A 57,003-nucleotide genomic window follows, 5' to 3' on the forward strand; every position below is an offset into this window, starting at 1 on the left:
ACGGTCGGCATAATGAAGAAAGGTGCAATCACCAGCAGGCGTAAAATTCCGCGCCCGAAGATCGGTTGATCAAGCATCAGACCAAGCAGAATGCCGCCAACCACGGTGATGACAAGAACAGAACCCACCAGCAAAAGAGTATTTGCAAGGGATGCGAAAAACGCAGGGTCTGTCAGGAAAAATTCGTAATTAAGTGTACCAATCCACTCTTCCATTCCCGGCGACAGCAGATTGTAGCGCAGGAAGGAGAAGTAAATCGTCATGCCCAGCGGGACGGCCATCCACAAGAACAGGACGATGATCGACGGTGCGGACATAATGCGCCCGGTAAGGGTCGAGGCCCGTGTCGACATGATGTGCTCCCCGTTTTGATGTTGCTGATCCTCTTCCAGATGGAAAGAGGGTGGCGGTTATTCAGAGCAGGTTACCGAAATTCTGGTTCTCTTTGCCGGATGAAATTTTCTGTCCTGCAAGGAAAAGACCGAAGTGCGTAGCGGTGCTACTTACGAGGTCTTTGACGCTGCGGGGCAGAAAATTTTTCCGGCCGTAGGGTTTAATTTAGGCGGCGTTTCGCTTCGTTACATCGCTTGATCGATGCGCCGCATCGTTCTTCGCGCTGTGCCTTGCCAAACGTCACGCCTAAATCAAACAAAGAGTATCAGAATTTCGGCAACCTGCTCTGAGCCGCCACCCTAAGTTCATCAGGTCAAGGAGGCTCAGGCCAGAAATCAATTCAGATGTGCGATGATTTGAAATCTGGCCTGTGATGCATCAGTAGTAGCCAGCCTTGCGCATGGTACGGTCGGTGCTGGACTGAGCGGCTGCAAGAGCCTGTTCAACACTCATCTGACCGGCAAGAGCTGCGGAGAACTGCTGACCAACCGTGGTGCCGATGCCCTGGAATTCAGGGATCGCTGCGAACTGAACACCAACATACGGTTTCGGCTGCATGGTCGAGTTGATCGGGTCTGCACTGTCGATAGCAAGAAGGGTCTCGTCAGCGAACGGTGCTGCTTCAAGGTATTTCGGGTTCTGGTACAGGGACATACGGGTGCCCGGCGGTACGTTAGCCCAGCCTTCTTTCGAAGCAACCAGTTCCAGATAGTCTTTCGAAGTTGCCCAAGCGATGAACTTCTGAGCAGCGTCTACTTTCTGGGAACCCATCGGAATGCCAAGGTTCCAAGCCCAGAGCCAGTTGGCGCCGGTGCAGGTGGTTGCGCAAGGAGCTTCGGTGAAGCCAACCTTGTCAGCAACTTTGGAATCTTTCGGGTTGGTTACGAAGGACGCAGCAACGGTTGCGTCGATCCACATGCCGCATTTGCCAGAGTTGAACAGCGACAGGTTTTCGTTGAAGCCGTTCGAGGTTGCGCCCGGAGGACCGTAGTTACCAAGAACATTGGTGTACATGTCCAGAGCAGCTTTCCACTCTGCGCTATCAAAGGTCGGGTTCCAGTTCTCATCGAACAGGCGCGCGCCATAAGCATTGCCCATGGTGGTGATCAGCGCCATGTTTTCGCCCCAGCCAGCTTTGCCGCGCAGGCAGATGCCGTACACGCCTTCGTCAGGCTTGTGGAGTTTTTTGGCGATTTCAAGCGTCTGGTCCCAGGTCAGACGACCATTGACAGTGATGCCAGCCGCTTCAAATAGGTCTTTGCGGTACATCATCATCGAGCTTTCACCGTAGAACGGTGCAGCAAACAGATCGCCGTCTTTGGAAACAGCAGAACGGATCGCCGGCATCAGGTCATCGGTGTCGTAATCAGCACCAAGTTTGTCGAGCGGTGCGAGCCAGCCTTTTTCAGCCCAGATCGGAACTTCATAGGTGCCGATGGTCATGATGTCGTACTGGCCACCTTTGGTCGCGATGTCAGTGGTGACACGCTGACGCAGGGTGTTTTCCTCGAGCGTGACCCACTCAAGGGAAATGTCAGGATTCTTGGAGGTGAAATCATCCGTCAGCTTCTGCATGCGGATCATGTCACCGTTGTTCACGGTTGCGATGGTCAGTTTAGTCTCGGCATTGGCGTGTGCGATACCGCCTGCCAACAACGCACAAAGCGCTGCTCCCATTACGCGTTTCATGTTTCCTCCCAAAAGGACTATGTACCCGGTTGAGCAACTTGATTGCTCGTCTTGATCATTTGTTCAGGTGATGAGCATTCACTCAATTTTGACCTTCCTTGTCAAATTAAATCGTTTTTGCAGCGCACAAAACTAAACCCTGCCAGCGGGGCTGACAGGGTTGGAATGTGTTTAATTCTCGTGAAATAGCGAGACGTGCTACCGCAGCAAAGCTTCTGCTGTTGCTTCATCCGTAATCAGTGTTGTGATCAGCTCGCCGCGCATCGCACCCCGAATCGCTGCGACTTTTTTTGCACCCTTGGCGACCGCAATCGTATTGGTGGCGGGCTGAACAGCAGGCGCGCTGGTCACACAATGGTTCACCGGATGGTCAAGGATCTGGCCGTCTTCATTGAATGACCAACTGATCACCTCGCCAATACCACCACTGTCGCGAAGTGATGTGAGTTCGTCTTTTGAGATAAAGCCATCAATATGCAGCGGCGCATCATCGCCCAGATGACCAACCCCGATAAATCGCACATCGGCTTCGCGGGCCAGTTTTAGGATATTGTCCATCGGTGGCTGGCTTTGCATATGTGCGCGCATCTCGGGATCTTCGATGATAACCGGGATCGGCAGCGGATAATGCGGTGCGCGGGTGCGGTCGGCCAAATCAGTCACCGCGTCATAGAAACTGGCAGCCCCGTCATGCGCGATATTACCGACAAGCGAGACGATCTTGTGATGTCGACCATCAATTCGTCCGACTTCATCGACCATGGCGCGCATCGCGCGACCGGTGCCAAGTGCAATGATCTGCGGATCAGGGGATTGAAGTGCTCGTTCCAAATAGGTTGCAGCGGCTTGCGCCATGCCAAACATGGCTTCGGGTGCGGATGGGTCGGTCGGAACGACGTCACAATTGACCAAGCCGTATTTTTCGCTAATTGCTTTGCCCAGTTCCATGCAATGCGCAATCGGGTGATCAAGACGGACCTTGACCAGACCTTCGCTGACGGCTGCCGACACAAGGCGCTGTGCGGTTGGACGCGAAACGCCAAGCTTTGTGGCGATTTCGTCTTGGGTATTCCCGGCGCAATAATAAAGCCAGCCAGCGCGGGCTGCTTCATCAAGGCGGGCCGCTTCCTTGCGGGTTCGCTTAACCATCCGATTCCCCCGTTATTTCTTTTTGTGCATCAGTAGCCGGGTCGGCGACGGATATTTTATCCCTGAAAACTTGTTCCTTTTTCCCTAACGCTTTTTGCCAATTCTGACCAGCATCTATAAATCCCCAAACGACAAAACCCGCCCACAAGGGACGGGTTTTGGTTTCAGATCGGTGACCCGGATCACTTCTTGGGCAGGAATTCAGCCACAAGTTTTTCGGCAATCTGCACCGCGTTCAGGGCCGCACCCTTACGCAGGTTATCGCCAACGCACCACAGTGACAAACCGTTGGCAACGGTCGGATCCTTGCGGACGCGCGAGACAAAGACATTGTCTTCACCCTGAACTTCCTGCGGCGTGACATAACCTTCGTCCTGGCGGTAATCGACAACCGAAACGCCCGGGAAGTCCTTCATCGCTTTGCGCGCATCTTCAACGGTGATCGGTTTTTCGAACTCGATATTGACCGCTTCGCCATGGCCAACAAAGACCGGGACGCGTACGCAAGTGGCGTGAACGGCAATTTCCGGATCCAGGATCTTGCGAGTCTCGACCGTCATTTTCCATTCTTCGCGGGTCGCGCCATCATCCATGAAATTGTCGATATGCGGGATGACGTTAAAGGCGATCTGTTTGGTGAATTCTTCCTTCTTGGGAAGGTCATTCACGTAGATGCCTTTGGTCTGGTTAAACAGCTCGTCCATGGCGGCACGACCGGCACCGGACACCGATTGATAGGTCGCAACAACAATACGCTTGATCGTTGCGATGTCATGAAGCGGCTTAAGCGCCATAACCATCTGAATGGTCGAGCAGTTCGGATTGGCGATGATGTTCTTCTTGGCGTAACCGACAAGGGCATCACCGTTTACTTCCGGTACGATTAGCGGAACACCCGGTTCCATGCGCCAATAGCTTGAATTGTCAATGACAACGCAGCCTGCTTCGGCGGCTTTGGGGGCCAGTTTTTTTGCCGTTTCACCACCGGCAGAGAACAGGGCAATATCGACGCGCGAGAAATCAAAGGTTGCCGCGTCAAGAACACTGACCTCGTCATCTTCGCCATAGCCGACAGTGCGCCCGATGGATCGCGATGATGCCAGTGCAAAGATTTCGTCTGCCGGGAATTTGCGTTCGGCAAGGGTGTTGAGCATTTCGCGCCCGACATTTCCGGTCGCGCCGACAACGGCGATTTTATAGCCCATCAAGTGCCTCTTTTCAGTCTATTGCGCATGTTGGTACCATCCGGGGTATGACAGCAAATTCGCTGCAATCAAACGGATGGTCGGCGCAAACATGCCTGTGGATAATTTCTGATAATCTGCCGCGAGATGTAAGGCTTTCGGGCCAATTGCGCAAGCGCATCCTTGGAATGGCTTCCATGATTACTACTTGAGATCGCAAAAATTTCTGGCAGAATTACAGATGGGGTTCATGGACTGGACCTGAATTCAGAATCGTTTCGCATCTTGCTTGGTTGATTTCTGTTTTTCGACACGGGCCGCATCGCGTTTCCGTGCCACCACCTGACGACCTTCCGAACGGCTTGATAAAACGATCCTGAAAATGGGTTCAGTGGAAATATGCAGGGATGCTGCGTATGGGGCGATCACTAGGGCCAGGACCCGTTAGTTTGATTTGACCGGCATACCAGCCGCGCGGCGGGCTTTTTCTTGTATTTCCCGAATATAACGTCTGCCATTCAAACCAAACTAATGGGTCCTGACCCCGTTCCGACTTTTGCAAAAAGGACGGCCGATGACGTACCCGATGAGTTTGGATTGGACACAGAAAAAGGTTCTCGATTTCTTTCGGGACCATGTCACACGCGGAACATTGGTCTTTCGCGCGGATGATAAACACGAAATCGTTTTGGGTGATGGCACAACGCCACGGGCCGCGATGACCATACCCGATTGGGCCAACACACTGAAAATGGCACTCAGCCCCGACCCGGGTTTTGGCGAAGCCTATATGCGTGGCGGGTTCAATCTTGTCAGTGGCGAGATGGAAGACCTGATCCGTGTGCTGCGCCTGAATTTCGAAGGCGGGCATTCCGCCAACGGTTTTGGCAGTTTCATTGAGAAACTTCAGGCGCTTAAATTCCAGATTGCCCAATTTACTACGGTGAAGGCCGCATCAAAACGCGTGCGTCATCACTATGACATTGGCAATGACCTTTATACCCGCTTCCTTGATCCGGATATGCAGTATTCTTGTGCGTTCTGGGATGACGGGGCGCAAACCCTTGAAGAAGCCCAACATCGGAAAATGAGCCTGACGACCCAGCGGCTCAAGATCAATGAGCCTGGCTTGCGGGTTGTTGATATCGGGTGTGGTTGGGGCGGGCTAAGCCGGTTTATCCGCCGTGAAACCGGGGCCGAGGTACATGGCATTACGCTTTCGACCGAGCAATATGCTTGGGCGCAGGAAAAGCGGGCTGAGCTTGGCGATAATTCCAAATCGGGTTTGGATTATCACCTGCTTGATTACCGGATTTTTGCCGATGCCAATGCCGGGAAATATGACCGGGTGGTTTCGGTTGGCATGTTCGAACATGTCGGCCGACATCAGTTCAAAACCTATTTCGAAAAGGTCGGTGAACTGCTTAAAGCCGGTGGTCGTGCGGTGATCCATACGATCATTAAACCGCGTGCTGAATACACCTCTCCCTGGATCGACAAATACATCTTTCCCGGTGGCTATATACCTGCTGTGCATGAAGTGATTGAGGCAGCAGAACAAGCAAACCTGATCGTCGAAGCATCGCACTTCCACGCCGGTCGCAACTATGCCCGAACGTTGGAGGCCTGGCGCGACCGATTCCGTTCGATTTCTGATCAGCTTGATCTGGCAAAGTATGATGATGAGTTCAAACGCATGTGGGAGTTTTACCTGGCGGGCTGCATCAATGCCTTTGACGATGCCGAAGGAGGCGGTGGTATGCGGGTCGGCCAGTTTGTCTTTACCAAGCCGGGTTTTGACTATGCCTGAACATACGGGACGGGAAGGAATGGCTTCTCGTCCTGTTCATTTTGTAGCGGAGCTTTCCCATATTGAGGAAAGCATCCATTGAAAATGCTGTAGCCGGTTTTGCAGCAATGAACACATCAAAGAAGTAAAGCGCGTGCCTGCAAGTTAAAACCACATCGCGTGATCGACCGGCGCGACAGATGTGAAAAATCGATCCACCGGTCATTCTGTCGGGAGGAAACGACATGCTAAATGCAATGAACTGGGACGACACGGACGAACGCGACCATATGCGCGGCACCAAAAGTCCGGCTCCGCATATTGGCCAACCCGAAGATTATCTGCGTGCCTTTGCCAAGATTGAGCTTTCAAGCTGCGAACGCGATATGCTGCGTGCCCACGCCAATGCGCCGGGACGTGTGATTACCGGACTGACACTTGCCAATACGGTCGGCCATTTTGGCTGCCGCATGGGCAACAAGAAATATGGTCGGCTTGCCGCCAAGGTCGCGAGTGCCGCTGACCTTCCGATGTGCAAAAGCGATGTCAGTGACTATTTGGCCGCAATCTTTACCCTTGCTGATGGCAATCAGATGGACAGCGAAGACTGGCGTTGGGAGATGCACGAAAACGTCGCGATCGCACTTGAAAAGGCCGACATGGTCTAGGGTTTCTGCCGGTTTCGTCATCATCGATAAATAATTCAGAAAATGGGGTGAGTTGCTGTAACGCGGCTCACCCCTGTTTCGTCCTTGTTGGCAGAAGGGAGTTTTCCCGCCACCAAACAAGGAGAACCATCATGAGCCGTTTTGATTTCCCCCAGACCAGCCCGAAGCTTTTCCAAGCAATGTATGCGCTTGCCAGTTCGATTGAAGAAAGCGGCAAGATTGAAAACGTTCTGCGCGATCTGGTCGAGGCCCGCGTATCGCAGATCAACCAGTGTGCCTTTTGCGTACGCATGCATTCAAAAAGTCATGCCGAACATGGCGGAGATGCTGCCAAGTTGACCATGCTTGCGGTTTGGCGTGCGGCAGATGGCTACAGCCCGGCCGAACGTGCCGCCCTTGATTGGGCGGAATGCCTGACCGAGTGTGTGTCGCAGGAACGCATTTCAGAGTCCCATCGTGCATTGGTCGAGCATTTTGAAAAAGATCAGATTTCTGAGCTGACCTGCATCATTTCGACCATGAATGCATGGAACCGTTTGGGAATTGCGCAGCATGAGTTTGCGTAATTCCCCGGGCGGGGGTGACCTCGCCCCTTTGCATCTCCGCCCCCTTTCGGGCAGGATGTCGACCGCCCGAAAATCATATCCGGCGACACGGGAAAATCCCGTGTCGCTTCATGCGTTTGATGGACCTGATATGGCCGACCAGATTTTTGAAACACATCGACCGCGTTTAACTGCGCTGGCCTATCGGATGCTGGGCAGTCATGCCGACGCCGAAGATGCGGTGCAGGATGTCTGGCTGCGCTGGCGTAAACAGGACCATGACACGATCAATGATGCCACCGGCTGGCTTGTCCGGGTTTGCAGCAATATCTGCCTTGATGTTTTGAAGTCCGCCCGTCGGCAGCGCGAAAACTATGTCGGGAACTGGTTGCCCGAACCATGGGTTCCGGTCGAAGAACCCAAGGCGGAGCAAAACCTGATTGAACAGGACGGGTTAGGGCAGGCCTATCTTTTGATGCTGGAACGTTTGGCACCGGTCGAACGCGTCGCCCTCGTTCTGCATGAAGTGTTTGACTGGGTGCATGATGACATCGCCCCGGTGATTGAACGCACACCCAACAACACGCGCCAAATCCTGTTTCGTGCACGGCGCAAAATGCAGCGTGACGATGAACGCGATCCAACGCCGGACCCCAAAGGTCAGGCATGCGAACAGTCAAAGATCGAAGCCTTTATCAAGGCACTCAGCATCGGTGATGTCAGTCAGCTTGTCAGTCAACTGGCCCCGGATGTGATCATGCATTCCGATGGTGGTGGTAAAGCTTCGGCAGCACTTAATCCGGTGTTTGGCGCATTGAATGTCGCGCGCTTCTTTGTTGGTGTCTGGGGCAAACGTGAACCGGGCGCACGGATATTCTATTTGTTTGACGCGCGCGAAAACTGGCTTCTGATGACGGTCGACGGCAAGGTCGTCACCGGGATCAGTGCATCGGAACACGATGGCAAACTGGTCGATGTGTTCGTCCATCGTAATCCGGACAAACTTGAACTGTTTGAGCCTCTTCTTTGCGATGCAGTTGAAGTGACACCAGATACGAAAAAGGCCGGGTGATCAAACCCGGCCTTTTGCAATTAATCGTGGTTGGGATTATTTGACGTTGTCATTGGCCTGAATTGTTAGTCCGACCAGCTTTGCTGCCGTATCGGGTTGCAACCCGCCGGCCGCAATAACACTAAATGGAACGACCTGATCAGGTGACATCGAAATGACAAGGTGTTGAGGATCATTGATCCAGTTTGCCAACTCGCCAATATTGCCAGACAGTTGTGGGAACTGCGCAAAGTTTTGCTGGGTCTGCATCAAGGTAATGGCGCCAATCATCTGAAGTTCTTCAACAGATTGCCCGCTGCTTTGTGCGATGGCACGCAGAAACAGTTTTACCAGTTTTTCGCCTTTGATCTCAAAGCGTGCGCCATCGAAACCGATTTGTGTAAGACCAATCGTCTGGAGTTTTTCGGTTTCATTCATTCGGGTCGCGAGCAATTCGCTCATGACGTCACGGGTAAGATTACCGACTTTGATCGAGATGCTGATACCGCCAACATTATCGATTGTCGTATCTTTGAGGCTGTATTCATAGGTTCCTTCTGCCTCGTCCCAACTGATGCTGCCTTCACCCTGTAGGGTAATCCGATCAAATTCCTCGACCCCGAGGATTTTGGAAAGCAGGGGTTTGAGCGGTGACGTGTCGGAAACCTCGAAGTAGGCCCCATTGTACGCGGTATAGGCTTTCTTGGCGAAGGTCATGTTGGAGCCGCTTAGTCTGACCGGTTCTCCAAGGCTGCCGTTGGCGCGTTCTATCCCGAACATGAATTGATTGTCCGGGTCGCTATTTCCGGTGAATGAAATGTCGGAGAAGACAAATGCCTCATACACCAATGGTGACATCAGGACGCCGGTTTCCCCAATGGGTTGGGTCATGAATTTTGCCATCTGATCTTCTGGATCAACTTTCGGATCAATACCTGCGGTGTTAAAAATGCGATGCAAAAGATTGAGCGACAGTTTTGAAACTTCGAAATTGCCAAGCGCCAATTTGGGATTGACCTTGTCGTCCTTGATCTTGATCTCAATCCCGGACATCGCGAGTTTCGCAAGGTCTCCTGCCTTCAGGCCATCAACGGTCAAACTATCGAGTTTTCCAGCGTCGTCGTCACTTTCAATAAGGACGTCCCGGATTGACAAATGCTCAACAGCGAAGTTATCGATCAGATGTTGCCACTCGCGATCATCAATACGAGTGTCATCGTTGAACGCATCCCTTTGCAGGGATTGCTCCAGTCCTTTGATATCAATCTCACCAAGGCTTGTGACAGCGGTTTCGCTCTCGATAAATTGCAAGCCGGTGAAGTTCGCGGCATCGACGCCCGCTTTGCTAAGCTGATTGATGGCAAAGGTTGCGGCCTTGATTTGTTTCATGTTGTCGAGATCAATTGCGACGCCTGTCCCGGACACGGCATCACAGGTCTCAATCGGTGTTTGTGGCTTAACAATGTTCGCGGGCATTAGCGATGTCGCGACACAATTGTCGGCCGCCATCGTTTCGAGTGAAAGAGTCCTGTCCTGACTTGGGTCTGTGTAGCGCACATTCTGGATCGCAACTTTGCCGACTTTGGTCGGATCAAGGTCTTCAAAAGCAACGCTATCAGCTGTTGCAGCGCTTTCAGGGCTGATATCGAGTTCAAGACCGGTTATTTCGCCGTGATCAACAGCATAGGCCAAGCCATCCGGGGCTGACGAAATGCGCAAGTTTCCAAGTGACGTTGCCGATGATGAAATCAGTTGGCCGCCAATTTGTACATTGCCGCTATCGACGGTCACGATTTCGGCAAGGATATTATCGAACGGATTGGCATCGAGCATCGTCAACCAGTTCACGTTTTCCAGACGGATGATCTTGGCGGTGTAATCGACGCCATTACTGTCGCGAAGGGATATGTCGGTTGCCAACATGGTGCGACCAAAAAGGGACAATTCGAAATTGTCAAACGTGCCGCCAAGGCCCGAGCCCGGCGTCGTCAGATGGTCGCGAAAGCGCCCCTCGAAGAATGATGGAGCGGCAAAATGTGCGCCGATGGCCGCCACAGCAACCACTGCGATACCGCCCAGAATAACCTTGTTTTTGCTCATTTGACCCCACCGGATGGCGCTTAGTTGCGCTTTGATTGGTTTATATTACCAACTTAGCTTCCGGGGTTGGTCGGAGGGTGTCAACCCGCTCAAAAGAACAGGCCCGGCTGTAAACAGCCGGGCCTGTTGTTAATGTATGGTCGTTTGAGCAGAAAATTTAGACAAGCTTGTCGAGTTCGTTGATCAACGACTTACCCATGACGGTAGTCGAAACTTTGGCCATGCCCGGCTGCATGATGTCTGCTGTACGCAGGCCACCTTTAAGCACGTTCTGAACCGCATCTTCGATCAGGGTCGCGTCGTCGCCCATGTCGAACGAGTAACGCAGCATCATCGCAAATGACAGGATGGTTGCCAGCGGGTTGGCGATGTCCTGACCAGCGATGTCCGGTGCGGAACCGTGTACCGGCTCATACAATGCTTTGCGTTTGCCTGCGGCATCTGCTGCACCAAGGGATGCGGACGGCAGCATACCAAGCGATCCGGTCAGCATAGCCGCACAATCCGAAAGGATGTCGCCAAACATGTTGGTGGTGACCATCACGTCAAACTGCTTCGGGTTACGAACCAGCTGCATGGCAGCGTTGTCGACATACATGTGGCCAACTTCGACTTCCGGGAAGTCCTTGGCAACGCGTTCAACAACTTCGCGCCACAGAACGGTGGATTCCAGAACGTTGGCTTTATCGACAGAGCACAGACGCTTGTCGCGCTTCATGGCCATGTCAAAAGCAACGCGTGCGATGCGATCAACTTCCGGCTCGGAATAAACCAGGGTGTTAAAGCCGGTACGAACACCGTCGCGCTCTTCGATGCCACGCGGCTGACCGAAATAGATGCCGCCGGTCAGTTCGCGCAGGATCATGATATCGAGACCCTTAACAACGTCTTCTTTGAGCGTCGATGCACCAACAAGCGCGTCAAACACGAGTGCCGGACGCAGGTTGGCGAACAGACCCATTTCCTTACGGATTTTGAGAAGACCGCGTTCCGGCTTGATGTCGAACGGCATGTCATCCCATTTCGGACCACCAACTGCACCAAGCAGAACAGCATCAGCTGCCATTGCATCGGCAAGGGTCTCGTCGGTCAGCGGGTTGTTATGCGCATCGATGGACGCACCACCGATCAGACCTTCGGTGATTTCGAAGTTCACATTGCGCTTTTTCGCCATCCAGTCCATGACGCGCTGAACCTGACGCATGACTTCCGGGCCAATTCCGTCGCCCGGCAGCATCAGTACTTTTTTGGTGGTGGTCATAAAAGAATCCTTCCCAGATATTTTCGGGGCCGCTCACCCCGTAGCGATGGAAAAAGGGCGGTAAACGTGATGTTCACCGCCCCTTTTGAATTAGAGCGACAGCCAGGGCTGCGACGCAGCGCGCTTGGCTTCGAATGTGTTGATCGCATCAGCTTTCTGCAGGGTCAGGCCGATATCGTCGAGACCGTTCAGCAGGCAATGCTTGCGGAATTCTTCGACTTCAAACTTGATGCAGCCGCCATCCGGACCGGTGATTTCCTGTTTTTCAAGGTCAACCGTTACAGTGGCATTGGCACCACGTTCTGCATCAGCCATCAGCTTGTCGACGTCTTCCTGCGGCAGACGGATCGGAAGGATGCCGTTCTTGAAGCAGTTGTTATAGAAGATGTCAGCAAAGCTCGGCGCGATGACGCAGCGAATGCCGAAATCAAGCAGCGACCACGGTGCGTGTTCACGCGAAGAACCACAGCCAAAGTTATCGCCAGATACCAGGATCTGGGCATTACGATAGGCCGGCTTGTTCAGAACGAAATCTTCGATTTCGTTGCCGTTATCGTCGTAACGCATTTCATCAAACAGGTTCTTGCCAAGGCCCGAACGTTTGATGGTTTTGAGGAACTGTTTGGGAATGATCATGTCGGTATCGACATTGATCATCGGCAGCGGTGCGGCAACACCGGTGAGCTTAATGAACTTATCCATAATCTTATCCCTTGCTTCCAGTGTCCCAGGCCAGGCCCAAGGCTTCGATCAATTCTTCGGTCGCGTCGAGTTCCTGCGCGATAAAGTCGGGCAGGTTGATCCCGGTAAGCTGGGGCAGGAGTTGCTCAAGCACCGGGGCGCGTCCCAAACGAGGAGCACTTTCGCGGAAATTGATGAATGCCTGGTCGGCCATGGGAACTGTCCTTAACCGAGTTTACGAATGTCAGTCAGATGACCGGTGATTGCAGCAGCTGCTGCCATGGCCGGGCTGACCAGGTGGGTACGACCACCACGGCCCTGACGGCCTTCGAAGTTACGGTTCGAGGTCGAAGCGCAACGCTCGCCCGGGGCCAAACGGTCCGGGTTCATCGCCAGACACATCGAGCAGCCCGGCTCACGCCAGTCAAAACCTGCTTCGATGAAGATTTCATGCAGACCTTCGGCTTCTGCCTGTTCTTTAACAAGACCAGAACCCGGGACGATCATCGCATTAACGGTTTCGGAAACCTTGCGGCCCTTGGCAACAGCGGCAACCGCACGAAGATCTTCGATACGACCGTTGGTGCACGAACCGATAAACACGCGATCGATTTTGATCTCTTCGATCGGCGTGCCTGCGGTCAGACCCATATATTCGAGCGAACGGGCAATTGCCTTCTGCTTGCCGGCATCTTTGGCGTCAGTAGGGAACGGAACGGTGCCGGTAACCGGAACGACGTCTTCCGGGCTGGTGCCCCAGGTGACCTGCGGGACGATGTCAGCGGCATTGATTTCGACGATCTTGTCGTAGTGCGCGCCTTCATCAGACGGAAGGGTCTTCCAGTATTCAACAGCCTGTTCGTATGCTGCACCCTTCGGTGCCATCGGGCGGCCCTTGATATATTCAAAGGTTTTCTCGTCCGGTGCGATCAGACCTGCGCGTGCGCCGCCTTCGATCGACATGTTGCAAACCGTCATGCGGCCTTCCACAGAAAGCGAACGGATCGCCGAACCCGCATATTCGATCACATAGCCGGTACCGCCAGCGGTACCGATGCGGCCGATAATTGCAAGGGTGATGTCCTTGGCGGTAACGCCCGGATGCAGATCACCTTCAACTTTGACCAGCATGTTTTTGGCCGGCTTCTGAACCAGGGTCTGGGTTGCCAGAACGTGTTCAACTTCGGACGTGCCGATACCAAATGCCAGTGCGCCAAATGCGCCGTGGGTCGAGGTGTGGCTGTCACCACAAACCATCGTCACACCCGGAAGGGTGAAACCTTCTTCCGGACCAACGATGTGAACGATGCCCTGACGCAGGTCGTTCATCGGGAAATAGTGAATGCCGGTATCGCGCGCGTTCTGGTCAAGGGTCTCGACCTGAATGCGGCTGTCTTCTTCCTTGATGCCCTCCGAACGATCAGACGTCGGAACGTTGTGATCAGGAACCGCCAGGGTCAGCTCAGGGTGGCGCACTTTGCGGCCGGAATTGCGAAGACCTTCGAATGCCTGCGGGCTGGTAACTTCGTGGACGAGATGACGGTCAATATACAGAAGGCAGGTGCCATCATCCTGCGTATCGACCACATGACTTTCCCAAATCTTGTCAAAAAGGGTTTTAGGTTGACCCATCTCGACCTCCTCATAAAACATCGATCTTTTGAGCAGCGACAACCGCCCGGCTTGTGTGGCTTTGGATGGCAAAGAGAAAACAGCGCAGAATTCGGACCAAACGGGATCGGTCGGGACTTGGCGTTTTCTCCGGCGCAACCGGCTTAACCCGATTTGCGAAATTTTATTATCCAGAACCACGCGGGATTGATTGTTTTTGCCGCGGGAGTGCCTTTATACACCGCGGCCCCTAAATCGCAAGGCACGGAGCGCGTGTTTTTCGCACCAGTACATCTCTAAATAGAGTTCGGCAAATCCAAGCATCCCATAGTAGCTAAATCAGCAGATTTCAATATAGGTAAGGGATATCTGATATAATAAAAGCTGATCGAATTATCGTATGGTTTCTGCGGGACTTGATAATGGCACTCAAATCCGAGCGATTTGCTATAATGCAATTAATGCGTGTATTTGTTGCTTCATGATCACGCTGATACGTGGCGTGCCGAGTACCTGAGGACAAAAGAAAACGGGCCCACCCGAAGGTGAGCCCGTCTTATGTCGTCTGACAGAGCCAAACGGCGAAGAATTACTTCTTCGCGCGTTCTGCTGCGGTCAGCTTGCCTTTGTGGCCGGTGGTCTGCTCGGCGATACGTGCAGATTTACCGGTACGACCACGAAGGTAGTACAGTTTCGCGCGACGTACGTCACCGCGGCGAACGACTTCGATTTTGTCGATTGCCGGGGAGTAGGACTGGAAGATACGCTCAACGCCTTCGCCCGATGCGATTTTACGCACGGTGAAGGAAGAATTGAGGCCGCGGTTCTTCTTGCCAATGCAAACGCCTTCGAACTGCTGGATACGCTCACGGGTACCTTCAACGACTTTCAGGTGTACACGAACGGTATCACCGGCGTCGAATTCCGGAACTTCGCGCTGCGCAACGATTTTGTCGAGCTGCTCTTTCTCGAGCTGCTGGATGATGTTGGTCATGGTTTAACCCTCTTTGATGTTCCCGTTTGCGACATACTGGTCCCAAAGGTCCGGGCGTCGCTCACGAGTAATTTCTTCTGCCTGTGCATGCCGCCAGGCTTGTACCTTGGCATGATGTCCGGAAAGCAAGATCTCCGGCACGTCACGCCCGTTCCAATTGGCCGGGCGCGTGTAATGCGGATATTCAAGCAACCCGGTTTCAAAGCTTTCCTCATCTACGGATTCGGTCTTGTTGACCGTCCCCTCGATGAGGCGAATGCACGATTCAATCAGGACCATGGCCGGCAGCTCGCCGCCCATGAGGATGTAATCACCGATGCTGACTTCCTCGGCCTGATGTTCATCCAGAACCCGTTGGTCGATACCTTCGTAACGACCGCAAAGCAGGATGGCACCCGGGCCTGCTGCCAATTCACGGCAGCGTTTCTGGTTCAGCACTTTTCCCCGCGGGCTGAGATAAATCAGCGGCAATTGCGGTGCGTCTGCACGCAATTCACGCAGGGCGGCGTCGACAATATCCGGACGCATGACCATTCCGGCCCCACCCCCGAAAGGATTGTCGTCTACAGTGCGGTGGCGGTCAGTTGCGTGATCGCGGATGTCTTTGACATCAAGCGACCAGATCCCGTTCTCAAGCGCACGGCCAGCCAGAGACTGTCCAAGCACGCCCGGAAACATTTCCGGGAACAGGGTTGCAACCTTTGCCTGCCACACAGACATCGATCAGGCCTCCTTTCCGCTGCCGGTCGCGGTTTCCGCGCCTACTGCATCAGCAGTGACGGCATCAGAATCGCGGTCGGCCTGAGAGTCCTTACGGGATTTGTTCGGACGACGGCTACGATTGCCGGGTCCGTCTTCATCCTGCAGGAGCCCCTCGGGCGGATTAACCACCAGCTTGCGTTCCGAAAGAACCACATCGGGAACCACTTCCTTGGTGAAAGGAAGAACGACGACTTTACCCCGGACTTCTTCCAGCGCGACTTCGATTACGTCGCCAGCGCCAAAATCAGCCACACCGCGTACGGTACCGAACAGCGATCCATCGACGTGGAAAGCTTTCAGACCAACAAGGTCAGCAAGATAAAATTCGTCTTCATCTTCCGTTTCAGGCAGGGCCGTCCGCGGTACATGAAGCTTGGTTCCCCGCAGCCGTTCGGCGGCGTCCCGGTCATCCACACCTTCGATCTTGGCGATCAACTGGTCGCGGACATGTCCGACAGGAGACAGCTTGTATTTCGCGTTTCCTTTGGCGTCGAACAACGGGCCGTAACCGACAAGGTTATCCGGGTCGACGGTATAGCTTTTGACGCGCACGGCACCACGCACCCCGTGCGGGGCGGTGATCATGCCGACGCAGACATAAGCTTCGTCGTTCTTGGATTTGCGGGTATCAGCCATTTCGGTTCACAAGTTTCCGGTATCTGATCAAAGCGTGCGTTCAGCGAATTACTCGCCTGCAGCTTCTTCAGCAGGTGCTGCAGCTTCAGCAGCGGCTTCCGCAGCAGCGGCAGCAGCAGCTTCAGCTTTTTCAGCTTTCTCACGAAGACGTTCCTGAGCTTTCGCTTTCGGAGCAGACTTCTGCGGCTGTTCGGTCGGTTTGAACGCGTCAGCCAGGCCAGCTTTGCCCAGGAAACGTGCAACACGATCGGTCGGCTGTGCGCCAACAGACAGCCAATATTTGATGCGCTCTTCTTTGAAGGTCACGCGGTTGTCAGCATCCTTCGGGAGCATCGGATCATAGGTACCGACTTTCTCGATGAAGCTGCCGTCACGCGGAGCACGAACGTCAGCAACTACGATACGGTAGTACGGACGCTTCTTGGCACCGCCACGGGAAAGACGAATCTTGACAGCCATTCGGATAAGTTCCTTTCAGCTTGGGTTTGTAGTCTTCTAAAGCATGCCCCCTGAGGGGCTATTCGATCTGGCCTTGTGAGCCAGTTTTGGTTCCTAAGAGGAATTCTTGAGAACCCGATTAAGAACCGGGGGCTTGGCTATTTCTTCTTGCCGAACCCCGGGAACCCTGGAGGCAAGCCACCGCCGCCTCCCAATCCCGGAAGACCTGGTGGCAATCCGCCACCGGCACCGGGGAAACCTTTTGGCAGGTTGCTAAGGTCTGGCATTTCGCCGCCCTCAAGCATTGCCGGATCCATTTTCGGCATGCCGCCAAACAGACCCTTCTTGCCCATCTTGCCCATCTTCTTGATCATGGTGGACATGGTCTGATATTGCTTGAGCAGCTTGTTCACATCCTGAACCGTCAGACCGCAACCCGCAGCAATACGCTTTTTGCGCGATGCTTTGATCAGGGCCGGGTTTTCACGTTCTTTCGGCGTCATCGACAGGATGATCGCTTCCTGATGTGTCAGAAGTTTCGGATCAAGCTTGGTCTGCGACATCTGTTTTTTCAGCGCGCCCATGCCCGGCAGCATCCCCATGATGCCGGAAAGATCACCCATCTTCTGCAGCTGCTTGAGCTGTGCAAGAAGGTCGTTCAGGTCAAACTGACCCTTACGCAGCTTCTTCGCCATTTTCTCGGCGTCTTCGGCCTTGATCGTTTCAGCTGCTTTTTCAACAAGGCTGACAACGTCGCCCATGCCAAGAATACGGTTGGCGATACGATCGGGATGGAATGCTTCCATCTCGTCGATCTTCTCGCCGACACCAATCATCTTGATCGGGCAGCCGGTAATCTGACGCATCGAAAGGGCCGCACCGCCACGTGCATCACCGTCAACACGGGTCAGAACGATACCGGTGATGCCGACCTTTTCGGCAAATTCCTTGGCTACGTTGACCGAGTCCTGACCGGTCATCGCATCGGTGACCAGAAGGGTCTCGACCGGGCTTACCGCATCACGGACCTGGGCGACCTCGCTCATCAGTTCCATGTCGATATGCAGGCGGCCTGCGGTATCAAGGATAACCGCGTCGTAGCCTTCTTTACGGCCGGTATCCATTGCGCGCTTGGCAATTGAAACCGGCTTTTCGCCCATCACGATCGGCAGAACGCCAAGACCGTTATCGTCGGCCAGAACCTTCAGCTGCTGCTGCGCGGCCGGACGATAGATATCGAGCGATGCCAGAAGCACTTTCTTGTTGCGCTTCTTGGTCAGGTGCAGGGCGATCTTGGCGGAACTGGTGGTTTTACCAGAACCCTGCAGACCGACCATCAGGATCGGAACAGGCGGGGTCGCAGCAAGATTGATCTCTTCGCCTTCGCCCAGCATGTTTTTGAGTTCGTCATGGACGATCTTGACGACCATCTGACCCGGGGTGACCGAGCGCAGAACGTCCTGACCAACCGCACGTTCGGTTGCATTGGTGATAAAGGTTTTTACGACCGGCAGCGCGACGTCAGCCTCAAGCAGGGCGACACGTACTTCGCGCATAGCTTCCTTGACGTCGGATTCCTTCAGCGCGCCACGTTTGCGCAGCTTATCGAGAACTCCGCCAAGGCGATCGCTTAGTCCTTCAAACATTCCAAATCCCGTCTGTGTTGCCGGTGTTTCCACCGCGTACGCACAAAAAACTAAAACCCAGTGCTCGAAAACTCGAGGACTGGGGGAGTCACCCCTTGGGCGACCTTTGGTGAGGAGGGTTTATTGGATCGGGGGTAGGGAGTCAAGCGCAATCGGGCGCAAAAGCGCCATGTTCTGCGCTTTTTGAGTCAATTTGCCCACAATCAAGGATTCCGGTGATGGCAACCTTGCCCCAACCAGATGTTTATGTGCGCTCAATGCCCGGATTAATCGCGTGATTATCAATCAATCGCGCCTTGCCAAGCCGTGCGGCAACAAAGATTCGCGCAGGTTTGCTGACCTTGTCACCGATCAGTTCAAGTGTTTTGCCATCGCGAATTTCAAGATAATCGATCGGATCAAACCCTGCGTTCAGGATCTCTTCGCGCCCCTTGGCCAGAAGTGGACCAACATCGGCACCACCTTGGGCTTTGGTCGTGATGTCGGCCAGAACCCGGTTAAGGGTGGGGGCAATCGCGCGTTCTTCTGGCGTCAGATAGCGGTTGCGCGATGACATGGCCAAACCGTCTTCTTCGCGTTGGATCTTTGCGCCGATGATGTCGACGGGGATGTTCAAATCAGCTGCAAAGCGATGAATGACCATCAGCTGCTGATAGTCCTTTTGCCCGAAAATCGCGCAATCGGGCATCGCCTGAAGCAGCAATTTGGTGACGACTTGCGCGACCCCGTCGAAATGACCGGGGCGTGCGGCCCCGCACAGCACATTGGTCATGCCACCATCAACGGTCACCTTGGTGGCAAAGCCATCGGGGTACATTTCATCAACCGATGGGGCAAAGCAAAGCTCGACCCCGGCTGCATCCAGAAGCTTCTGATCATCGGGAAGCGTGCGGGGATAAGCGCCGAAATCCTCGTTCGGGCCGAACTGGGTCGGATTGACAAAGATCGATACGATGACCCGGTCCGCATGGGTGCGGGCCAGTTCGGTCAGGCTGATATGGCCGTCATGCAGTGCGCCCATGGTCGGAACCAGCGCAACCCGCAGGCCTTCTGCGCGCCACTTGGCAACAGCCGCACGCAAATCAGCGACAGTGTGAACAGTCGTAAGGGACATCGTTATCGTCGTACCGAAGTTTTCCAGAAATCACGGCGGTCTGGATCAGACCGCGCGCAACTTACCTTTTTTGGCAATCCCAAAGCAATGTTCATCCGCCGGGAACTGACGGTTACGGACCTCGTTAGCATATTGGCCAACGGCTTCGGAAACGGCATCACCAAGATTGGCGTAGCGTTTGACGAATTTTGGTGTGAAATCGGAAAACAGGCCAAGGATGTCTTCGGTGACCAACACCTGTCCATCGCACGCGACCGAGGCACCAATGCCGATCGTCGGGATGTCGATGGTTTCGGTGATGCGACGTGCGACTGCTTCAACAGTGCCTTCGACAACGACAGAAAATGCACCGGCATCTGCCACAGCCTTGGCATCGGCAATCATTTCAAGTGCTGCGTCTTCGTCGCGACCCTGGCTTTTGAAACCACCCATGGTGTTGACCTGCTGAGGCATCAGGCCGATATGGGCCATGACAGGAACGCCGCGCTTGGTCAGAAACGCGATGGTGTCGGCAAGTTCGGCCCCACCTTCAAGCTTTACGGCAGCACAGCCGGTTTCAGCCAGAATATGAGATGCGGTTCGGAACGCCTGTTCCTTGGATTCCTGATAGCTGCCAAACGGTAGGTCGACGACGACGCAGGCATTTTTCGACCCGCGCATCACGGCCTTGCCATGGTTGACCATCATGTCGACAGTGACAGCAAGCGTGCTTTCCATCCCATAGACAACCATGCCCAATGAATTGCCGACCAAAAGCAGGTCGCAATGTTCATCAAGGCGCTGGGCCATCGGTGTGGTATAGGCCGTAAGGCAGACAATTGGCTCGTTACCCTTGCGGGCACGAAGTTCAGGGACGGAGGTCCGCCCCATCTTTTTGGTGGTGGCACTCATGACGTTTCTCCCCCGGTTCGACCGGAATTGGCTGCCCGATCTTTGTCGGGCGTGCTGTCATGTTTACAATATGATGACCATTTGCGGGAACCATTTTTTCGCAATCGCGAAATAAGCAATTCGGCCAATAGCTTGTCTTTGGGCTGATTTCAGGCAGATCCATCGAAAGATCTGCGACGTTTCTTGCAAGCTGATGTGCAGATGCACAACGAAATCACAAACCTTCGGCAAGATCTTCGAGCATATCAAGGCCGACCGCTTCGATGTGGCGGTTATCCTTGAGCGAAATCGTCGCTTCTTTGCGCAATTGGGTCAGTGTGCGCGAAACGGTTTCAATCGTCAGGCCCAGATAATCTGCGATGTCCGAGCGGCTCATCGGCACATTGATCGTGTCGCTGCCTTCGCCGCGATGTTCCTGGCGACGGGCCAGCATCAGCAAGAATGACGCGACTTTTTCCTTGGCGGTTTTCCGGCCAAGAAGAAGCATCTGATCCTGGGCTGCTGCCAATTCATCAACCGCCATGCCCAGCATGCGCTTTTCAAGATGCGGGAACTGATCAAACAGCTTTTCGAGCTTCTGACGCGGGAAGCGGCATGCGGTAACCGGTTCAATCGCCTCGGCGGTGTAGCTGTAATTGGTGTTCAGCGCCAAGCCTAGGAAGTCGCCTGCAAACAGGAAACCGGTGATCTGACGGCGGCCATCGCCCAGCAATTTATACAACTTTACCGAGCCAGAGGTGACGTTGAAGACGTAATCGGCTTCTTCGGCCTCGTGGAAAATGGTGCTGTGCGAATCATACTGGACGTGGGTCAGCAGTTGGCGCAGCTGATCATGTTCAGCCCCGTGCAAAGACGAGCAGAAGGTTAAGTCCTTGATAGAACAGGCTTCGCAAAGTTGGGGGCGGACTGCCATCGCAGACTCCGATGCTGGTAACCCGATACGCTGATAAGACACCAATCTATGCGAACAGATAGGTGTATTTCAAGCAATTCTAACTATCGCGATGCTGGAATTTCTTGGTTTTGGGCGAAATTTTCTCATCCTCGTCGTCAAACAGGATGCGATTGGCCGCCCCTTCCATATCGTCGAACTGACCAGAGCGCAGCGACCACAGAAAAGCACCAAGCCCAAGCAGACCCAAAAACAGGGCAATCGGGATCAAAAGAAGAAGGTTACTCATGCCATTAGGCTTCCACGCGTTGGGATGCAGATTGTTGGGTTGGCTTGAAATCAGTGTCTGGTTTGATCGCTGATTTCCCATGAAGACGCAAGGCATTGGCAATGACGATCAGCGATGATGATGACATGGCAATGGCTGCGATCAAGGGTGTGACAAACCCCGATACTGCCAGGGGAATGGTAATCACGTTATAGGCAAAGGACAGGGCAAAGTTCTGGCGCACCAGCTGATCGGCCTTGCGGGCGACATCAATTGCCTCGATCACCGCACCGAGTTTGTCGCCCTGAAATACAATGTCAGCGGCGTTTTGCGAGATTTCCGCAGCGGTTGCTGGCGACATGGACGCATGAGCAGCAGCAAGGGCCGGGGCATCGTTGATCCCGTCGCCAACCATCAAATCGCATTTACCGTCATCGGCACGGGCCTGAATATATCCGGCCTTATCTGTTGGTGACATCCGCGCCTGCCAATCGCGAATGCCAAGGGCCTCGGCCAATTGGCGCACAGTGCTGTCGCGATCACCCGATAGCAGCATCATGTCAAATTCGCGCGCGCGCAGGCTGTCGATGATCTCAGGCGCGTCGGCACGGGTTGTATCGCGGAAGACAAATCGGGTTGCTGTTTTGCCCGGCTCGGCAAGCCAAAGCTCCGGCCCGGTGATTTCCGATGGAACATCCGCATTCTCGGCAATTTCGCAAAAGGCGCGATTGCCCAGTTTGATCTCGCCAGCCGGTCCTTGTGCCAAAAGACCAAGACCTGGCTTTTCCATCACATTGGGGTAGGGGGCGACACTACCAGCAGCGCGAACCAGTGCGCGTGACAATGGATGGTTGCTGTTTGCGGCTATTCCGGCTGCCAGTTCAAGCGTTGCGCGGTCAGGTTCATTGACCAGTTCGGGTTTGCCGGTGGTGAGTGTTCCGGTCTTGTCAAAGATAACGCCGGTGACTTTGGTTAAACGTTCAAGCGCGGTTGCCGATTTCACCAAAATCCCCGCGCGCAACAACCGTCCGGTCGCAATCACCTGAACCACTGGAACGGCAAGGGCCAGCGCACAGGGGCAGGTGATGATCAGAACCGCAATCGCGTTCATCAGGGCGTCATGCCAGGGCAATCCACCAATCAGCCACCAACCGACAAAGGTTGCCAGCGACAGGAAATGCACGACCGGGGCATAGGATTTGGCAACACGGTCGGCGATGGCGACATATTTCGCCCGGCCCTGTTCCGCATTTTCCATCAGACGGACGATTTCAGACAGCAATGTGTTGCCACCCGTGGCGGTAACTTCGATGCGAAGCGGGGCCGAGATATTGGTCGTTCCGGCAAAAACACTTGCGCCCGGCCGGGTCAGGACAGGGATGCTTTCGCCAGTGATGATGCTGGTATCGATGTCGGATTGTCCATCAATGACCGTGCCATCAATGCCAATTCGTTCGCCTGCCGCAGCCAGAACAATCATGCCAGGCGTTGCTTTTTGCGGGGCAATCAGGCGGCGTGTGCCGTCCTCATCAATGACGGTGATGGACCGCGCATTTAGGGATAGAAGATGCTCGGCTGCCGAACGCGCCTGTCCACGCGCACGACCATCAAGGTAGCGGCCAATCAGCAGGAAGAACAAAAGCGTGATGGCGCTGTCGAAATAGGCGTGTGGTTCGCCGCGAATGGTCTGTGCCAAACTCATGCCCAGTGCCAGAATGACACCAAGACTGATCGGCACATCCATATTGACTCGACGATTGCGGATCGCGCCAAGCGCGGATCGATAAAATGGCAGTCCGGCGTAAGCTGCAGCCGGAAGGGCAATCAGGGCTGAAATCCAGTGGAAAAGATCGCGGGTTGCCCCGCCCATCCCCTGAAAATATCCGGCCCAGACCGAAACTGACAGCAACATCACATTGCCCGCAGCAAAGCCTGCGACGGCAAGACAACGAAGCAGTTCCTTGTTGCGTGACAGGGTGGCTTGTTCGAGTGCGGCTGGATCAAACGGGATCAGGCGATAGCCCATCTGAAGAACCGGCAGAACGATGGCATCAATGTCAGAAACCGACCCCTGCCAGCTTAGACGCAGTCGACGGGTCGTCATATTAACGCGGGCCTGAAGGACTGCGGCGTTACGCTGAAGCAGCGTTTCGATCAACCAAACGCAGGCCGCACAATGAATGCCATCCACCATCAAATGCAGATGGTGATTGCCGTCATCATCGGTGCTGGCGAGCTCAGTAAAATCGAACGTGCCGATTTCGTCTTCGTCTGGACGCAGTGCACGGATTTTCGGGTCAATGGCGCGACGCTTGTAATAGGAACTCAGACCCAACTCGCCCAGCAGTTCAAACGCACCAGCGCACCCGGCACAACAAAAGTCGGGTGCGGCAGGGGAAAGGGCCGTTACCGGCTCCCCACAATGGCGGCAGGACTGCATGGTCTGGGTCATTTAGATCAGGTCACGGATTAACGACGACATGTTCGACCGTTTGGTAATCATCACCCATGGCATGCGCAATGGTGCGTACCTGCCAACGGCCATAAACCGGAAAAGATGCACTGGCGCGGTATTCGCCCGGTGCAATTTCGGCCATCGCGATGGTCTGATCAAGATCATCGCGGTCCTGACGGGTGAGAACAACCGACATTTTCGCGCCACTGATCGGGTTTGACTCCTTGTCGCGGAGCAGAACCGTGACGGTGGCATTCTGGTTGATGACACCATCCACGCTCAGTTTGCTGCGCCAACCAAGTTCTGCCTGACGGGCTGCGCCTGAAATGGCTGCGTTGTAATTGTTGCCTTCTTCAAAGGCATGCTTGGTCACAAGGCCGTTCCAGCTGGTCATGGAAAACGTGATCAGTGAAATATTGGCGATCAACATGATGGCGAAGCCACCGACAAAGTACCAAGGAATCCACCGATCCGATTTGCGCGGGCCGTTTTGGTCGCCGATATCCGATGTCATATGCGTTGCCATAAGTTATCTCTCCTATACTGAACCGCTTGCGCGATCAGTGGGCGGTCTTTGGACCGGCAAATACTGTATCATAGGTTTCGGAATTTCCGGTTTCCTGATCGGTCACTGTGAATTCAAACGCGGTTAAGTCACTTTCAAGTGTGCTTGGCGATGCCGCGACAAAAACGCGGAAGCTGCCAACGCGATCAGGTGCGACATCAAGATCGAAACTGCCATCCTGATTGGGCGTCAGACCAATGACCTGAAGGTCACTGACAGCAAGGCCCTTCACATCAAGCGTATAGGTCTTGGCAGCCTGTTCCTTGTTCAGGACCTTAAGCGTGTAACCATTGCGCACATCGCCATCTGACAGTGTGACAAAAAGCGGGTTGCGATCACGCAGAACGTTCAGCTCAAGAACCGAACGGTTAAACAGACCAAACATCATCACCGACGCGACGATCAAAAGGATCGCCGAATAGAAGATGGTCCGCGGACGCACGATGCGGGTACGGGTGGCTTTGCCTTGCGCGCGAAGTTGGGTGTTTTGCACCGAATCAAACCGTACGAGATCACGCGGGAAGCCGATCTTGTCCATGGTGTCATTGCACGCATCAATGCAAAGCCCGCAGCCGATGCATTCCATCTGAAGACCATCGCGAATATCAATTCCGGTCGGGCAGACATTCACGCAGGCAAAACAATCCACACAATGGCCGGTTTCGGGAACTTCGCCGCGTTCAAGGTTCTTGCGTTTCAGTGGTCCGCGATCTTCCCCGCGCCAGCCTTCATAGGTAACGATCAGGCTTTCATCATCAAGCATCGCGGACTGAAAACGCGGCCATGGGCACATATAGGTGCAGACCTGTTCACGGGCCCAACCGGCCAGTAAATAGGTCGAGCCGGTCAGAAACGCGATGGTGACATAGGTGCCAAACGATGCGCTTGCGGTAAAAATGTCCACCATCACCGTCGGTGCGTCGTGGAAGTAAAGGACAAAGGCGCCGCCGGTTGCCATGGAAATGGCGATCCAGGCAAGATGCGTCGCGCCGAGTTTCCAGAGCTTTTCAAACGTCCATTTGGACTTATCCAGACGCACGCGCGCATTGCGGTCACCCTGGATATAGCGTTCGACCAGCATGAAAAGATCGGTCCAAACCGTCTGCGGGCAGCCATAGCCACACCAGATACGCCCGAACAGCGATGTCGCCAGAAACAGTCCAATGGCGGCCATGATCAGGATGCCAGTGATGTAATAGACTTCCTGTGGCCAGATCTCGATAAAGAAGAAATAGGCGCGGCCCAGATCCATATCGATCAGTACAGCCTGATCCGGCGCACTTGGTCCGCGATCCCATCTGATCCAGGGAACCAGCCAATAAATTGCCAGCAGCGCAATCAATGCAAACCATTTCAGATTTCTGAAACGGCCAGACACACGTTTCGGATAGACCTTTTCGCGCGTCTTATAAAGCGGCTGCTCGCGGTCATCTTCTTCCATGACAGAAGCCGGATTGATATCGGGATGCTGCAAATTGGACATGGCCATGGTCGCTACCTGGTTGCTGCTCGTAACCAAACAACTGCTCTCATGCGGAAACCGCCAGTCGTTTCATGTGGTTAGGCTGTCAGGAGACGTTCGTTTTCTGGCAGCTTTACAGAGCAAACTCTAATTATTCAAATCTCAGCCAGAAGATACGAGAGGCCCGCAAACCCCACCATGATACATGTCAATTTATCGACGCATATTCTGATGAAATCGGATGTTTGATTGTTGGGTGATGTGCTTTGGGCAAAACAAAAGGCCAATGATCGTTGATCACTGGCCTTTTGAGAGATTTATGGCATTTGGGTCTTACTGACCGCCGCCAAGCGAATGGACATAAACCGTCAGCATCTTGATGGTTTCTTCGTCAAGACGACCACCCCACGCCGGCATGACACCGCGACGCGAATTCATGACGGTTTCCGTCAGGTTGGCCTTGTCACCACCATAGAGCCAGATGGCGTCGGTCAGGTTTGGCGCGCCAAGATCCTGAATGCCTTTGGCATCTTCGCCATGGCAGGACGAGCAGTTTTCTTCAAAGACAACCGCACCACGACCAGCTGCTGCGCTATCGGTCGCACGATTTGTGAAGCCTAGAACATACTGGACAACATCTTCGACCTGATCACGTTCCAGAAGACCATCGCGGCCAAAGGCCGGCATGTCGTTGAAGCGCGTGTCTTCATTTGCATCCCAACGGATACCAACATGCAGGGTCTCGGAAATGGCATCAAGAGTACCGCCCCAAAGCCATGCATCATCCTGCAGCGACGGGAAACCAGGGTTCCCCGAACCACCGGTGCCGTGGCACGGTGCACAGTTATCGGCAAAGACAGCTTTGCCACCGGCCATCGAGAAGTTCAGAAGTTCGCCGTCATTGACGATTTCCGAAACATCTAAAGCCGCCAGACGTTCCATGTAAGGTGCACGTTCGGCCGCAACATTGGCCATGGTTTCGTGCAGTTGGGTGCGGTTGGTGGTGCCAAACGTGCCCTTAAGATAGTCGGTCGCGGTCGGCCAGGACGGGTAAACCACCCAGTAACCAATTGACCAGATAACAGTCGCCCAGAAGACATAGACCCACCAGGATGGCAGCGGAGTGTTGAGCTCCTTGATGCCATCCCATTCATGACCGGTGGTCTCGCGCCCGGATACTTGATCTTTCTCGACATTAGTCGACATTGCTCTGTTCTCCCCTCAATCCTGATCCCGGAAGGGGATCTGCGCGTGTGCTTCCATGTCCTGATTGCGCTTTTTGCTTGGCCACATGACCCAGGCAATGATCGCGCTGAACAACAGCATCAGCCACAAACCCCACAGAGGGCGGAAAAAGTCAGCGAGTTGCGTAAAGAAATCCATGACGTTCCCCTTGCCTTAGCGCAGGTTCATCTGCGGGTTGTAAGTGGTGAAGTCGACCATCCGGCCAAGGACCTGCAGATACGCAACCAGCGCATCCATTTCGGTCAGCTTTTCAGGATTGCCGTCAAAGTCACCGGTTGCCGCATTCGGATAACGTGCAAGGAAGTCATCGTCATAGGCCGCATCCTCGCTGGCCTGCAGATAAAGGTCAGCTTTGGCTGCTGCGATCATCTCGTCAGAATAGGGAACCCCTACCATCTTGAGAGTCTCGAGATGTGCCTGTGCGTCATCGAAGTCCAGCTTGCGATCGGCCAGGAACGGATAGCCCGGCATGATGGATTCCGGCACAACTGCGCGCGGATCAATCATGTGTGCAACGTGCCAGTCATTGGAATATTTGCCACCAACGCGGGCCAGGTCCGGACCGGTACGTTTCGATCCCCACTGGAACGGGTGGTCATACATCGATTCTGCGGCAAGGCTGTAATGGCCATATCGTTCGACCTCGTCACGGAACGGACGGATCTGCTGGGAATGGCAGTTATAGCAACCTTCGCGGATATAGATGTTACGACCGGCCTGTTCGAGCGGCGAGTAAGGACGCACACCTTCGACCTTCTCGATGGTCTGTTCCATCGTGAACAGTGGCACGATTTCGACAATACCGCCGATGATGATCGTCAGGAAAATACCCAGGATCAGAACAAAGACGTTCTTTTCAACAATATGGTGTTTTTTAAGAAGCATATCTCGTTCCCCCTTATTCGGCTGCAACGGTTGCAGGTGTGCCGATCGGTGCTTCCTGACGCAGATCGCCCTTGATCGTCTTGTAGACGTTCCAGACCATCAGCAAGGAGCCGAGCAAGAACAGCAGGCCACCGGTTGCACGAATGATGTAGTAGGGATGCATCGCTTCAACGGTTTCGATGAAGGAATATTGCAGGAAGCCCAGCTCGTCATAAGCGCGCCACATCAGGCCCTGCATGATCCCCGATACCCACATCGATGTGATGTAAAGAACGATACCGATGGTGCCGAGCCAGAAGTGATGAGCCACAAGGCGCATCGAATACAGGCGTTCACGGTTCCAAAGGACCGGGATCAGGAAGTAGATCGCACCAAACGATACGAAGGCAACCCAACCAAGCGCACCGGAATGCACGTGACCAATGGTCCAGTCGGTATAGTGCGACAGGCCGTTAACTGCCTTGATCGACATGACCGGGCCTTCGAAAGTCGACATGCCATAGAAACCAACAGCAGCCACCATGAAGCGCAGAACCGGGTCAGTACGCAGTTTGTCCCATGCACCCGAAAGCGTCATCAGACCGTTGATCATTCCGCCCCAGGACGGCATCCACAACATGATCGAGAAGGTCATGCCAAGGGTCTGTGCCCAATCCGGAAGTGCGGTGTAGTGCAGATGGTGCGGACCAGCCCAGATATAGAGGAAGATCAGCGCCCAGAAGTGAATGATTGACAGGCGATAGGAATAAACCGGACGTTCGGCGCGCTTCGGAATGAAGTAGTACATCATGCCAAGGAAGCCAGCCGTCAGGAAGAAGCCCACTGCGTTATGGCCATACCACCACTGGGTCAGCGCATCCTGCACGCCCGAGAACATGGAATAAGACTTCGTGCCCATGAACGAGACCGGAATGGCAAGGTTGTTGCCAAGATGGAGCATCGCGATGGTGACGATAAACGCCAGATAGAACCAGTTCGCCACATAGATATGCGGCTCGGACCGTTTCAGCAGGGTGCCGACGAACATCGCCAGATAACAGACCCAGACAACCGTGATCCAGATATCAACGAACCATTCCGGCTCGGCATATTCACGACCCTGGGTAACACCGGTGACATAGCCGATAGCGGCCATGACGATGAACAGCTGATAACCCCAGAAAACGAATGCCGGCAGTGCCTTGCCACCATAAAGCGGTGTGCGGCAGGTGCGCTGAACGACATAGAAGGATGTCGCCAGAAGCGCGTTACCGCCAAAGGCAAAGATAACCGCAGACGTATGCAGCGGGCGCAGACGTCCAAAGTTCAGAAACTCGTTGTCAAAATTGAGGACCGGAAAAGCGAGCTGCCATGCAATGACATCGCCCACTAAAAATCCGATGACTCCCCAAAATACGGTCGCCAGTGCGGCCCAGCGCACAACGTCCATATTATAATCGACAGCAACAGATGGTGATGCTGCCTGTGCCATGCTCCCCTGGCTCATGCTTGACTCCCGTTCAAGGTGGTCGGGTGAATTGTCCAAAACCCTCTCGGACAATTTCGTCAGTCCCGATGAACCGACGATCCATTGATCGGCGCTTCACCTGCACAAAAAGCCCCACCCATATGAGCCCTGTCTGATGACCGGACGCTGTCTCTCGGGCGAGGTTTCCAAATTCGTATCGTGAGTATGCGGACTGGCGGGGCAACTGCCATTGACTTACGTCAATATGAGCTTGCAAAACCTGCCAGAAATTCAATCACAGGAAACAACATCGCCATTTGGGACGAGTTTTTTTGCTGGCTGTGTTTATGCGCGCCGTAACGTCAAAACGTGTTGATGCACATCAAGGTTGCCCGGAATTATTTGCGGCATGATCAGGCAAATTCCAGAGGGCAGGGCTATGTCAGAGACCTAATAAGTCACTTCCACTTACAGCGCAGACCGCGGATATGACATTTCCGCTGGTTCAGATGTTGCAGGTCGATATGTCTTTTGACCGTTGGCGTGCATTTGTCGATAAATATTGCCTGCCGGTCGCCCCGAATGAGGCGAATTCAGAAGAGAATGGCGACAATATCCTGTGGCGGCGCCAACGGGGTATCATCGTGATCGCCAATGAACGCGGCTATATCCACGGGCTGTTTTCATACTATGTCCGTGATGACATGGCCGATGGGCAGGTTCTTCATGTGGATAATGTCATCGCCGTTGAAATCATCGCTGGTGACTATGTGCTTGATACCATGCGCGATGCCATGACCCGTCTTGCCAATCTGCATGGATGCAGCAACGTTTATGTGTCGCTTGGCGAGCTTGAAGGTCGCCTGCGGTCATATTTTGCCAAGGCCGGTTTTGCGCCCAGCAAAGTGCGTTATTGTGCGCCAACAACGCCCAGACTTTCTGCCTGATTAATCCTTTTTCGAATGCGTGAAAGCGCGATTGGTGTAATGCCGATGAAACTTGCGATCTGCGCCTGTGTCAGGCGCGGAACGATAGGGGCGTAATCTTCAAGAAATCCCTGATACCGATCCTGTGCGGACAGGCACAGGAACTCGTATTCGCGCTTTTCCTTGCGCAGGCTTACCTGTTCGTTGAAATCAAAAAAGACGGCCATCAGAGCCGGGTCATTTGCACAGGCCGCGCGTAAACCGTCATAGGGAACGGCGGTTATTTCGCAATCTTCAAGGCATGTGATGGCAAAGTGGCTGGGCTCGCCCATGATCTGGCAGCGCCTTGATCCCAGGACCGAATTTTCGGCAAAGAAGCTTTTGATCCATTCCTTGCCCTCAAAGGTGACATAGGACATCTGTGCTAAACCTCGGCGCAGAAAGATCACGTCACCGCAAACCTCACCCTGTTTGATGATTTGGCTGCCTTTGGCATGGGTGCTGTGGCGCATCCGGGATGCCAATTGTGCATCCGATTGAAGGCGCTCGATCAAATCTGAAAAATTCATGCCCAATAAACCCGGGTTAATGCCAGCCCCATTCGCTGATGGCCAACTGATGTGGTTCTGATCAACAGACTACGCGGATGGAAAGCCATTATGAATACTCAATCGGGAACTGTCTTTATCACCGGGGCGACATCGGGAATCGGCCGAGAATTGCTTGCGATTTTTCACGCGCAAGGATGGAACGTGATCGCGCATGGCCGCTCAGATGTGAAATTGCATGATCTTAAAAGCCAGTATCCGGGGATCCGGACAGTGCAGGCGGATTTGGTCCATCCTGCATTCGTTGATGCAATGATGGCCGATGTTCTTGGTGATGCGCCCCATATCGATCTTGTAGTCAATAATGCAGCTGTTCAGGAAAAGGGCGTTCTGACCGATGCTGAGTTCGATGCATCACTGGCCGATCGGGAAATTGCCATCAACCTGCTTGCCCCAATTCGCATTTGCCATGCGGTGATACAGCATTGGACAGAACGGGGCACTGTCAGCAAGGCGGAGCAGGCTGGTGCGTGGAGTCGCATTGTGAATGTGTCTTCTGGCCTGGCCTTTTATCCCAAGACAGGCAGCGCGATCTATTGTGCCAGCAAAGCCGCCCTGCACAGTTTTTCCCAAAGCCTTCGCTACCAGCTTCTTGCGTCCGATATCCCGATTGCAATCAGCGAGGTTTTTTTGCCCGTGGTCGATACCCCAATGACTGCAGGACGTGACATCACCAAAATCCCCGCCCGTCAGGCCGCCCTTGCGATCCATGACGGGATTTTTGAAGGGCGGGATGAAATCTATGTCGGCAAGGCGCGGTTGATCCCTGTGGTGATGCGTCTATCGCCATCGCTGATGAAATCCATTCTGCGCAAGGGGTAAGGGATCATGAAGGATCTGATTAAAACCGCTTTGGTGATCGCGACCTGCTTTGCTGCAACATTTGGCATTTTGGTCGCGACGGGACTTATGCAGCGCGATGATGTTGTGCATTGGCTGGAACAGGCGCGTCTGATTGATGCGTGGTTTGTGGCCCTGATTGTCATCGCGCTTTTGGTTGCGGATTTGTTTGTCGCGGTTCCGACCATGACTGTAACGCTGCTTGCAGGTTATTTTCTGGGACCGGTATTCGGGGCCTTGGCGGCGGCAACGGGCATGATCACGGCAGGTGTGATGGGATATGTCATCAGCAACCGTTTTGGACGATCTGTACTGCGGCGTATCATTACCGATGAAGAACGGTTGCAAGAGATGGAGCAGGTATTTTCACGCTATGGCCTGACCGTTCTGATGATTTGCCGTGCCATGCCGATCCTGCAGGAAGTTTCCTGCTGCCTTGCCGGGATTACCCGCATGCGGTTTGTGAAGTTCGGGTTTGGTTATCTGGTGGGGACGGTGCCCTATGTTGTGGTGTGCACATGGTTGGGGGCGCAAAGTTCGGCAAGTGATCCGATGCCAGCGATCTGGGGGGCAGCAGTTGTTTCCATTGTCATGTGGTCTTGCTGGTTCTTTTTGATCCGCCATCATCGGCGATCAAACCGTAAGGCGTTGCGGGGCTAGCTTGCGCAATACTGTTCATAACCCATATATGGACGTGCTTTGGAATCAGGACTATAAGGCGGTTATGAACGGTATTCCTTTTGTCAAAATGCATGGTCTTGGAAATGATTTCGTTGTCTTTGACGGACGACGCGATCCCGCTGTGCTTGATCTTGATGACGCGACCGCCGCACGCATTGCCGATCGCAAGCTTGGCGTTGGGTGCGATCAGTTGATCGTTATTGAACCGGCCCGCGACGATCTGGCCGATGCCTTTATGCGCATCCGCAACAATGATGGCGGCGAGGTTGAAGCATGCGGCAATGCGACCCGTTGTGTTGCCAATATCGTCATGGGCGAGCTGGGCCGCAAAGACGTGATCATTGAAACCGTTGTTGGCCTTCTTGACGCCAATGGTTTGACCGATGGGCGTGTAACGGTTGATATGGGGCAGGTCAAACTTGACTGGCGTGACATCCCGCTTTCCGAAGCGGTTGATACCAACCATATCCCGCTATCGCTTGGTCCGCTTTCCGATCCGGTCGGAGTTAATGTCGGCAATCCGCATGCAGTGTTCTTTGTTGATGATGCCGAAGCGATTGATATCGAGAAATTCGGTCCGGTGCTTGAACATCACGAAATGTTCCCGGAACGCGCCAATATCGAAGTCTGCAGCATCGTTAGTGAAAACCAGATCCGCATGCGTGTTTGGGAACGCGGTGTTGGCGTGACGCGGGCATGTGGCACGGGTGCATGCGCGGTGGGGGTTGCGGCTGCACGTCGTGGCCTTACGGGACGCAAGACCGAGATCATTCTTGATGGTGGCAACCTGACGATTGAATGGTTGCCCGATGATCATGTGCTGATGACCGGGCCGGTTGCGACCAGCTTCTCAGGCTTTTTGCATTCATCCCTTCTGGGACATCATTAATAGAATTTTGAAATCCGGCCAGAACAACAAGTGACTGGCCGGTTCTTTTTTATCTGTCCAAGCGACAGGTATTCTTACGGACCCATCCGCCCTTGCGTCGGGCCCCCTGATCGGGCAAAACAGGGCGCAACAGGATTTGGTTCAATCCTTGTCGGGACACCCTCTCCCGTCTTTTGTGAAACTCAAAAGCAGGTTCAGATAATGGCTGACTTTAATACGCTTGACGGTGTCAATGTCGCTGGCAAGCGCGTTTTGCTGCGCGCTGATCTTAACGTTCCGATGAGGGATGGTGTTGTTGGCGATACGACTCGTATCGAACGTACCGTTCCTGGTTTGATTGAACTGGCTGATGCCGGTGCGAAATTGGTGGTGGTGACCCATTTCGGTCGCCCAAAAGGCGAACGCGTTGCTGAAATGTCGCTTAAACCGGTTGCCGAAGCGCTGGCAAAGCAGCTGGGCCGCACGGTGAAATTTGCCGATGACTGCATCGGTGATGCGGCGGCATCTGTTGTGAACAGTCTTGCTGACGGCGAAATCGCCCTTCTGGAAAACCTGCGTTACCACGCAGAAGAAGAAAAGAACGATCCGGCATTTGTCGCTGAGCTGGCAAAGCTCGGTGATATCTACGTCAATGATGCATTTTCATGTGCACACCGTGCCCATGCCTCGACCGAGGGTCTGGCACGCGCCCTTCCGGCCTATGCAGGCCGTTTGATGCAGGCCGAGCTCGAAGCACTTGGCAATGCACTTGAAGCGCCGAAGCATCCTGTTATGGCCATCGTTGGTGGTGCAAAGATTTCAACCAAGCTTGATCTGCTCGGCAACCTTGTTGCCAAGGTCGATCAGCTGGTCATCGGTGGTGGCATGGCCAACACGTTCCTGGCGGCCAAGGGGGTCAATGTTGGCAAGTCGCTGTGCGAACATGACCTGCTTGAAACCGCACGTGAAATCTTCACCAAGGCCGAAGCTGCAAACTGCGAAATCGTTCTTCCGGTTGATGGTCTGGTTGCCAAGGAATTTGCGGCAAACGCGCCGCATGATGTTTCTGACATCAATGATGTTGCTTCTGACGGCATGATCCTTGATGCCGGTCCGGAAACCATCAAGGACCTGAATGCTCGTCTGGAAAGCTGTGAAACGCTGGTTTGGAACGGCCCGCTTGGTGCGTTTGAAATCACCCCGTTTGACACCGCGACCGTTTCGGTTGCCCAGCATGCAGCAAAACTGACCAAGGCAGGCAAGCTTCTGTCGGTTGCTGGTGGCGGTGACACGGTCGCAGCCCTGCGCCATGCGGATTCTGATCAGGACTTCTCCTATGTCTCGACCGCGGGCGGTGCATTCCTTGAATGGCTTGAAGGCAAAACCCTTCCGGGTGTTGCAGCGCTTCGCGCAAAGTAAGATCTCAGCATCAGGCTGAAATGACAAACCCCGCCAAACTGGCGGGGTTTTCTTTTGCGCGGAGTTTGCAAAGCACTCAGGTCTTCTCGTTCTCGGTATAGAAAATCACGCTGATGCTTTTAAGAACCGGCGGGATTGACCGGATGATATGGGCAAGGCCCAGAACCAAAACGCCGTGCGATGTCTTCAAATTCCCCGAAGACACATCTTCAAGCAGCGTATCACCGGTGTCGCTAAGGGCTGTGAATAGCAAGATAAAGCCGACTGAGGCATCAACCCATTGATTGCGAACCCAGGATTCCAGCCGTTGTAGCCAAGGAAACATCGCTTACCCCTCTAGCGTTGTTTGGTGGCAGCACTGCAAAGACCTTTCGTCAGGTGCGTCGTGCAGCCGATCGTTTGGTTTATAGGGGTATGATGATAGAGCCGGGCACGAAGGTCGAGCCTGTTTATGACAGGACCCTAATCCTTTTTGACGTCTGGCAGGCTGTTTTGTGCGGTGGTTTGCATGATCGCGTTGCGGTCTTTCAGGAAGGCGGCATAGCCATCTTCCATCATCGCACCACCCAGTTCGATATAGACGGTGAACAGGCGCGAAAGCGTATCGGCCTCATCCGTATCAAGAACAGACAGCAATTCACCAGACTGGGCCTGACCGGTTTCGAAATGCTCCCAGGCATGCTCAAGCATGATCTTGCCGAGATAGTCCAGATCTTCGAACTTGCCCTGGCCGATGGCATTGCGGATTTCGCCAAGGGTGATGTCAGCAGCAATCAGCATCTCGGACGGGATGGTCACAAGGCGGTCCGGCCCTTTGATGTCTTCAGGCAGGTCGCGCAGGATGTGAATGATATAGCAAAAGATCGCCATATCGCGCGCATGATACAGAGGCGGATTGGTCAGCGGCGAGGTATAACCGATTTCCGGATCATAGCGCGCAGATAGCAGGTAGACGAAAATCGATGCCGGTGCAGCAGTTGCCCCTTCACAATAGGCAATGAAGTCATCCCATTCATCCATCGGCTCTTCGGCGACGTCACGATGAAGCGCATCGGCAAGTTCGATCCAAGGTTCAGGTGACAGGTCGCTATTGCCAAGGGTAAGCCGCAGAGCCTCATATACATTGCCATCAAGCGGGCCTGTTTCCGGCAGCGGATTGTCGGTACCTGCCTTGGCAGAAATGATCTGTGCCTGCCACTGTTCGATGGTTTCAATGATGGCTTCGCGATGGGCGTCACGTTCGGCATCAGGAAGTTCAAGGAAGCCGTCATCGACGATATCGTCGATCACGCGCATCGAGGCGTAGCTTGCCAAAAAGAAGCGTTGCCGTTCCGGGGAGAGACGCATGGCCGCGCGGTATAGATTGGCGTTTTTTGCCGCAGCAAGTTCGTTGCAGGCGTCAAATGGTGCGCCAAGAATAGCATGTTCTGGTGGCAGCGAATGGCTCATACGCGTCTGAATGTCCCTTTGGGTTGCCTTTCAAACAGTCATACAGGACTGTCAGCCCTGCGCAACACCGGAATTGGCTCGAGGTTGCCAAAGGGGCGGGGCGAACACGCAATATCTGGCTGCGATGTGATAGTGAAATCAGGATCAGAATTCGATGCGATAGCTTGCCGTGAGACCAAGCATCGCATCAATCCCGTCCAAAACACCTTCGTCCGGGGTGGTCGGGGTAAGATTGCGCGAAACGCTGCCATGCAGGCCAATCCAGATATCTTCAAGCGGCATATAGGATAGCGACGCCGCAAGTCCGGCATCGTTAAACGAACTGCCGCTATTTGATATCAAAACGCGTCGTGATAGCGGCTCGACCGCGTACCCACCGGTCTGATAGACCCCGATATTGCGGGATGATGCCGCATCAAGATCAAGGAATGATCCAACCGCAAATCCAAGATCAGGGGATGGCGAATACCCAACGCCGATCTGCGCACTGACACCTTGTCGGGCGTTGGTGCTGCTATCAAGTTCCAGCCAATATTGGTCGCGAACGGACCCATCATCGGGTTCGTTGCCCAACGGGACGCTATAGGGCGACTGTCCGGAAAAGTAATTGCCAATGCCATTTGTGCCGACCGGGGGAAGGATACCTGATGTAAACGCACTTCCGCCCGGAATAAGGCGGGAGCCGGAAGTTGTGCGGTCCTCGGATTCAAGCGTTTGGGCAAAAGAAGGCCCCGTCTGCGCAAAACCAACACAAAGGAAGGTTGTCAGAAAAGCTGCCATCCGCGATGGATATGCCCAAACCTGTTTCGTCATTCCGCCTGATCCCATTGGTGATCAAACAATCACAGCAATCGACGCATCAACCTGATTACATCCGTTCGTCAGACGTAGAAGGGGGCGTTTCGTGTTGGACCTATTCCAACAATTCGTCGATCCATGCCGCCCTTTTTCATACGTGGCGATTTAAGTGCGGATCAATCACGCGGGGATCAGTTGATCGGGGATAATGATGGTTCTGGCCGAAAACGATCAGCGGGTGCCCTTGCTCAGAAAGTCCCGAATTGCGTTGATTTGCGCTTTATCATTTAGATGGGGCGCGTGACCGGCGTTCGCCACTGCGAAAACCGGCATTTCGGGTTTTTTCTGTTTCATCTTCTCGACGATGGCTTTGGGGATCAGGTCGGATTTCTCACCGCTGATCAGCATGACCGGGCAGGGCAGGGCATCGAATTCTGCCCATGCATCAAATTTATCAATATGTTCGGCAAAGATGCGCATCACTTCGGGATCGTAATGCATCATGAAATTGCCATTGGGCAAACGGCGCACGGATCTTGATGCCATAAAGGACCAGGTCGCATCATCAAACTCACCGAACGGTGCATAAACCAGCCGAACGAGCTTTTCGACATCATCGATGGTTTCAAATTCCGGCGACGCCCCGACATAGGATTTGATCCGCGCAACCGCATCGGGATCAAGTTCCGGCCCAATGTCATTCAGCACCAGTTTTTCAATCCGGCCCGCAACCTCGGTGGTGGCGTAAAGCCCGATCAGGCCGCCCATCGATGTGCCGATCCAATCGCAAGTATCAATGTTGAAGTGATCAAGTAGTTCGAACATCTGCGCGACATAGAAGGGCACGGTATATTCGCTATCGGGATCCTTGGCCCAACCCGAAAAGCCACGCCCGATCATCGACGGGCACAGCACATAATACTCATCCGTAAAATGTGGTGCGACATGGTCAAAATCATCGGCCAGTCGGGCCAGACCATGCATCATCAAAAGCGGACGTTTTTTCGGATCACCCCAAGCCCTGACATGGATTTCATAGCCGCAGCATTTGACGAAATGTTCGCGAAACTCGGCCATCGATCAGCTCCATGTCATAGGTGTTTGGGGAATAACTACTTGTCGCGTTTACGCGCAATCATGAACAGGCGATTGAACGGAAACAGGGTACGTCCGTCTTCACGCATCGGATAAACCTGATTTAGGCGATCCTTGTATTTTTCGGTAAAGGTCGCGCGTGCTTCGTCATCCGGAAGTGCCGCCATTACCGGACGCAAGATGGTCGAACTGGTCCAGTTGTAAACAGCATCCGTGCCGCTGAGCACATGGCAATATTGCGTCTGCCAAAGATCAATTTCATCGCAGGCCGGTGCCAGAACATCAAAATAATCGCCCGGTCGCATGATGCGCGCAGCATGCATGGCGGTCGCGACTTCTTTGCGCCATTCAATGCCAGCTTCGCCAATCAGCTGATGGCTGGGTGCGAGGAAATTGTTGGGCACCTGAATGGCGATGATGCCGCCGGGGCGCACAAAATTGACCAGGCGCGGAAACAGGTTCGAATGGTCCGGCACCCAATGAAGGGCCGCGTTCGAAAACAAAAGATCAACCGGTGCATCCGGTTCCCAGGATGCGATGTCACCCTTTTGCCATTCGATGGCGTCATCGCGTTTACGCGCGGTTTCAAGCATCTCGTCAGATGAATCCACACCGACGACGCGCGGCTTGTCTTCACGACCGGCACTGAAGGCTTCGGCCAAGACAGCCGTCACCGATCCCGGGCCACAGCCCAGGTCAACGATATGGTTGGGTGAAAATCCGCTAGCTGCTTTTGGCAGGCGGGCGATCAGGTCAATGGCCGGACGCAAACGTTCGTTGCCAAACAGACCGTAACGGGCGGGGTCCCAATGTGTATTGCTCATAACTTCGGACCCTAGTTCCTTTTTTCGCGGTTTTGAAGCCCTGATCGCGAGAAGGCAAAAACAGAAACGCCCCGAATTGTTACGGGGCGACTTCAGTCAGGCTGATTAATGATCTGCTGCTTCGAGCTGATCATAGTGGCCCTTGATCAGATGGAACATGAACAGGACAGCACCGATAAACAGGGCCAAACCAACAAAATATGAATAACCGTCGTGCGAGCCAGACGCATAGAACAGGCCAAAAAGACCAACCACGATGGTCAGAATGCCAAAGATCAACCGATCCATCCCCATATTCGAACTCCTCTTAACCAAAGGTGGCTATTTATCCGTAAAATTTAGCGAAAAGCACGTCGCGTTCAAGCCGCAACCTTGCCCTTATGCACCAGTCTTTTCACGAATTCTTTGCGGTACATCACTAAATGCGTCGGCAATTTGCAAATAAACCGGTCTTTTGAACGGCACAATCAGATCAGGAAGCGTCACCAGATCGGTCCAGCGCCATGCATCAAATTCCGGATTGGGCACATCAATATTGATGTGTTTGTCCTTACCGGTGAAGCGCATGGCGAACCATTTTTGCTTTTGACCGCGATATTTGCCCTTGAACGCCTTACCAATCAGATGGTCGGGCAAATCATAGGTCAGCCAATCAGGTGTTTCGGCGATGATTTCGGCCTTATCGGTGCCGATTTCTTCCTTAAGCTCGCGAAGGGCTGCCTCGATCGGTGTTTCACCGTCATCAATGCCGCCTTGTGGCAATTGCCATGCCCCTTCAAACCCGAACCGATTGCCCATCCAGACAAGCCCATCTGCGTTAAATAGCGCGATGCCAACGCAAGGGCGATAAGGAAGGTCTTCTGCCCGGACTTTGCCAGATGCATCCGCATCAGTCTGGTTTTTGGGTTCGCTTGTCTTTGCCATGATTGCTCCTGACGGGGCGGCACCAAGGATTGGCTGCCTGTCCTTAATTCTCGATGGTTGCAGCGGGCGGTGGTGCATCGCCTTCTTGGGCGGCTTCCTCTGCCATGATTGCCTGTTCGCGTTCTTCGGCCTGACGGCGGGCTGCTTCGGCCTCGACCGCGGATTGCGGTGTGACCTGCATGCCTGAAATGGCACTGACCGGGACAAGGACAACGCCCTGACGGCGCAAACGGAATGCCCAATTGCGCAGACGCTGTATCGTCACCGGATAGGATTGCGCGATACCAACTGCAACGCCATTGCGCTTGGCCGTCTCGACAAGATCAGCCAGCCTTGCATCAATGTTCCGCCGGCTTGGGATGTCATCAATGATCACGTTACCGATCGCGTTTGGTGCGCCGGCATTGGATGCCAGTTGCGCGCCATAACTTGCAACGCCACTGCTTGATCCCTCGACAAACATCAGTCCGGATCGGGAAATGAACTCAATCACCGGACGGATTGCACTATCAAGACTGCCGAACTTCGATCCTTTGTGACTTATCAGGCCGGCATAACCCGGGAAGCGTGCCAACAGCCATTCCAGACGCACCAGGTTTTCACCCTCGGAAAGGGAGGTCAAAAGGGCGCGAGGGCCCGGATCAGATAGCGGGAAATCGACCGGCTCCATCGGCAGTTCAAGGAACACTTCATGGCCCATTTCGCGCGCGCTACGTGCTATGTCGGTCAAGTCCCGGGCATAGGGCGAAATCGCAAGCGAGATATTAAGCGGCAAATCATTGATCGCGGCCTGCGTGCGTTCATCATTTAAGCCAACGCCGGTCAGCATGATCGCGACAGCGGGTTGTTCGCTTGTGAATTCATAGGGGCGCTTATAGGCATCAAACGGTGTCGTGCCATCATCAGCAATCCGAGGAATGCGGCCAAAGCTTCCCTCTTCATCAAGTCCCGGCAAGGGGGCTTGGCGCAGTGGATCGGGTTCAATTGGATCATCAAGCGATCCTTCTTCCTCGATCAGGGCAGCAAGTTCTTCTGGTGTTGGCTGATCATTGGCAGCGGGCTCACCCGTCTGATCAGGTGATCCGATCAGATCGGAAACACCGTTTAGCTGATTTGCGATGTCTTCGGCAGACTGGGGCGTACCATCCGGGTTGGTTTGCGCATCCTGCTGGGCGCGGTCACGGTCCTGAATATCACGCACCCCACGTGCGATTTCTTCTTGAAGTTCACGCTCCGATCCCGGAACAGCAACGGTTGCCTCCGGCCCGCCCGTGTGAAACAGGCGCCAGCCGGTTTCCGGGTCAAGAACCGGGATCATAGCAACAGCTGTCGCACCGAAGGGCGACAGGAACAGGGTGATGATCAGCAGTTTGGACAACCAGCTGCGCCGCGATTTTGGACGCTTTGGCAGCTTCTTGGTTTGGACTTCGATCGGCAGTTCGTTAAAGGGCAGGTCATCCGGATCGACGTCTTCATCGATGTCATGGACGTCAGTTATCCCACCGCCAAGTTCATCAGCCAGATCGCTGGCCATGTCCTCGTCGAATTCGCCGTCCTTCTTCTTTCGGAACGGCAGGGAATTTAGGATTTTCCTGAACACGAACAGTTAGTCTCTCACGATGTCAGGCCCGAATTTACCCTTGTGGACGCGGCCCAAACAGGGAAATGCCCCGGATCATGTCAAGTGCACGCGACAGCTGATAGTCATCAATTGCCAGCTGCTCGGCCTCGTCACGGCGGGAATTCGCATCCTTTTCGGCGTCGGTCGTGCCTTCGTCTTCGTTACGAAGTGCGCCGTTAAGCGATGCTTCAGAACGACGGGTTTCGCCCTCGATGCTTTCAACACGTGCCTGCGGAACGATGATGTCAGGCACAATGCCGACTTCCTGAATGGACTTGCCAGATGGCGTGTAATAGCGCGCGGTGGTCAGACGAAGTGCAACATTGCCCGGCATCGGAAGGATGGTCTGAACTGATCCTTTGCCAAAGCTTCGCGTGCCCATGATGACGGCACGACGATGATCCTGAAGTGCACCAGCAACGATTTCAGATGCGGACGCTGAACCATCATTGATCAGAACAACCACCGGAAGCCCTTGGGCCAGATCGCCGGTGCGCGCGTTATAGCGTTCGGTATTTTGTGTGTCGCGCGGTCGGGTTGATACGATTTCGCCTTTATCAAGGAAGGCGTCCGAAACCGAAATCGCCTGATCAAGCAGACCACCCGGATTGTTACGCAGGTCAATCACAAGACCCTTGATTTCCGGACCGATCTGATCGCGCATATCGCCAATCGCACGCTGCAGACCACTAAAGGTCTGTTCGTTGAATTTGGTGATGCGGATATAGCCGATATCTTCCTTGGCCTCGGCGCGAACCGACTGGATCTTGATCACGGCACGGGTGAGTGTAACGTCAAACGGTGCCTGTTCACCCTTGCGGATGATGGTCAGAAGAATGTCGGTATTGACCTTGCCGCGCATCATTTCGACCGCATCATTCAGCGTCATGCCGCGAATGGCGGTGCCATCGATATGCGTGATGAAGTCGCCCGGCTGCAGCCCCGCTTTTTCGGCAGGCGTGTCATAGATCGGCGCGATGACTTTGACAAAACCGTCTTCCATCGTGACTTCAATGCCAAGTCCGCCAAACTCACCGCGGGTATCGACCTGCATTTCCTCGAAATTATCCATATTCAGATACGAGGAATGGGGATCAAGCGATGTCAGCATGCCGTTGATTGCAGCTTCGATCAGCTGCTTGTCATCAACATCTTCCACATATTTGGCTTTGACCTGTTCGAACACATCGCCGAACAGATTAAGCAGGCGATAGGTCTCGGCCGAGGAGGTTGAAGATTGCGCCAAACTTGGCGACGCAAGGCCGAAAGTCATGCCGGTCGCGAGTGCGAGTACTGCCAATCGAGAGGTTTTCATCCACTTACCTTGCCGTTTTTCGAGGCCAGCCACGGAAGCGGATTAATAGCTTCCCCGTCCTGGCGCATCTCCAGATACAGTTTTGGCGTAGTTTCACCCATAATACCAACGGGTTCGCCCGCCAACAGATATTGTCCTACCACACTGTCGAGCCGATCAAAACCGGCGATAAGGCTATGGTATCCTTCGCCGTGTTCGATAATCAAGAGTCGGCCGTACCCGCGGAAGGGGCCTGCAAAGACAACTTTACCGTCAAACGGTGAGACAACCTGCGCATTTGCGCGTGTGCTGATCTCAATTCCTTTGGATCGATTGACGGTCAAACCATCCGGACCACGTGATTTTTCACCAAACAGTGTGACGACTTTGCCACTGGCTGGCATCCGCAAATTGCCTTGCGCCAATGTGATAGAGCTGCCAACGGCAAACTCTTCGTCGTTCGAACTGTCTTTGGCAGCATCGCTTTGGGACGGTGCGTCTTTTGCTGCCGGTGGTTCGGGTGGTGTATTTCTGGCAATCGTGGTTGCGCCCAGCGTATCGGCATCGGGTTCGGTACGAGCGGCAACGCGCATTTCAGGGCGGGATCGCGGTGCGGGTAATCCTTCGGCCCGTTTGCGCAAGCTGGTTAAAAGATCACCCAGTGATTTGGCTTCATCGGCAAGCGCGCTTACCGCCTTGGCGGCTTCGTGTGCTTCTGCCTCGGTCTGGGCGCGCAAACGGCGCTTTTCACCAAGCAGCGCCGCCAAAGATTTGCGTTCTTTCTGAAGTGCGTCGGTGGCGGATGCCAGTTCGGACCGGCGATTGCGGATGTCTTCGCGAAGAGTGGCGATTTCGCCAAGCTCCTTGCGCAAATCACGCGCATGTTGCTCGACACCGGGAAGGGCGGCTTTCAGCAACACAGCAGATCGCAGGGTATCTTGCGGCGATGTCGGAAGGGCAATGACCGCTTCTGGTGGTGTGGTCGAAAGACGCTGCAATGCCATCAGGATGCGGGCATATTGCCCGGCCTTGTCTTCAAGGCTGGTGGCCGCGCGCTTTTCACGTGTTTCAAGATTTTCAAGCTGATCTTCAAGATCGGTCAGCGTCGTTTCAAGGCGCTGGGTCCGTCTGGCAACAGAAATGGCTTCGGATTGAAGAGCTTGTTCTTCGGTCCAAAGTTCACGCGATTTGCGTGACAGGAACTCTTCCTGTTTTTGCTGTTCGGAAAGCTGGCTTTCAAGTTGATCAAGTTTCTTGTCAACTTTTTGCAGCGATTGGGCAAAAGAAGGCGCTGCCCCGCCTGCAGCAAGAACCGCAAATGCGGTCAGCGCAGGCAGGACGATCTCATAAGCTAACTTAGCTCGCAAGAAGCGCATCATTCTCATTAAGGCCCTTAAGCAACGGTTTGCCAGTCATCTCATCTGGCTGCGGCACGCCAAGCAGCTGCAACAAGGTCGGTGCAACGTCGGCAAGACGCCCATTCTCCAATGTTACCCCTTCCGGACCGTTAACAAGGATGGTCGGAACGAGATTAAGTGTATGTGCTGTGTGCGGCTCGCCGGTTTCGGGGTCGACCATGACTTCGCAGTTGCCATGATCGGCGGTAACAAACGCAACACCGCCAACCGATTTGATAGCATCAATTACCTGACCCAGGCAGGTATCAACCGCCTCGGCTGCCTTCATCGCCGCAGACAGGATACCACTATGGCCAACCATGTCCGGGTTTGCGAAGTTCAGAATGATCGCGTCATAGGTTTCTGCCTTGATCGCAGCAACCAGCTTCTCGGTCACTTCGGGGGCAGACATTTCCGGCTGCAGGTCATAGGTCGCGACCTTTGGCGATGCCACCAGAATGCGGTCTTCGCCTTCAAATACTTGCTCTTCGCCGCCGTTAAAGAAGAACGACACATGCGGGTATTTTTCGGTTTCCGCAATACGAAGCTGTTTCAGACCGGCCTTGGCGACCACTTCGCCAAAGATGTTTGGCAGGGTCTGGGGCGGATAGATCGCATCCATGTATTTCGCATGTTCGGACGAATATTCGACCATGCCGGCCTGAACCGCGAATTTCGGCGCAGTGCCGCGATCAAATCCATCAAACTCCGGTGCGCACAGGGCGGCCAGAATTTCACGCGCGCGGTCGGCACGGAAGTTGGTTATCAGAAGGCCATCGCCATCCTTGATGCCATCAAAGTCACCAATCACGGTCGGGAGCACGAATTCATCGGTTGTGTCACTGGCATAGGCATTGGCAATGGCGGCTTCGGCACTTTCGGCGCTGCGGCCATCGGCGTAATTCTTGCCCTGAACCATGGTGAAATAGGCTTGGCTTACGCGTTCCCAACGGTTGTCGCGGTCCATGGCGTAATAACGCCCGGTCACGGTCGCGATTTCAACATTGGCATCGCCAATCAGCGCGCGGAATTTCTCAAGGAACTTGGCGGCACTTTTCGGTGCAGTATCGCGGCCATCAAGATAGGCATGGATTTTCACCGGAACGCCAGCGCCAGCGATGATTTTCGCCAAGGCCCCCATATGCGCCTGATGGGAATGCACACCACCTTCGGACAGAAGACCCGCGATATGGCAAACGCCTTTGCTGTCAGACAGGGTTGCGATGAGTTTTTTGACGGTGTCGGTTTCAGCAATGGTGCCGGTTTTGACGGCTTCGTCAATTTTTGGCAGTTCCTGCATGACCACGCGACCAGCGCCAAGGTTCATGTGACCGACTTCCGAGTTGCCCATCTGACCTTCGGGCAGGCCCACATCAAGACCGCAGGCTTTGAGGAACCCGGTCGGATAATTGGCATAAAGCTCGTCCCAGACAGGCGTATTGGCCAAGGCAACAGCGTTGTCCTTGGTTTCTTCGCGATAACCCCAGCCGTCCAGAATGCACAGCACCACAGGGCGCGGGCGCTTTACGGAATTCGATACAGTCACGTTCATTACCCCACTGATAAAGATAAAGGCTGAACCACCCGTAAATAATTACCAGTAAATATGGTGACTTACAGGGCGTTTCGCCATCAATCCTGTTGCGTGGGCAGGGTGGGTCAGCCGGAACTCACAACAGGCAAATGCATAATCCGCGCAATTTAGCACGAATGTGGTTGCTGAACAGCACCTTGCACCTGAATTTTTTGCAGGTGCAAAGCTGCTTTTTGACAGGCTCTCAAGACACAGATACTCTGCGCGCAACGGTGAACCTCAGAGATGGCAGAAATGGCATCTCGCACCACGACGGGAGAGTCCGGATATCGTCCTATCCGGCGCCGAAGGAGCAATAGCCCTAAAAAACTCTCAGGCAGATGGACCGTCGCGGATTGAGGCTCTGGAGAGAGAAGTGAAGTAACGCATGAGAGAGCGTGACCAAGCTTCCACCGAAGGATGAAAACCTGTTGGTCATATTGTTTTTGACCATCAGGCGCACAATCTCAGGTCAAGGGACAGAGGGGGCATGACACCGGTTCGTAAACGGCGCGAATTTTTCGCGCGTTCAAGAGCCGTGAAGGAGGCCCTGATGACCACATCTCCCGCCACCGGTCCCTCTTCGGGATCGCAGGACGGATCCGCACATGACGTGAACCTTTCCGTTGTTGATCTTTACACCATCGGAATTGGCCCATCGAGTTCGCATACAGTTGGCCCGATGCGCGCGGGATATCGTTTTTGTCTTGAGCTCGAAGCCCGCAATCTGCTGCCCCAAACCGGAAGCATCGTTGTCGATCTTTATGGATCACTTGCGCTGACCGGCAAGGGACATGCCACCGATACCGCCGTGATCATGGGGTTGAATGGAAAACGTCCGCGCAACATTGATCCCGACGACATCAAACCGACGATGGCCGCAATTGATGAAACCAATCTGTTGCAGCTTTACGGGGAGTACCCGGTATCGTTTAACCGCGATACCAATCTGGTGTTTCATTTCACCGAAACCCTGCCGCAGCATCCCAATGGCATGCGCATCACGGCCTTTGACCGTGACGGGCTAAAGCTTCACGAACAGGAATACTTCTCGGTCGGGGGCGGCTTTATCGTTTCGGGCGATGATCGAGGTGCTGAATATTCCGGCGATAACATCACTCTGCCATTCCCGTTCTCATCAGCTGATGAATTGATGGCGATCTGCAAGCGCGAAGGTAAATCCATCGCCGAGATCATGATGGCGAACGAGCAAAGTTGGCGAAGCTCTGATGAAACCGTCGAATTTGTCGATCGCGTCCATAAGGCGATGATGGACTGCATTGACCGGGGCTGTAAGACCGATGGCATTTTGCCTGGTGGTCTGAATGTCAAACGTCGTGCCTCCAAACTTTACAATGAACTGCTTGATAAGCCGGAAGCTGGCCTGCGTGACCCGCTGACCGTGATTGATTGGGTCAATCTTTATGCCCTTGCCGTGAACGAAGAAAATGCTGCAGGCAGTCGCGTTGTCACGGCACCGACCAACGGGGCGGCGGGCGTGATCCCGGCAGTGTTACGCTATTACGAGCGGTTTAATTCCAACCCCACCCAGCACAAAATCCGTGAATTCCTGCTGACGGCTGCTGCAATCGGCTCGATCTATAAGAAGCGCGCATCGATTTCGGCGGCCGAGGTTGGATGTCAGGGTGAAGTTGGCGTTGCCTGTTCGATGGCAGCCGGTGCGTTATGTGCTGTTTTGGGTGGCACCCCCGAACAGGTCGAAAATGCGGCCGAGATCGGTATGGAACATAACCTTGGCCTGACCTGCGATCCGATTGGTGGTTTGGTGCAGGTGCCGTGCATCGAACGCAACACCATGGGCGCCGTCAAGGCGATCAACGCCGCGCGTCTGGCATTGCGCGGTGACGGGCAACATACCGTGTCGCTTGATAAGGTGATCGAAACCATGCGCCAGACGGGACTCGACATGCAAAGCAAGTACAAGGAAACCAGTCAGGGTGGGCTTGCGGTCAATGTCAACGTGGTGGAATGCTGATCCCTGTTCGTAAGAATAGGGCAGAAAATAAGGGATTTTGACCCTTCGCGCATGAAGCCATCGGTTCTTGTTCTGTGAATCTTGCCACTGCAGGTTGGTGATCTGCTATGATCATCGAACTAAAAAAAGGGGCAAAGACCCCGCTATTGGTTGGATAAACACATGAGCAAAAAACTGTTCCGCATCTATATCGCGGTCAGTCTGGATGGCTTCATTGCGCGCACCAATGGTGCGGTCGACTGGTTGGATGAATATGATCCTGCCGAGTTTGGCTTTGATGACTTTCTGGACTTCGTCGGGACCTTGATCATCGGGCGAAATACCTTTGATCAGGTCATGGAATTTGGTGATTGGCCCTATGAGGCCCGTCGCACAATCGTTCTGACATCGCGCGAGCTCCCCGAAGATCGACCGGAAAATACCGAAGCCTATGGTGGCAGCATCATCGAGCTGGTTGATCAGCTGCGTGATCGCCGCAATGGTGATGGCGATATCTGGGTCGTTGGCGGAGGAAGTGTGGTGACACAGTTCCTGTTTGGCGGCTTCGCCGATCAGCTTGATATCTTCACCATCCCCGAAGTTTTGGGCGACGGGATATCTCTGTTCGGGCGCGACGCTGGCGGCATCAAACCCCGTCTGCTGGCATCAGAACGTTATAATTCCGGCGTGGTGCGCAGCCAGTACGGACTGGCCTGATCAAAGATGAAGACATAACCAAGCGCGCCGAGTGATCTCGGCGCGTTACGTCTGTGTGATCAGCTTTTGCTGATTACTCGCGGTGATAGGGATGGTTGGTCTGGATGGCGTGGGCGCGGAACAGTTGTTCGGCGATCAATGCACGTACCAGCATATGTGGCCAGGTGGCCTTGCCCAATGACCAAAGAGTATTGGCGCGCGATTTCAATGCTGCGCCATGGCCGTCCGCACCGCCAATGACAAAGGCAATGTTTCCGGCATATTGATCAATCCAGCCTTCTAGTTTTTGCGAAAACTCGATCGAGCCATATTCCTTGCCGCGTTCATCAAGGGCAATGACAAAGGCATTATCTGGAATGGCCGAAAGCAGAAGTTCTGCTTCGCGGTCTTTAAGCTGATTTGGCGGGAGTTTTTTCTTTTCTTCGACTTCACGCACCACAAAGGGCCAGCGCAGTCGGGCAGCGTAATGGTCAAAAAGATCTTTCTCGGGTCCGGATTTCATCCGTCCCACCGCAGCAAGGGTAATTTGCATGTCTCTGATCCACACCGTTACGCGCATCAAGGGCCGTATTGCGCCCGGATATGTCCGGGCGCGGCCAAGCGGCGCAAACTGTTAGTACAGTCGCGCTGCCTGCTGTTTCAGTGCCGGGTTTTCAACGCCCCACATCTCTTCGATGTTGTAGAAGGCGCGAACTTCCGGACGGAACAGATGAACGATGACATCGCCGGTATCAACCAGAACCCAGTCACCCTGTTCCTTGCCTTCTGCCTGTGCACGACCCTGACCGGCATCCTTGATTGCTTCGACAATATGTTCTGCCATGGCGGCCACGCGACGCGAGGACGAACCAGTAGCAATGATCATATGATCGGCAAGGGAGGTTTTATCGGTCAGATCAATCGTGACAAGGTCTTCGGCCTTGTCGTCTTCGAGCGTTCTCGTGATAAGCGCGAGCATCTCGCCGGGCTTCAGAGATTGTTTTGCGGTACCTATGGTCGCCACCTTAAATTTCCACGGGATGGACCGGTCTATACCGTGAACCATCGCATCGCGTTGCTTACACCTGCCATCTGCCTTCAGCGCGAATAGCGGTTGAAGAGGCCGGATGGCGCTTGATTGGCAGGTATACCCAGGCCGGAACATCGAGATCGGCCAGCAAACCCGCCCTGTCCATGGGAATGCGCCAGCGTTCCATACGGCGCGCGGCAGTCCCGGACAATGCCTTGTTAGAATACCCCTCACGGTCGATAACCGCAATGGGAGCACGTAAAATCAACCTTTCCCACCATTTCCATTTATGGAATTGGGCCAGGTTGTCTGCTCCCATCAGCCAAACGAACCGTGTTTGGGTAAAACGACGCTGCAAGGCTGCAAGAGTGTCGGCCGTATAACGGGTTCCAAGCTCGGTTTCAATTGCAGAAACAACAATGCGGGGATGCTTTGCCATCATCAGTGCAGAATCAAACCGATCGGCAAGGTCTGCCATACCTGATTTGGACTTAAGCGGGTTCTGGGGGGAGACAAGCCACCAGATCGCATCCAACTGCAGGCGTTTCAACGCTTCGAGCGATATATGCAAGTGCCCCTCATGGGCGGGATTAAACGACCCGCCCAATAAGCCAACCCGCGGTGGGGCGACATGCGATCTTGGCGCCGCAAATGTCATGGACGGGTCTGACCTTGACCACGAACGATGTATTTATAGCTGGTCAGCTGTTCGACTCCGACCGGACCACGTGCGTGAAGCTTGCCCGTCGAAATGCCGATCTCGGCCCCCATGCCAAATTCACCGCCATCAGCAAACTGTGTCGATGCATTCACAATCACAATCCCGGAATCCACCCCATTAAGGAAGGTCGCGGTCGCAGTGGCGTTTTCAGCAATGATCGCATCGGTATGGTGCGAGCCAAATGTGTTGATGTGATCAACGGCCTCTTCCACGCCAGACACAACCTTGATCGAGACAATCGCATCAAGATATTCGGTGATCCAGTCATCGGCGGTGGCCGGCTTGATGCGGCCATCAACCGCCTGTGCAGTCTCATCACCACGAAGCTCACAGCCCTTGGCAACCAGTGCTTCGGCGATGCGCGGCAACAGACGACCGGCAACCGAGCTATCAATCAAGACGGTTTCAGTTGCACCGCAGATACCAACGCGGCGCATCTTGGCATTGACGACAATGTCGACCGCCTTTTGCGGATCGGCACTGGCATGGACATAGGTGTGGCACAGCCCTTCAAGATGCTTGAACAGCGGGATGCGGCTTTCATCAGTGATGCGCGAAATCAGCGACTTGCCACCGCGCGGGACGATGACATCAATATAATCAGACAGCTTCAGCATCTCGCCAACCGCAGCACGGTCGGTTACCGGGATCATCTGAATGGCATTTTCCGGCAGGCCCGCTTCGCGGATGCCTGCGACCATGCAGTCAAAAATCGCACGCGATGAATGGAAGCTTTCCGAACCACCACGCAGGATCGCGGCATTGCCGGACTTTATGCACATGGCACCGGCATCGGCGGTCACATTCGGGCGGCTTTCATAAATGATGCCAATGACGCCAAGCGGTACGGAAACGCGCGCGATATCAAGGCCGTTATGTTCCGGGCTCCAGCGTGCAAGCTCACGACCGACCGGATCGGGCAGTTCTGCAACGGCTTCAACGCCTGCGGCAATGCCTTCGATGCGGGCCGGATCAAGCGCAAGTCGGTCAAGCAGGGCCGCAGTCAGACCTTTGGCGCGACCAGCTTCCATGTCCTTTTCATTGGCAGCCAGGATCACATCGGCATTCTCGCGCAGCTTTGCTGCAGCGGCCTTAAGTGCGGAGACTTTTGGCTCTGCCGGGACCTGCGCAAGTTCGAGTGCCGCTTTGCGGGCATTAATCCCCATATCGCGCATCAGCGCTGCGATATCCTGGCTTTCGATACTGGCAAGAGCCGTCATGGTCCTGGTTCCATTTCTGAAGGTACAAATCGGCTTGGCAAAACGCGCCAAGCCCGGTGTTTTTGAGATTTTATCAACAAATTGCCAAAATAGACATCAAACCGGCTGTCTGCAATGACCTTCGTGGATAAACGACCTTGGATGCTTGCCAAAGCGGGCTGATCGGTCCATCTGTTGATGACAGAATGAAAAGACATGCCGTGCGCATCCCGCAATGCTGTTCGGTACCTGTTTGGGGATAAGAAATTGAAAAATATGGGTTCCGATCAGCCGACTGCGCGCGCAGAGTTCGGCGTCATCAAGACATTTCTGCCGTATTTATGGCCGCGCGGTGAGGGGGAACTTAAAGCACGTGTCGGACTGGCACTGTTGTTCCTTGTCGGGGCAAAGGTCGCCAACGTTTATATTCCGGTTCTTTACAAATACGCGGTCGATGCACTTGGCGGTGGGGCGAAGGCAACAGATGCCGCAACCGATACCACGGCCCTGATCGTTGTGCCGGTCGCACTGATTGTTGGCTATGGCCTTGTCCGCATCCTCGTCTCCGTCTTTGGCGAGATGCGTGATGCTGTCTTTGCCAAGGTGGCCCAACGCGCCATTCGCCGATCGGCATTGAGCGTTTTTGAACATCTGCATGGCTTGTCGTTGCGGTTTCATCTTGATCGACAGATGGGCGGTCTTTCGCGGGCAATTGAACGCGGCGTAAAGGGGATCGAATTCCTTCTATCCTTTATGCTGTTCAACATCCTGCCGACCCTGCTTGAGATTTTCATGGTCTCGGCAATTTTGTGGGCGCTTTATGATGTCTGGTTCGCGCTGATCACGTTTGTCACCATCGTGATTTATATCGTCTTCACGCTGGTCGTGACCGAATGGCGCATGAAGTTCCGCCGTGAAATGAACAAGCGTGACGATGAAGCCAACACGAAGGCCATCGACAGCCTGATCAACTATGAGACGGTCAAGTATTTCAACAACGAAACCCACGAAGCAAACCGCTATGATGTGGCTCTGCGTGGCTATGAAACAGCGGCGGTGCAGTCACAAGTGTCACTGTCAAAGCTCAATGTCGGGCAGGGTGCGATCATTGCAGTCGGGCTTGTACTGAACATGCTTCTGGCGGCCCAGGGCGTTAAAGACGGCAGTATGACGGTCGGTGACTTCGTGCTGGTGAATACCTATCTGTTGCAGCTTTACATGCCGCTCAACTTCCTTGGCTTTGTTTATCGTCAGATCAAACAATCGCTCACCGATATGGAGCGGATGTTCTCGCTGCTTGATGTTGAAAAGGAAGTCGAAGACACATCAGGTGCCAAGGAACTGGCCTGTGGCAACGCCGCCATCCGGTTTGAGGATGTTCATTTCTCCTATAACCCGGATCGCAAGATCCTTAAGGGTGTCAGTTTTGATGTTCCCGCAGGCAAAACTGTTGCCGTGGTTGGGCCAAGTGGGGCGGGTAAGTCGACGCTCACGCGCCTGATGTTCCGTTTCTATGATGTTTCGGGCGGCAAGATCACGATTGATGGTCAGGATATCCGCGATGTGACGCAGAATTCGCTTCGTCGCGATATCGGTATCGTGCCGCAAGACACGGTGCTGTTTAACGACACCATTGCCTATAACATTTCCTATGGGCGTCCGGGGGCAGAGCAGGGCGAGATCGAAAATGTCGCCAAACTGGCCAGCATCGATGGCTTTATCGCGGGCCTTCCCGAAGGGTTCAAAACCATGGTGGGGGAACGCGGGCTTAAACTTTCGGGCGGCGAGAAGCAGCGTGTATCGATTGCGCGCATGTTGCTTAAACGACCCAAGATCATGATCTTTGACGAGGCAACCTCGGCCCTTGATACAAGAACCGAAAAGGACATCCAGCAGGCCCTTCGTGAAGTGTCACGTGGTCATACGACCCTTGTGATTGCCCACCGTCTGTCGACTGTGATTGATGCTGATGAAATCATCGTTCTACGCGATGGTCAGGTGGCAGAACGCGGTCGACATCAGGATCTGTTGGCAAAGGACGGCCTTTATTCCGAAATGTGGGCACAACAACAGGAAATCCGCGAAGCGCAGGAAATCCTTGCCCATGCCGGTGAAATTCCAAGCTAATTTCGCGCGGGCCTGATTTTTGACTGGAAGCTTGTGACGTCATCGCCAAATAATGTGAATGACGTCACAATTGCTTTTGGGGGAAAGTCTGGTGCCGAAAATGACACGAAGCGAACTTCATGCGCTTCAGGAACAACAAATACACCACGGGCATAGCCATACTCACGGTCATCATGATCACCATCATGCGCCGATGGATGAAGGCAAATATGCCGGTGATACGCGACAAGAAGTCGACCGGATGCGTCGCAATATCTTGGTCGGTCTTGGCATGTTGCCGCTGGCTGGCATGGTGCTTAATCCGACGCGACAGGCGTGGGCGCTGACCAACGAAGTTTCGATGCGCGAAGATGGGAATTATCGCTATATCTCGTCAAATGCGATTCCGAACCATGCAACGGGAAGCTTCCCGAACCGTAAAAATCCGAACTCAATCAAAGCACAGTCGATTGAATTGCGATTGCCTTTGAACCCGACACGCACTGGTCGGTTTTCGTCGATTGATCACATGTCGTTCGGGATTGCGGTGAATGGTGTGCCGTTTGATCCCTTTACGGCTGAGTATTGGCAGCGTAACCGACAGTCTGGATGGAGATATGAGGCCATTTCACCAACGGTCGATTTGGGGCTTGATCAGAACAATGCCCATGTCCAGCCTGACGGGACCTATCATTATCATGGCTTGCCGACCGGCTTGATCAAAAGCTGGTCACCCGATCAGCATTCGGTTCGTATCGGATTTGCCGCGGACGGTTTCCCGATATATGCCGTCTATGGATATGAGAACGCGAACGACCCGTCTTCGCGTGTGACTGCATTGCGCAGCTCCTGGCGGGTCAAAAGCGGTTCGCGTCCGGGTGGTCCGGGCGGCAGATACGATGGCACCTATGGCGAGGATTTCGAATTTGTACCCGGCCTTGGTGACCTTGACGAAGCCAATGGCCGTGAGACTGTAACGCCGGAATATCCGCAAGGCACCTACGCCTACTTTGTCACCGAAACCTTCCCGTTCGTGCCGCGGATGCTTGCCGGTATTCCGGATCGAAGCTTCTTGAAGCAACCGGGTGGTATGCAGCCAGGTGGTCAAGGTGGCCCGGGTGGTGGCGGCCCGGATGGTCGTCGTGGACCGCCTCCGGCTGGTGGCTTCCCAGGGCAGCGTCCCCGGTTTGGTGAACCACCACGCTAATCGCAAAATAAAAGGACGGTCCAATATCGGGCCGTCCTTTTTCGTTGGTTTGTTGCTTTATGGCAGTGGACCAAAAACGTGGGTGGTATCAAGCAACCAAAGTGCCAAGCTGATCGTCAGGAACGACAGAGACGTCGCCATCATAAGTGATGCTGCGCACAATCCTTCGTGACCATAGCGTTGGCCAAAGATCGGATAGATGCTGAGCATCGGTGAACAGGCAAAGGCAACACCGGCAACCTGCAACATTGGATCAATGTCTGGCAGCAGGTAAAACAGCGCAAAGATTATCAGGGGATGCAGCAAAAGCTTGCCACTGACGATGCGGCCCATATCAACGCGAAGGCCCTTAAGCTCCAAGCCGACCAACCCGCCACCAATGACAAACAGCGCAACCGGGGCCGATGCAGATGCCAGCATATCAACCGCCTTGAAAATAGGGCTGGGCAGGGTGATACCCGAAAGCGAAATCACAAGTCCCGCAAGAATACCCAAAACAATCGGGTTTTTGCCAAGATTGATGAAGGATTTGGTCAGGACCTGTCGCAGGGTTTGACCATCACCGCGGGCACTATCACCCAAAACCAGCGCCATCGGGATCATAATCAGGTTCTCAATGATCAAACAAAGTGCCAAGGCAACTTCCGCCGTTGGCCCCAGCAATTGCGACACGATTGGGTAACCGACAAAACCGCTATTGGAAAAGGACATGCCCATGCCCTGCAAGGTCGCATTGGGCTGACTTTTCCTGGCAATCAAAAGTGCGTAACCAAACCCGATGGCAAAGACCAACGCCGATCCGCCGCCATATGCCAGAAGGTAAACGGGCTCAATCACCTCGGTCAGGTCACGCTGGGCAAGGGCGCGGATCAAAAGGCATGGCAGGGCAAAGTTCAGAACGAACGCCCCCATGCCGCGCACAACTGTTTGCGGCACAATGTTGCGATAGACCGCAAAATAGCCGATGGCGATAATCAGAAAGATCGGTGTTGTGATCGCAAGAATATCAGCCATGGTTGGCAGAGGCCTTTTCAAGATGGGACAGGTGCGCGCAAGAAATTGCTGGCGAAACAGGCAAGATGCCCGGTAGGTGTAACCATCAGCTATCCCCGCAATGCGATGCGGGTCAAGAAACGGAATGGCTCGGTAAATGAACCAAACGGTAATGGATTGGCCAGATCACCTGACAGCACAGGCTTTCATGGGTTTGGGCAAACTTGAAAACGCATCCAATCAGGGGGCAAAAGCCGCCGATATTGTGCGGCGCTACGCTCTGCTTGAAAGATTGGCCGCATTTGATCCGGTGATTGTCGGGACTCTTCCGTTGGCGATTGATACGCCAAGTTCAGACATCGATATCCTCTGTGAGGTCAGTGATTTCGATGCATTTCAGGACGTTGCCACGAAGGCCTTTGGGACACTTGAAGGTTTTGGCATTCATGCCCGTCAGGCAACGCCGCATGTGCCCGAAGCACTGGTTATGCGCTTTGACCTTGATGGTCTGCCAATCGAAATCTTTGCAACCAATCGACCCAGCATCGAACAATATGGCTTTATCCATATGTTGGTTGAAGCCCGTATCATTGCTCTGTTGGGGGATGGATTTGCCGATCAAGTCCGCAGGCTCAAGGGCGCGGGGGTCAAGACCGAACCCGCCTTTGCCCAAATTCTTGGTCTGGAAGGTGACCCCTATATTGCATTGGCAGAGATGGCGGCTTTGTCCCCTGATCAGATGCGTGAGGAGCTTGGCTTATCGGAATAACATGTGATCAGGCGGCATGTGCCGGGATGGGCAGGGCGTGGTAGACCACGCTTTCAAACCCGTCGAGTTTGGCTTCTTCGAGCGCATTTAACGCGTGTTCAAGAATGGCACGTGCACTGAAATGCTGTTTCGCATCGGCGGGTGCCCAAGTCGCACCGACACTTACTGT

Annotated in this window: 57 protein-coding genes and 2 riboswitches (1 of these 59 only partly in view); of the genes, 14 read left to right on the forward strand and 43 right to left on the reverse strand. The window is 54.1% G+C overall.

Features of this window, described 5'->3' with window-relative positions; all coding sequences use genetic code 11:
* The 4 genes from ACMZ66_RS19340 to ACMZ66_RS19355 form a co-directional block, all read right to left on the reverse strand.
* Positions 1-353 (reverse strand): carbohydrate ABC transporter permease (locus tag ACMZ66_RS19340; protein WP_416939748.1); only part of this gene is annotated, 353 nt, incomplete at its 3' end.
* A gap of 418 nt (positions 354-771) precedes the next feature.
* On the reverse strand, positions 772-2,082 hold the full coding sequence (locus ACMZ66_RS19345) for an ABC transporter substrate-binding protein (RefSeq protein ID WP_416939750.1): 1,311 nt from the start codon (positions 2,080-2,082) through the stop codon (positions 772-774).
* A gap of 198 nt (positions 2,083-2,280) precedes the next feature.
* Positions 2,281-3,231, reverse strand: coding sequence for a sugar-binding transcriptional regulator (locus ACMZ66_RS19350; RefSeq protein ID WP_416939752.1), 951 nt, complete (start codon positions 3,229-3,231; stop codon positions 2,281-2,283).
* Between the two features lie 182 nt (positions 3,232-3,413).
* Positions 3,414-4,436, reverse strand: a complete 1,023-nt coding sequence (locus tag ACMZ66_RS19355; RefSeq protein ID WP_416939754.1) for an aspartate-semialdehyde dehydrogenase — start codon at positions 4,434-4,436, stop codon at positions 3,414-3,416.
* 565 nt (positions 4,437-5,001) lie between these two features.
* Here ACMZ66_RS19355 and ACMZ66_RS19360 point away from each other — a divergent pair.
* The 4 genes from ACMZ66_RS19360 (at position 5,002) to sigJ (ending at position 8,489) form a co-directional block, all read left to right on the forward strand.
* Entirely contained in the window at positions 5,002-6,225 is a 1,224-nt protein-coding gene (locus ACMZ66_RS19360) for a class I SAM-dependent methyltransferase (RefSeq protein WP_416939756.1), read from the forward strand.
* Positions 6,226-6,449: 224 nt separating this feature from the next.
* Positions 6,450-6,872, forward strand: coding sequence for a hypothetical protein (locus ACMZ66_RS19365; RefSeq protein WP_416939758.1), 423 nt, complete (start codon positions 6,450-6,452; stop codon positions 6,870-6,872).
* Between the two features lie 131 nt (positions 6,873-7,003).
* On the forward strand, positions 7,004-7,438 hold the full coding sequence (locus tag ACMZ66_RS19370; RefSeq protein WP_416939760.1) for a carboxymuconolactone decarboxylase family protein: 435 nt from the start codon (positions 7,004-7,006) through the stop codon (positions 7,436-7,438).
* A gap of 100 nt (positions 7,439-7,538) precedes the next feature.
* Complete coding sequence (gene sigJ, locus ACMZ66_RS19375; RefSeq protein ID WP_416939762.1) at positions 7,539-8,489, forward strand: RNA polymerase sigma factor SigJ; 951 nt, start codon at positions 7,539-7,541, stop codon at positions 8,487-8,489.
* 36 nt (positions 8,490-8,525) lie between these two features.
* Here sigJ and ACMZ66_RS19380 read toward each other — a convergent pair whose 3' ends face one another.
* The 21 genes from ACMZ66_RS19380 to ccoN form a co-directional block, all read right to left on the reverse strand.
* Complete coding sequence (locus ACMZ66_RS19380) at positions 8,526-10,568, reverse strand: hypothetical protein (protein ID WP_416939763.1); 2,043 nt, start codon at positions 10,566-10,568, stop codon at positions 8,526-8,528.
* Positions 10,569-10,725: 157 nt separating this feature from the next.
* Positions 10,726-11,829 (reverse strand): 3-isopropylmalate dehydrogenase, encoded by a 1,104-nt coding sequence (leuB, locus tag ACMZ66_RS19385; RefSeq protein ID WP_416939765.1) that lies wholly within the window; start codon positions 11,827-11,829, stop codon positions 10,726-10,728.
* Positions 11,830-11,919: 90 nt separating this feature from the next.
* The gene (gene leuD, locus ACMZ66_RS19390; protein WP_416939767.1) at positions 11,920-12,531 is read right to left on the reverse strand and encodes a 3-isopropylmalate dehydratase small subunit; all 612 of its coding nucleotides are present in this window, start codon (positions 12,529-12,531) and stop codon (positions 11,920-11,922) included.
* A 4-nt stretch (positions 12,532-12,535) separates the two neighbouring features.
* On the reverse strand, positions 12,536-12,724 hold the full coding sequence (locus tag ACMZ66_RS19395; RefSeq protein WP_416939769.1) for a hypothetical protein: 189 nt from the start codon (positions 12,722-12,724) through the stop codon (positions 12,536-12,538).
* 11 nt (positions 12,725-12,735) lie between these two features.
* Positions 12,736-14,142, reverse strand: coding sequence for a 3-isopropylmalate dehydratase large subunit (leuC, locus tag ACMZ66_RS19400; RefSeq protein ID WP_416939770.1), 1,407 nt, complete (start codon positions 14,140-14,142; stop codon positions 12,736-12,738).
* Positions 14,143-14,710: 568 nt separating this feature from the next.
* A complete protein-coding gene (gene rplS / locus ACMZ66_RS19405; RefSeq protein WP_416939772.1) occupies positions 14,711-15,115 on the reverse strand; it encodes a 50S ribosomal protein L19 in 405 nt (134 codons plus the stop codon).
* 3 nt (positions 15,116-15,118) lie between these two features.
* Positions 15,119-15,835 carry a tRNA (guanosine(37)-N1)-methyltransferase TrmD gene (trmD, locus tag ACMZ66_RS19410; RefSeq protein WP_416939774.1) on the reverse strand — a complete coding sequence of 239 codons (717 nt, stop codon included), beginning with the start codon at positions 15,833-15,835 and terminating at the stop codon, positions 15,119-15,121.
* A gap of 3 nt (positions 15,836-15,838) precedes the next feature.
* Positions 15,839-16,513 (reverse strand): ribosome maturation factor RimM, encoded by a 675-nt coding sequence (gene rimM / locus ACMZ66_RS19415; RefSeq protein WP_416939776.1) that lies wholly within the window; start codon positions 16,511-16,513, stop codon positions 15,839-15,841.
* Between the two features lie 48 nt (positions 16,514-16,561).
* A complete protein-coding gene (gene rpsP / locus ACMZ66_RS19420) occupies positions 16,562-16,972 on the reverse strand; it encodes a 30S ribosomal protein S16 (RefSeq protein WP_068519848.1) in 411 nt (136 codons plus the stop codon).
* Between the two features lie 137 nt (positions 16,973-17,109).
* Positions 17,110-18,597, reverse strand: coding sequence for a signal recognition particle protein (gene ffh / locus ACMZ66_RS19425; protein ID WP_416939779.1), 1,488 nt, complete (start codon positions 18,595-18,597; stop codon positions 17,110-17,112).
* A gap of 244 nt (positions 18,598-18,841) precedes the next feature.
* Positions 18,842-19,711, reverse strand: a complete 870-nt coding sequence (gene panC / locus ACMZ66_RS19430; RefSeq protein ID WP_416939781.1) for a pantoate--beta-alanine ligase — start codon at positions 19,709-19,711, stop codon at positions 18,842-18,844.
* A gap of 45 nt (positions 19,712-19,756) precedes the next feature.
* Positions 19,757-20,602, reverse strand: a complete 846-nt coding sequence (panB, locus tag ACMZ66_RS19435; protein ID WP_416939783.1) for a 3-methyl-2-oxobutanoate hydroxymethyltransferase — start codon at positions 20,600-20,602, stop codon at positions 19,757-19,759.
* 214 nt (positions 20,603-20,816) lie between these two features.
* Positions 20,817-21,515 carry a cyclic nucleotide-binding domain-containing protein gene (locus ACMZ66_RS19440; RefSeq protein WP_416939785.1) on the reverse strand — a complete coding sequence of 233 codons (699 nt, stop codon included), beginning with the start codon at positions 21,513-21,515 and terminating at the stop codon, positions 20,817-20,819.
* Between the two features lie 79 nt (positions 21,516-21,594).
* Positions 21,595-21,783: a cbb3-type cytochrome oxidase assembly protein CcoS gene (ccoS, locus tag ACMZ66_RS19445; RefSeq protein ID WP_416939787.1), complete on the reverse strand. Its 189-nt coding sequence runs from the start codon at positions 21,781-21,783 to the stop codon at positions 21,595-21,597.
* Positions 21,784-21,787: 4 nt separating this feature from the next.
* On the reverse strand, positions 21,788-24,214 hold the full coding sequence (locus tag ACMZ66_RS19450) for a heavy metal translocating P-type ATPase metal-binding domain-containing protein (protein ID WP_416939788.1): 2,427 nt from the start codon (positions 24,212-24,214) through the stop codon (positions 21,788-21,790).
* Between the two features lie 10 nt (positions 24,215-24,224).
* Entirely contained in the window at positions 24,225-24,743 is a 519-nt protein-coding gene (locus ACMZ66_RS19455) for a FixH family protein (protein WP_416939790.1), read from the reverse strand.
* 34 nt (positions 24,744-24,777) lie between these two features.
* On the reverse strand, positions 24,778-26,271 hold the full coding sequence (ccoG, locus tag ACMZ66_RS19460) for a cytochrome c oxidase accessory protein CcoG (protein ID WP_416939792.1): 1,494 nt from the start codon (positions 26,269-26,271) through the stop codon (positions 24,778-24,780).
* 306 nt (positions 26,272-26,577) lie between these two features.
* Positions 26,578-27,450, reverse strand: coding sequence for a cytochrome-c oxidase, cbb3-type subunit III (ccoP, locus tag ACMZ66_RS19465; RefSeq protein WP_416939793.1), 873 nt, complete (start codon positions 27,448-27,450; stop codon positions 26,578-26,580).
* A gap of 15 nt (positions 27,451-27,465) precedes the next feature.
* Entirely contained in the window at positions 27,466-27,627 is a 162-nt protein-coding gene (locus ACMZ66_RS19470) for a cbb3-type cytochrome c oxidase subunit 3 (RefSeq protein ID WP_416939795.1), read from the reverse strand.
* A 15-nt stretch (positions 27,628-27,642) separates the two neighbouring features.
* Positions 27,643-28,374 carry a cytochrome-c oxidase, cbb3-type subunit II gene (ccoO, locus tag ACMZ66_RS19475; protein WP_416939797.1) on the reverse strand — a complete coding sequence of 244 codons (732 nt, stop codon included), beginning with the start codon at positions 28,372-28,374 and terminating at the stop codon, positions 27,643-27,645.
* Between the two features lie 13 nt (positions 28,375-28,387).
* The gene (ccoN, locus tag ACMZ66_RS19480; protein ID WP_416940003.1) at positions 28,388-29,845 is read right to left on the reverse strand and encodes a cytochrome-c oxidase, cbb3-type subunit I; all 1,458 of its coding nucleotides are present in this window, start codon (positions 29,843-29,845) and stop codon (positions 28,388-28,390) included.
* Positions 29,846-30,309: 464 nt separating this feature from the next.
* Between ccoN and ACMZ66_RS19485 the strand changes: the two genes are divergently transcribed.
* Positions 30,310-30,768, forward strand: coding sequence for a hypothetical protein (locus ACMZ66_RS19485; protein WP_416939799.1), 459 nt, complete (start codon positions 30,310-30,312; stop codon positions 30,766-30,768).
* Here ACMZ66_RS19485 and ACMZ66_RS19490 read toward each other — a convergent pair.
* Positions 30,732-31,316: a Crp/Fnr family transcriptional regulator gene (locus tag ACMZ66_RS19490; RefSeq protein WP_416939801.1), complete on the reverse strand. Its 585-nt coding sequence runs from the start codon at positions 31,314-31,316 to the stop codon at positions 30,732-30,734. The genes ACMZ66_RS19485 and ACMZ66_RS19490 overlap by 37 nt on opposite strands.
* A 90-nt stretch (positions 31,317-31,406) precedes the next feature.
* Between ACMZ66_RS19490 and ACMZ66_RS19495 the strand changes: the two genes are divergently transcribed.
* From ACMZ66_RS19495 to ACMZ66_RS19510, 4 genes are all read left to right on the forward strand, one after another.
* A complete protein-coding gene (locus tag ACMZ66_RS19495; RefSeq protein ID WP_416939803.1) occupies positions 31,407-32,177 on the forward strand; it encodes an SDR family oxidoreductase in 771 nt (256 codons plus the stop codon).
* 6 nt (positions 32,178-32,183) lie between these two features.
* Positions 32,184-32,855 (forward strand): TVP38/TMEM64 family protein, encoded by a 672-nt coding sequence (locus ACMZ66_RS19500; protein ID WP_416939805.1) that lies wholly within the window; start codon positions 32,184-32,186, stop codon positions 32,853-32,855.
* A 64-nt stretch (positions 32,856-32,919) separates the two neighbouring features.
* On the forward strand, positions 32,920-33,765 hold the full coding sequence (dapF, locus tag ACMZ66_RS19505; protein ID WP_416939806.1) for a diaminopimelate epimerase: 846 nt from the start codon (positions 32,920-32,922) through the stop codon (positions 33,763-33,765).
* Positions 33,766-33,966: 201 nt separating this feature from the next.
* Entirely contained in the window at positions 33,967-35,163 is a 1,197-nt protein-coding gene (locus ACMZ66_RS19510) for a phosphoglycerate kinase (RefSeq protein ID WP_416939807.1), read from the forward strand.
* 76 nt (positions 35,164-35,239) lie between these two features.
* Here ACMZ66_RS19510 and ACMZ66_RS19515 read toward each other — a convergent pair whose 3' ends face one another.
* The 11 genes from ACMZ66_RS19515 to gpmI all read right to left on the reverse strand — a co-directional run bounded on the left by ACMZ66_RS19515 (position 35,240) and on the right by gpmI (position 46,117).
* Positions 35,240-35,488: a hypothetical protein gene (locus ACMZ66_RS19515; RefSeq protein WP_416939808.1), complete on the reverse strand. Its 249-nt coding sequence runs from the start codon at positions 35,486-35,488 to the stop codon at positions 35,240-35,242.
* Between the two features lie 137 nt (positions 35,489-35,625).
* Positions 35,626-36,612 (reverse strand): squalene/phytoene synthase family protein, encoded by a 987-nt coding sequence (locus ACMZ66_RS19520; protein ID WP_416939810.1) that lies wholly within the window; start codon positions 36,610-36,612, stop codon positions 35,626-35,628.
* A 144-nt stretch (positions 36,613-36,756) separates the two neighbouring features.
* Positions 36,757-37,425, reverse strand: coding sequence for a hypothetical protein (locus ACMZ66_RS19525; protein WP_416939812.1), 669 nt, complete (start codon positions 37,423-37,425; stop codon positions 36,757-36,759).
* A gap of 216 nt (positions 37,426-37,641) precedes the next feature.
* Complete coding sequence (locus ACMZ66_RS19530; RefSeq protein ID WP_416939813.1) at positions 37,642-38,487, reverse strand: alpha/beta fold hydrolase; 846 nt, start codon at positions 38,485-38,487, stop codon at positions 37,642-37,644.
* Positions 38,488-38,522: 35 nt separating this feature from the next.
* Positions 38,523-39,329 (reverse strand): methyltransferase domain-containing protein, encoded by an 807-nt coding sequence (locus ACMZ66_RS19535; protein WP_416939815.1) that lies wholly within the window; start codon positions 39,327-39,329, stop codon positions 38,523-38,525.
* 105 nt (positions 39,330-39,434) lie between these two features.
* Positions 39,435-39,623: a hypothetical protein gene (locus ACMZ66_RS19540; protein WP_416939816.1), complete on the reverse strand. Its 189-nt coding sequence runs from the start codon at positions 39,621-39,623 to the stop codon at positions 39,435-39,437.
* 84 nt (positions 39,624-39,707) lie between these two features.
* Positions 39,708-40,253: an RNA pyrophosphohydrolase gene (locus ACMZ66_RS19545; RefSeq protein WP_416939818.1), complete on the reverse strand. Its 546-nt coding sequence runs from the start codon at positions 40,251-40,253 to the stop codon at positions 39,708-39,710.
* Positions 40,254-40,296: 43 nt separating this feature from the next.
* Positions 40,297-41,853 carry a divergent polysaccharide deacetylase family protein gene (locus tag ACMZ66_RS19550; protein WP_416939820.1) on the reverse strand — a complete coding sequence of 519 codons (1,557 nt, stop codon included), beginning with the start codon at positions 41,851-41,853 and terminating at the stop codon, positions 40,297-40,299.
* A 34-nt stretch (positions 41,854-41,887) separates the two neighbouring features.
* A complete protein-coding gene (locus ACMZ66_RS19555) occupies positions 41,888-43,189 on the reverse strand; it encodes a S41 family peptidase (RefSeq protein ID WP_416939822.1) in 1,302 nt (433 codons plus the stop codon).
* Positions 43,186-44,544 (reverse strand): murein hydrolase activator EnvC family protein, encoded by a 1,359-nt coding sequence (locus ACMZ66_RS19560; protein ID WP_416940005.1) that lies wholly within the window; start codon positions 44,542-44,544, stop codon positions 43,186-43,188. The genes ACMZ66_RS19555 and ACMZ66_RS19560 overlap by 4 nt, the downstream gene beginning before the upstream one ends.
* Positions 44,525-46,117 (reverse strand): 2,3-bisphosphoglycerate-independent phosphoglycerate mutase, encoded by a 1,593-nt coding sequence (gpmI, locus tag ACMZ66_RS19565; RefSeq protein WP_416939824.1) that lies wholly within the window; start codon positions 46,115-46,117, stop codon positions 44,525-44,527. Before gpmI ends, ACMZ66_RS19560 begins: the two co-directional genes overlap by 20 nt.
* Before the next feature lie 285 nt (positions 46,118-46,402).
* A riboswitch (glycine riboswitch) is annotated at positions 46,403-46,497 on the forward strand.
* A 3-nt stretch (positions 46,498-46,500) separates the two neighbouring features.
* A riboswitch (glycine riboswitch) is annotated at positions 46,501-46,623 on the forward strand.
* Positions 46,624-46,751: 128 nt separating this feature from the next.
* Here gpmI and ACMZ66_RS19570 point away from each other — a divergent pair.
* A complete protein-coding gene (locus ACMZ66_RS19570) occupies positions 46,752-48,134 on the forward strand; it encodes an L-serine ammonia-lyase (protein ID WP_416940007.1) in 1,383 nt (460 codons plus the stop codon).
* 162 nt (positions 48,135-48,296) lie between these two features.
* Positions 48,297-48,830, forward strand: a complete 534-nt coding sequence (locus ACMZ66_RS19575) for a dihydrofolate reductase family protein (protein ID WP_416939826.1) — start codon at positions 48,297-48,299, stop codon at positions 48,828-48,830.
* A gap of 73 nt (positions 48,831-48,903) precedes the next feature.
* Here ACMZ66_RS19575 and rlmH read toward each other — a convergent pair whose 3' ends face one another.
* The 4 genes from rlmH to ACMZ66_RS19595 form a co-directional block, all read right to left on the reverse strand.
* A complete protein-coding gene (gene rlmH / locus ACMZ66_RS19580) occupies positions 48,904-49,362 on the reverse strand; it encodes a 23S rRNA (pseudouridine(1915)-N(3))-methyltransferase RlmH (protein ID WP_416939828.1) in 459 nt (152 codons plus the stop codon).
* Positions 49,363-49,443: 81 nt separating this feature from the next.
* Positions 49,444-49,833: a ribosome silencing factor gene (gene rsfS, locus ACMZ66_RS19585; RefSeq protein ID WP_416939830.1), complete on the reverse strand. Its 390-nt coding sequence runs from the start codon at positions 49,831-49,833 to the stop codon at positions 49,444-49,446.
* A 55-nt stretch (positions 49,834-49,888) separates the two neighbouring features.
* Positions 49,889-50,497: a nicotinate-nucleotide adenylyltransferase gene (locus ACMZ66_RS19590; protein WP_416939832.1), complete on the reverse strand. Its 609-nt coding sequence runs from the start codon at positions 50,495-50,497 to the stop codon at positions 49,889-49,891.
* Positions 50,494-51,780 (reverse strand): glutamate-5-semialdehyde dehydrogenase, encoded by a 1,287-nt coding sequence (locus ACMZ66_RS19595; protein ID WP_416939834.1) that lies wholly within the window; start codon positions 51,778-51,780, stop codon positions 50,494-50,496. The genes ACMZ66_RS19590 and ACMZ66_RS19595 overlap by 4 nt, the downstream gene beginning before the upstream one ends.
* Positions 51,781-52,035: 255 nt before the next feature.
* Between ACMZ66_RS19595 and ACMZ66_RS19600 the strand changes: the two genes are divergently transcribed.
* Positions 52,036-53,886 carry an ABCB family ABC transporter ATP-binding protein/permease gene (locus ACMZ66_RS19600; RefSeq protein ID WP_416940009.1) on the forward strand — a complete coding sequence of 617 codons (1,851 nt, stop codon included), beginning with the start codon at positions 52,036-52,038 and terminating at the stop codon, positions 53,884-53,886.
* A 100-nt stretch (positions 53,887-53,986) separates the two neighbouring features.
* Complete coding sequence (locus ACMZ66_RS19605) at positions 53,987-55,072, forward strand: YHYH protein (RefSeq protein WP_416939836.1); 1,086 nt, start codon at positions 53,987-53,989, stop codon at positions 55,070-55,072.
* Positions 55,073-55,129: 57 nt separating this feature from the next.
* Here ACMZ66_RS19605 and ACMZ66_RS19610 read toward each other — a convergent pair whose 3' ends face one another.
* Entirely contained in the window at positions 55,130-56,086 is a 957-nt protein-coding gene (locus ACMZ66_RS19610) for an AEC family transporter (RefSeq protein WP_416939838.1), read from the reverse strand.
* A 136-nt stretch (positions 56,087-56,222) separates the two neighbouring features.
* On the opposite strand from ACMZ66_RS19610, the gene ACMZ66_RS19615 reads away from it, so the two are divergent.
* Positions 56,223-56,834: a DUF4269 domain-containing protein gene (locus ACMZ66_RS19615; protein ID WP_416939839.1), complete on the forward strand. Its 612-nt coding sequence runs from the start codon at positions 56,223-56,225 to the stop codon at positions 56,832-56,834.
* A 7-nt stretch (positions 56,835-56,841) separates the two neighbouring features.
* Here the strand turns inward: ACMZ66_RS19615 and ACMZ66_RS19620 are convergent, their stop codons facing one another.
* Positions 56,842-57,003, reverse strand: the end of a protein-coding gene (locus ACMZ66_RS19620; protein ID WP_416939841.1) for a sensor domain-containing diguanylate cyclase. The gene runs 909 nt beyond the window's last position; the window shows 162 of its 1,071 coding nt (coding positions 910-1,071); its start codon lies beyond the right edge, outside the window; the stop codon is at positions 56,842-56,844.

This window comes from Thalassospira sp. (assembly GCF_048059015.1).
Taxonomy (GTDB): Bacteria; Pseudomonadota; Alphaproteobacteria; order Rhodospirillales; family Thalassospiraceae; genus Thalassospira.

Bases quoted from the DNA above. Each gene is read 5' to 3' on its own strand.
- ACMZ66_RS19590 (WP_416939832.1), bottom strand. From the start codon at position 50,497: ATGACATTTGCGGCGCCAAGATCGCATGTCGCCCCACCGCGGGTTGGC.
- ACMZ66_RS19370 (WP_416939760.1), top strand. From the start codon at position 7,004: ATGAGCCGTTTTGATTTCCCCCAGACCAGCCCGAAGCTTTTCCAAGCA.
- ACMZ66_RS19490 (WP_416939801.1), bottom strand. From the start codon at position 31,316: ATGAATTTTTCAGATTTGATCGAGCGCCTTCAATCGGATGCACAATTG.
- ACMZ66_RS19485 (WP_416939799.1), top strand. From the start codon at position 30,310: ATGACATTTCCGCTGGTTCAGATGTTGCAGGTCGATATGTCTTTTGAC.
- ACMZ66_RS19365 (WP_416939758.1), top strand. From the start codon at position 6,450: ATGCTAAATGCAATGAACTGGGACGACACGGACGAACGCGACCATATG.
- ACMZ66_RS19555 (WP_416939822.1), bottom strand. From the start codon at position 43,189: ATGAAAACCTCTCGATTGGCAGTACTCGCACTCGCGACCGGCATGACT.
- ccoG (WP_416939792.1), bottom strand. From the start codon at position 26,271: ATGGCCATGTCCAATTTGCAGCATCCCGATATCAATCCGGCTTCTGTC.
- ACMZ66_RS19500 (WP_416939805.1), top strand. From the start codon at position 32,184: ATGAAGGATCTGATTAAAACCGCTTTGGTGATCGCGACCTGCTTTGCT.
- ACMZ66_RS19380 (WP_416939763.1), bottom strand. From the start codon at position 10,568: ATGAGCAAAAACAAGGTTATTCTGGGCGGTATCGCAGTGGTTGCTGTG.
- ACMZ66_RS19525 (WP_416939812.1), bottom strand. From the start codon at position 37,425: ATGACGAAACAGGTTTGGGCATATCCATCGCGGATGGCAGCTTTTCTG.
- rimM (WP_416939776.1), bottom strand. From the start codon at position 16,513: ATGGCTGATACCCGCAAATCCAAGAACGACGAAGCTTATGTCTGCGTC.
- leuC (WP_416939770.1), bottom strand. From the start codon at position 14,142: ATGGGTCAACCTAAAACCCTTTTTGACAAGATTTGGGAAAGTCATGTG.
- ccoP (WP_416939793.1), bottom strand. From the start codon at position 27,450: ATGTCGACTAATGTCGAGAAAGATCAAGTATCCGGGCGCGAGACCACC.
- trmD (WP_416939774.1), bottom strand. From the start codon at position 15,835: ATGTCTGTGTGGCAGGCAAAGGTTGCAACCCTGTTCCCGGAAATGTTT.
- ACMZ66_RS19470 (WP_416939795.1), bottom strand. From the start codon at position 27,627: ATGGATTTCTTTACGCAACTCGCTGACTTTTTCCGCCCTCTGTGGGGT.
- ccoN (WP_416940003.1), bottom strand. From the start codon at position 29,845: ATGGCACAGGCAGCATCACCATCTGTTGCTGTCGATTATAATATGGAC.
- ACMZ66_RS19345 (WP_416939750.1), bottom strand. From the start codon at position 2,082: ATGAAACGCGTAATGGGAGCAGCGCTTTGTGCGTTGTTGGCAGGCGGT.
- ACMZ66_RS19545 (WP_416939818.1), bottom strand. From the start codon at position 40,253: ATGGCAAAGACAAGCGAACCCAAAAACCAGACTGATGCGGATGCATCT.
- ccoO (WP_416939797.1), bottom strand. From the start codon at position 28,374: ATGCTTCTTAAAAAACACCATATTGTTGAAAAGAACGTCTTTGTTCTG.
- ACMZ66_RS19440 (WP_416939785.1), bottom strand. From the start codon at position 21,515: ATGGCAGTCCGCCCCCAACTTTGCGAAGCCTGTTCTATCAAGGACTTA.
- panC (WP_416939781.1), bottom strand. From the start codon at position 19,711: ATGTCCCTTACGACTGTTCACACTGTCGCTGATTTGCGTGCGGCTGTT.
- rplS (WP_416939772.1), bottom strand. From the start codon at position 15,115: ATGACCAACATCATCCAGCAGCTCGAGAAAGAGCAGCTCGACAAAATC.
- ACMZ66_RS19595 (WP_416939834.1), bottom strand. From the start codon at position 51,780: ATGACGGCTCTTGCCAGTATCGAAAGCCAGGATATCGCAGCGCTGATG.
- rlmH (WP_416939828.1), bottom strand. From the start codon at position 49,362: ATGCAAATTACCCTTGCTGCGGTGGGACGGATGAAATCCGGACCCGAG.
- ACMZ66_RS19575 (WP_416939826.1), top strand. From the start codon at position 48,297: ATGAGCAAAAAACTGTTCCGCATCTATATCGCGGTCAGTCTGGATGGC.
- gpmI (WP_416939824.1), bottom strand. From the start codon at position 46,117: ATGAACGTGACTGTATCGAATTCCGTAAAGCGCCCGCGCCCTGTGGTG.
- ACMZ66_RS19455 (WP_416939790.1), bottom strand. From the start codon at position 24,743: ATGGCAACGCATATGACATCGGATATCGGCGACCAAAACGGCCCGCGC.
- ACMZ66_RS19515 (WP_416939808.1), bottom strand. From the start codon at position 35,488: ATGTTTCCTTGGCTACAACGGCTGGAATCCTGGGTTCGCAATCAATGG.
- dapF (WP_416939806.1), top strand. From the start codon at position 32,920: ATGAACGGTATTCCTTTTGTCAAAATGCATGGTCTTGGAAATGATTTC.
- ACMZ66_RS19600 (WP_416940009.1), top strand. From the start codon at position 52,036: ATGGGTTCCGATCAGCCGACTGCGCGCGCAGAGTTCGGCGTCATCAAG.
- ACMZ66_RS19450 (WP_416939788.1), bottom strand. From the start codon at position 24,214: ATGACCCAGACCATGCAGTCCTGCCGCCATTGTGGGGAGCCGGTAACG.
- ACMZ66_RS19395 (WP_416939769.1), bottom strand. From the start codon at position 12,724: ATGGCCGACCAGGCATTCATCAATTTCCGCGAAAGTGCTCCTCGTTTG.
- leuD (WP_416939767.1), bottom strand. From the start codon at position 12,531: ATGGATAAGTTCATTAAGCTCACCGGTGTTGCCGCACCGCTGCCGATG.
- rpsP (WP_068519848.1), bottom strand. From the start codon at position 16,972: ATGGCTGTCAAGATTCGTCTTTCCCGTGGCGGTGCCAAGAAGCGTCCG.
- ACMZ66_RS19350 (WP_416939752.1), bottom strand. From the start codon at position 3,231: ATGGTTAAGCGAACCCGCAAGGAAGCGGCCCGCCTTGATGAAGCAGCC.
- ACMZ66_RS19560 (WP_416940005.1), bottom strand. From the start codon at position 44,544: ATGCGCTTCTTGCGAGCTAAGTTAGCTTATGAGATCGTCCTGCCTGCG.
- ccoS (WP_416939787.1), bottom strand. From the start codon at position 21,783: ATGAGTAACCTTCTTCTTTTGATCCCGATTGCCCTGTTTTTGGGTCTG.
- ACMZ66_RS19355 (WP_416939754.1), bottom strand. From the start codon at position 4,436: ATGGGCTATAAAATCGCCGTTGTCGGCGCGACCGGAAATGTCGGGCGC.
- ACMZ66_RS19530 (WP_416939813.1), bottom strand. From the start codon at position 38,487: ATGGCCGAGTTTCGCGAACATTTCGTCAAATGCTGCGGCTATGAAATC.
- ACMZ66_RS19605 (WP_416939836.1), top strand. From the start codon at position 53,987: ATGACACGAAGCGAACTTCATGCGCTTCAGGAACAACAAATACACCAC.
- ACMZ66_RS19540 (WP_416939816.1), bottom strand. From the start codon at position 39,623: ATGGGGATGGATCGGTTGATCTTTGGCATTCTGACCATCGTGGTTGGT.
- ACMZ66_RS19535 (WP_416939815.1), bottom strand. From the start codon at position 39,329: ATGAGCAATACACATTGGGACCCCGCCCGTTACGGTCTGTTTGGCAAC.
- ACMZ66_RS19360 (WP_416939756.1), top strand. From the start codon at position 5,002: ATGAGTTTGGATTGGACACAGAAAAAGGTTCTCGATTTCTTTCGGGAC.
- ACMZ66_RS19510 (WP_416939807.1), top strand. From the start codon at position 33,967: ATGGCTGACTTTAATACGCTTGACGGTGTCAATGTCGCTGGCAAGCGC.
- leuB (WP_416939765.1), bottom strand. From the start codon at position 11,829: ATGACCACCACCAAAAAAGTACTGATGCTGCCGGGCGACGGAATTGGC.
- panB (WP_416939783.1), bottom strand. From the start codon at position 20,602: ATGAGTGCCACCACCAAAAAGATGGGGCGGACCTCCGTCCCTGAACTT.
- ACMZ66_RS19520 (WP_416939810.1), bottom strand. From the start codon at position 36,612: ATGAGCCATTCGCTGCCACCAGAACATGCTATTCTTGGCGCACCATTT.
- ACMZ66_RS19615 (WP_416939839.1), top strand. From the start codon at position 56,223: ATGAACCAAACGGTAATGGATTGGCCAGATCACCTGACAGCACAGGCT.
- ffh (WP_416939779.1), bottom strand. From the start codon at position 18,597: ATGTTTGAAGGACTAAGCGATCGCCTTGGCGGAGTTCTCGATAAGCTG.
- ACMZ66_RS19610 (WP_416939838.1), bottom strand. From the start codon at position 56,086: ATGGCTGATATTCTTGCGATCACAACACCGATCTTTCTGATTATCGCC.
- ACMZ66_RS19495 (WP_416939803.1), top strand. From the start codon at position 31,407: ATGAATACTCAATCGGGAACTGTCTTTATCACCGGGGCGACATCGGGA.